Source organism: Tumebacillus lacus, assembly GCF_026410385.1.
GTDB lineage: Bacteria > Bacillota > Bacilli > Tumebacillales > Tumebacillaceae > Tumebacillus > Tumebacillus lacus.
Map to the genome: position 1 here is coordinate 1 of NZ_JAPMLT010000014.1, position 57,671 is coordinate 57,671.

A 57,671-nucleotide genomic window follows, 5' to 3' on the forward strand; every position below is an offset into this window, starting at 1 on the left:
TCGGGAAGGGATAAGCGCTGAAAGCATCTAAGCGCGAAGCCCACCTCAAGATAAGACTTCCCACACGGTCAACGTGGTAAGACCCCTTGTAGACGACAAGGTTGATAGGCTGGAGGTGTACGCGCCGTGAGGCGTTCAGCTGACCAGTACTAATAGGTCGAGGGCTTATCCTAAGTGACTCATAGACACATTCGCATCCAGTTTTCAGGGAATACAAACCCTAACACAAAACGTCTCGTGACAATGGCGGAGAGGTCACACCCGTTCCCATCCCGAACACGGAAGTTAAGCTCTCCAGCGCCGATGGTACTTGGACCGCAGGGTCCTGGGAGAGTAGGTCGTCGCGGGGCGCAACACCCATAAAAAATGTCTCGTAGCAATAGCGAAGAGGTCACACCCGTTCCCATCCCGAACACGGAAGTTAAGCTCTTCAGCGCCGATGGTACTTGGACCGCAGGGTCCTGGGAGAGTAGGACGCCGCGGGGCATTTTTTATATCCTCCCGCAACACCCCACCAGACCAGATCCCAACCGATCTGGTCTTTTTCTTTACCCACTCAAACAAAATTAGCACCCGCCCCCCCTCACCTACAACAAACTCCTCAATCAAGAAACTCCCCTCCAACCCGGCACGGAAGAGATCCTCCCGATCCCCTTCTACAGACATCTCGCGCAAAAAGGAGACACACTTTTTCGCATCGCTCGCCGATACAGAGTCCCGGTGCAAGTCCTCTACGACTGGGCCTACGAATACGGCGAAGAATTCCCCGAAGACCTCATCGCCGGCGCCACGATCGTCAAAATCCCTCAATTCCGTTATAACTATTACACCGCAAAGCCAGGCAACACCGCCGTCAGCATCGCCAAATCGGACCGGAAGGACAAACTCCGGTGTCCTTCAAGGAGCGAGACCTGATCGAACGCTACCAGACGCTCGAACAAGGCCGGACAGACAGTGCCCGCATCTTGGCGGTCGCGACCAAACGAGAGATCCGGCAAGTCATCAAGGAAATGAAAGAAACCGTCTCATTAGATGCTGTCTACGCGATCACCTATGGTCTCGTACATAGAGTCACAGATGAAACTGGTGCTGGTCACAAGGCTGGAACTGGCCAAGACAGTCGCGTACAAAGTGGGGAAAACCGAAGAAGACATCATCGCCTTCATGCGAGACGAGCGTACGTTGCATGCAGAGGAAGCCATCGGGCTCCAACTGGCGCATCGCTTTGAGGAAAAACTCTTGCAAGGCGGTGATGAGATCATCAACATATAAAAAGACAGAGCAGGGCGCCCCGCTCTGTCTTTTTATATCGGATCACGTCCACGCCATCCAAAGCGCCAATGCCATCGCATGCAGCACCGTCATCGTGATCATCTTCATCTGATTCCCCGCCACATTGCGCAGATCATGCAGATTTGTATTCCACGAATTAAAAGCCCCCAGCAACGCGCAGACAACTGTAAGCAAAAAGATATGCGTCACCCGCAGCGTCGCCATCGTCCCCAGCAACACCGTGAGCAAAAAATAAGCAGCCGGCACATGACGAGCCGCTTCAAAACCGAACTTGCGAGCCGCCCACGCGACCGTCGTCCGCTGCTTCTCCGCTTTTCGCGCTGTCGTCAGATCTCCAAGGTGGTACTGCATCAGCCAAGCCACACAGAGCAGCGAATGCAGAACCGCCGCCCAGCCGATCACCGGCTCCCACGCATCGGTCAGAATATAATAGGTCCCAAGCGTACAAGCGGTAATCGCCGGAAACGCGAGATACCACTCCCCGAGCATGGACAGGTATCGAAACGGATGGCACGCATACGACAGCGCCGTCCACACCCCTACCAAGAGGAACAGTGTAAACGACCCGCTGGCCGTCTTGGCCGCATAGATCCCGAACGACACCGCCCCGATCAACCCCAGCAACCCGAACACAAACAATCCGCGATCACTCAGCGTCTTTTTCACACGAGCCGTCTCGGCTTTCGATCCCGATTTGCCGCTCGCTTTATGCTCTTGTACCGACTGGATCACGCCTTGCAACAACAGCACGGAGAGCAACAGCACCCCGAACATCATCCAATCCACCGCCGAAGCGGAACGTAGATCGTGCACAGCAAATCCGACCGAGATCGCCAGCGCGCTCAAACTCCACGAAAACACCGGCACAACACGCAGCAGCGGCAACGTTCTTCTCAACATGTGAAACATGTCGACCCCCACCTCTCACGCATGGTTCTTGGCACTCAGTATGCGCTTACGGCGTGTAAAAAATGTTTCGTTCCTGACAGAGTTGATCGAGGATTAAATTGGGGAATTTCCGCATCGACACATTCAAAAACTCATTGATCAAAAACGTATCGTGCGACGAAAAAGTCAGGATCATCTCCCCCCACCGCTCCGTCTCATACCGACACAGCATCCCCAGAACAAACATGATCATGTAATGCACCGAGATCTCCGGCAACACCAGATTACCTTCATGGGGAAAACGCAGATGCGGTTGGCCTGAAAAATCATGCAGGAGCAACGGATGATGCCGATCCTCATCCTCTTCCCCCTCAAACGCGATGCGCAACACCCCTGCATCATCCATCCCCTCCGGAAACGAAAACCGCAGCGACTCCGACCCGTGGTGATTGAGCAGATCCAGAAGTTCCTCCTTGGTCTTCTCCGAGCCGGCCACAAACTGCCGAGGAACGTGCCATGTCCGGTCTTGCACATCCAGCCGCGTCACCTGGGGCGTCCCGTACAGCCGCTCATACGTCGGGATCAGCTCTGGAATCACTGCCAGCAACTGCTTCATCTGGAAGCGGTGCTGCGCCTCGAAAGGCGGCCCGCCGAGGATGCGATGCAACACGTGGAAAATGCCGTCTTTCTGCACCCGCACCTCATCTTCAGCGAACGAGTAATCGTCCCGCTTCAATTTGCGCGTCGACAGCCCGTGCTTCAACACGGAAGTCGTCGACGGGTACTCCGGATCATACGACGTGATCAACGCCTTGCTCAGTGCCATCATTCCGTAATAGAGCAAGAGCGGTTTGGTCAAAATATCGCAGTGCTCAGCTGCGCGATAGTACTCGCGTGCCTGCTTGAAACTGAAGATAAACTTGGGCGTTGCTTGGTAGACGTGCCGTTGCACCGGGTCCATTCCTTGATCCGCGTATCGGCCGCGCAAAAACTCGCTGGCCGTCTGTTCGTTCTCGAAGTACACGAATGTATCCCACAATTTACGGTACGGTTTTTCCGTTGGAATGCGGACCTGCGTCTGCATCGGGTCCTGCAACCTCCTTCCTCCCTGAAAAGCGTGCTTGACGCGTAAAAACGGGATTGCTAAACTAGTCCATAATATCCACGGTCAAGGGACAATCTATACAAACACTGGAGGGCGAAAAGGAAATGTGGGAGAATAAATTCAACAAAGAAGGCCTCACGTTTGACGACGTCTTGTTGGTTCCGAGAAAATCGTCTGTTCTGCCTCGCGATGTCAGCGTCGGCAGCCAGATCACAGCCAAGATCCGACTGAATACCCCGATCGTCGCAGCCGGCATGGACACGGTCACCGAGTCGAAGATGGCCATCGCAATGGCGCGTGAAGGCGGCATGGGCATCATCCACAAGAACATGACCATCGAGCAACAGGCGGACGAAGTGGATCGCGTCAAGCGCTCCGAGTCCGGCGTCATCACCGACCCGATTTTCCTCACGCCCGATCATCACGTCTACCACGCGGAAGAACTGATGGCGAAATACCGCATCTCCGGCGTACCGATCGTCAACTCCTCTCATCGCCTCGTGGGTATCATCACCAACCGCGACCTGCGCTTTGAACAAAATTACGACCGCAAGATCAGCGAAGTCATGACTTCTGAAAATCTGATCACGGCTCCTGTCGGCACCACTTTGGAACAGGCAAAAGAGATCCTGCAACAGCACAAGGTGGAGAAACTGCCTCTCGTCGACGAAAATTACCAACTCAAAGGCCTCATCACGATCAAAGACATTGAAAAAGCAAAAATGTTCCCGCACGCGGCGAAGGACGCCAAAGGCCGTCTGGTCGTCGGCGGCGCGGTCGGCGTGACGAAAGACACGTTTGACCGTGTGGAGGCGCTCGTCAAAGCAGGCGTGGACGTGGTCGTCGTCGATACGGCGCACGGTCATTCGGTCGGCGTCATCAACACCGTTCGCGAGATCCGCGCCCGCTACCCGGAACTGCAGATTATCGCCGGCAACGTCGCGACAGGAGAGGCGACCCGCGATCTGATCGAGGCGGGGGCATCGGCTGTCAAAGTCGGCATCGGTCCGGGCTCGATCTGCACCACCCGCGTCGTCGCAGGCATCGGCGTGCCGCAGATCACCGCCGTGTATGACTGCGCGACTGTGGCGCGCGAGTACGGGGTGCCGATCATCGCAGACGGCGGCATCAAATACTCGGGCGACATCGTCAAGGCGCTGGCTGCCGGGGCGAGCGTGGTCATGGTCGGTTCGTTGCTCGCAGGCACCGAGGAGTCGCCAGGTGAGATGGAGATCCACCAAGGCCGTTATTTCAAGGTCTACCGGGGCATGGGCTCGATGGGTGCCATGAAACAGGGCTCGGGCGACCGCTATTTCCAAGAAGATGCCAAGAAACTCGTACCGGAAGGCATCGAGGGCCGCGTTCCTTACCGTGGAGCACTGGCCGATATCATCTACCAGCTCGTCGGCGGCATCCGCTCCGGCATGGGGTACTGCGGCGTCGAGAACATCGAGCAGCTCCAGTCTGACACGCAGTTTATCCGCATCACCGGCGCGGGTCTCAAAGAGAGCCATCCGCATGATGTGCAGATCACAAAAGAGGCGCCGAACTACAGCGTCTAAACGAAAATGTGAGGGTGTCTTGACAAACGTCAAGACACCCTCTTTTTTTCGTGAAAGGGACCTCCGTCTATGGTATAATCGAGAATGTATTTTTGGGGACAAAATTGGGGAATGAAACGATACAAAAACATTGTGACGGAGGACAAATGATGAAACGCCAGATGTTGAAAAAATACGTGTCGGGCGCGTTGATCGCCACGATGCTTTTGTCTGTGCAACTGCCGCAGACGTTGCAGATCCCGGGCACCACTCCGTACTTCGGGACGCAGATCGCACACGCGGAAGAAGCGGCGAAACTGCCGGCACTGGAAGTCGAATCGAAGTCCGGCCTGCTGATGGATGCCAAGAGCGGCCAGATCCTCTGGGCAAAAGACGAGCATGCCAAGCGCTATCCGGCGTCTGTCACCAAGATCATGACGATGATGCTCGCGTATGAAGCGGTGGAAAAAGGCGAGAAACAACTGACCGACATCGTGCCGGTCTCGAAGACGGCGTACGGTACGGAAGGTTCCAGCGTGTGGCTCGACCCGAAGGAAAAGTTTACGCTGGCGGAGATGATGGAGTTTATCACGATCCAGTCGGCAAACGATGCCTGCGTGGCGGTGGCGGAGTATATCGGCGGCAGTGAAGAAGGCTTTGTGGCGCGGATGAATGAAAAGGCGAAGGAACTCGGCATGAACGACACGCATTTTGCCGATACCAACGGTCTGCATCATCCGGAGCACTATACGTCGGCCTACGACATCGCGATCATGGCGCGCGAGTTGATCACGAAGTACCCGCAGGTGCTGGACGTGACCAAGGTGCAGACGAAGATGATTCGCAACGGCGCGTTTAAACTGGAGAACACCAACCATGTGCTCGGCCAGTTTGAGGGCCTCGACGGTTTGAAAACCGGCTTTACCGACCAAGCTGGCTATTGTCTGGCAGGCACGGCGGAGCGTGACGGCATGCGCCTGATCTCGATCCAACTGTTCGCAAGCAGCGATGCCAAGCGCGTGGAAGACACGAAGAAGATCCTCGACTACGGCTACGCAAACTTCAAGCAAGAGTCGGTGATCAAGCAAGGCGAAGCGGTGTCGGAACTCGCCCCGATCAGCAAGGGCAAGGAAAAAGAGACCGAAGCGGTCGCAGCCGGCGATCTGATGGTCGCGGTGCCGAAAAACGGCGGCGCGGTGGAGAAGAAGGTCGTCTTTGACAATGTGGAAGCTCCGGTGGCGAAGGACGCGAAGCTTGGCGAACTGCAGATCGTGCAGGACGGCAAGGTCGTGAGCAAAGTCGATCTGGTCGCCAAGCAGGACGTGGAGAAAGGTTCGTGGTTGCGCCTTGGCATGCGCGGCATCGGCAATTTCTTCTCCGGCATGTTTGGGGCGATCGGCTCTTCGATCTCCGGTCTGTTTGAGTAAAATAAGCCTAGGGCAAGTGAGGGATGACGCATGGAGCCGCAAATGACCTTTCCGATGTGGTATTTGATCACACCGTTGATTTTGTTCATCATTTTGATTCCGGGTGGCTTCTTTATGTTCCGCGCGTTTTTGCGTCGGATGGCGCCGGAGAAAGATAACCAAGGGAACCAGGGTTAAATACCCTGGTTTTCTTATATGATTTTCAGGTTATCAAGGGCGTTTGGTTGTCACTTGTGGCTGTGTTAAGGTAAAATGGTTCATTAGAAGAGATGCTTGTCCACTACCGATCTCAGGAGGGTTACATACAATGGTGCAAACGGGTACTGAACGCGTAAAACGCGGTATGGCAGAAATGCAAAAGGGTGGCGTCATCATGGACGTCATCAACGCGGAACAAGCGAAGATCGCAGAAGAGGCGGGCGCAGTTGCAGTCATGGCGCTGGAGCGCGTGCCGGCTGACATCCGTGCGGCAGGCGGCGTGGCTCGCATGGCCGACCCGACGATCATGGAAGAGGTCATGAAGGCCGTCTCCATCCCGGTCATGGCAAAAGCTCGCATCGGGCATTTTGTAGAAGCGAAAGTGCTGGAAGCGATGGGCGTGGACTATATCGACGAGTCGGAAGTTCTGACGCCGGCGGACGATAAGTATCACATCAACAAAAACGATTTCACCGTTCCGTTTGTCTGCGGTTGCCGTGATCTGGGTGAAGCGCTGCGTCGCATCTCGGAAGGCGCGTCGATGCTGCGCACGAAAGGCGAGCCGGGCACGGGCAACATCGTCGAAGCGGTTAAGCATATGCGCACCGTGCAAGCGCAGATCCGCAAGCTGTCTTCGATGGCAGAAGACGAGCTGGTGATGGAAGCGAAAAACATCGGCGCTCCGATCGAACTGCTGCGCGAAGTGCGCACGCTGGGCAAACTGCCGGTGGTCAACTTTGCAGCGGGCGGCGTGGCTTCTCCGGCTGACGCAGCGCTGATGATGCACTTGGGCGCTGACGGCGTGTTTGTCGGCTCCGGTATCTTCAAGTCGGAAAACCCGGCGAAGTTTGCACGTGCCATCGTCGAAGCGACGACGCATTACACCGATTACAAGCTGATCGCAGAGCTGTCGAAAAACCTCGGCGGCGCGATGAAGGGCATCGAACTGGCGACTCTGAAAGAGTCCGAGCGCATGTCCGAACGCGGCTGGTAAGAAAGAAGGCATCGGCGATGAAAATTGGCGTTTTGGCGCTGCAAGGCGCGGTGATCGAGCACGTCAAGAGCCTGAAGCAAGCCGGGGCTGAAGAAGTGGTCCCGGTGAAATGGCCGAAAGATCTGGACGGGCTCGACGGACTGGTCCTGCCGGGCGGAGAGAGCACGACGATCGGGAAGCTGATGAACAAGTACGAACTGATGGAGCCGGTGCGGGAGATGGCGAAGCGCGGGGTGCCGATGTTTGGGACTTGTGCGGGTCTGATCTTGCTGGCGAATCGGGTTCAGGGGCAGGATTGGGTGCATATCGGTGCGCTCGATGCGCTCGTGGATCGGAATTCGTTCGGGCGGCAGGTGGATTCGTTTGAGGCGGATCTGGATGTCGTCGGGCTGGAAGGTTCGGAAAAGTATCCGGCTGTGTTTATTCGCGCGCCGCATATCATGGAGGTCGGTGCAGGCGTTGAGGTGCTGTCCACGGTGAATGACCGTGTGGTGGCAGCGCGACAAGGGCACCTGCTGGGGGCGTCTTTCCATCCGGAGCTGACGGATGATGTGAGATTGCACAAGTACTTCCTGAGTATGGTGGAGGAAGCGAAGAAGGCGGCTGTGAAATAGGGTTTTGTTTGGGAAAAGGGAGCGTCATGTCGACGCTCCCTTTTTCATATTCTCAGGGAACATACACATTCGGCGGAGGTGGTTTGGGATGGTGAATTTGTGGGAGAAGAGCGTGCAGGTGATGAAGGAAGGGCAAGAGCGAAACGGGGCGTTTCCCGCTTCGCCTGCTTTTGTGACGTATCGGTATTCGTGGCTGCGGGACGGGACGTTTACGGCGTATGCGCTTGATGTGGCGGGGGAGCATGTGGCGGCTGCTAATTTTTATCGGTGGGTGCACGGGGTGGTACGGCACTATTTGTTTAAAGTAGAGGATTTGGTTGTCAGGCGAAGGGAAGGGAAGGCGCTGGAGGCGGGGATGTTTTTGCATACGCGGTATACGGTGGAGGGGGATGAAGGGACGGAGGAGTGGGGGAATCATCAGCTCGATGGGTACGGGGCTTATTTGTGGGGGGTGGCGGAGCACTTGCGGTTGAGCGGGGATGTGGTGTTTTTGGAGGAAGTAAGGGGGAGTGTTGAGGGGGTCATTCGGTATCTGGTGGAGTTTTGGGGGGAGCGGTGCTTTGATTGTTGGGAGGAGTTTGGGGATCGGGTGCATACGTCGACGTTGGCGGCGGTTTATGGGGGGCTGAGGGGGATTTCGAGGTATGTTGTCGTGGATGGGGTGCAGGAGGTGCTTGCGGAGATTAAGGGGTTTGTGGAGAGGGAGTGTGTGGTGGAGGGAAGGTTTTGTAAGTCGGTGGGGGATGAGCGGGTGGATGCGAATCTGTTGTGGGTGACGGTGCCGTTTGGGATGTTTGATGGGGAGGATGAAAGGGTTGTAGCGACGGTTCGGGAGATTGAGCGGGAATTGGTGACGGTTGGCGGGGGCGGGGTGCATCGGTATAGAGGGGATTCGTTTTATGGGGGCGGGGCTTGGGTGCTGCTGACGGCGTGGCTCGGGTGGTATTATGCGGCAGTGGGGAATGAGGAGCGGGCGCGGGAGTTGGTGGAGTGGGTGGAGCGACAGGCCGATGAGGAGGGGTATCTGCCGGAGCAGGTGGCGGAAGGGTTGATGGTGCCGGATGCGTATGGGGAGTGGGTGGGAAGGTGGGGGGAGTGTGCAAGACCTTTGTTGTGGTCGCATGCGATGTATGTGGTGGTGAGGAGGGCGTTGAGGGGGTAAAGTAGGTGACTGGCTGGCTGGGTTAGGTGCAGGGGGGGCGCGGGGATAGGTTACAGGTTCCCGTCAAAGGCCCCTCCCTTTGATTGGAGTTTTTTGAGGGTGGGGAGGGGCCTTTGAAGGTTACCTCTTCACCTATTCCCCGCGCCCCCTGTCGTTGATGGGCACTCGACGTGGTGGGAAGGGCATGGGGGGGCGGGCAAGCGTTTGTATGGGGGTGGGATTTTGTGTTAAAATAACGTTTGTACGCTCTCGTCATGGAGACGGGGGTTTTTTTGTAGGGTGAGAGTTGAGTTTTGTACATAGATGAAGGAGTGTTGTCGGGATGTTGGATCCGAAGTTGTTGCGCAGTGAACCCGAACGCGTTCGTGCGGCATTGGAAGGGCGCGGTGAATCGACGGCTGCGTTGGATGAGTTTTTGGAATTGGACAAGCGTCGCCGCGAGCTGTTGGTCGAGGTCGAGCAGCTGAAGGCCCGCCGCAACGCGGTTTCGCAGGAAGTGGCGAAACTGAAGAAGGCCGGCGAGAATGCGGATGAGATCATTTTGGAAATGCGTACGGTCGGCGACCGGATTAAGGACCTGGATGATGAAGTGCGCACGGTGGAGGAACGAACGAATTATCTGCTGCTTTGTCTGCCGAATATGCCGCATGAGAGTGTGCCGTCCGGTCTGACCGAGGATGATAATGTCGAGATCAAAAAGGTCGGGGAGCTCCGTTCGTTTGACTTTGAGCCGAAGGCTCATTGGGATCTGGCGACCGATCTGGGGATTATTGATTTTGAGGCGGCGGCGAAGATCACCGGGGCGCGTTTTTCGTTCTATAAGGGTGCCGGGGCGCGCTTGGAACGTGCGCTGATCAACTTTATGCTGGATGTGCATACCGGGGAGCACGGGTATACGGAAGTGTTGCCGCCGTTTATTGTCAACCGGGCGTCGATGACGGGCACCGGCAATCTGCCGAAGTTTGAGGAAGATGCGTTTAAGGTGGCCGATTCGGATTATTTCTTGGCTCCGACGGCCGAGGTGCCGGTGACGAACTATTACCGGGATGAGATTTTGTCGGCCGAGCAACTGCCGGTGTACTTTGTGGCGTACACGCCGTGCTTCCGCTCGGAAGCCGGGTCGTCGGGCCGCGATACGCGCGGTCTGATCCGTCAACACCAGTTTAATAAGGTGGAGATGGTGAAGTTTGCGCATCCGGATCAGTCGTATGCGGAGTGGGAGAAACTGGTGGGCAATGCGGAGACGATTTTGCAGCGCTTGGGCCTGCCTTATCGCGCGCTGGATATGTGCATGGGCGATCTGGGCTTCGGGGCGGCGAAGAAGACCGACCTTGAGGTGTGGATGCCGGCTGCTGATCAGTACCGGGAGATCTCGTCTTGCACGAACTTTGAGGACTTCCAGGCGCGTCGCGCCAATGTGAGATTCCGTCCGGAACAGGGTGCGAAGCCGGAGTTTGTTCATACGATCAACGGTTCCGGGCTGGCTGTGGGCCGCACGGTGGCCGCGATTTTGGAAAATTATCAGCAGGCGGACGGGTCGGTTGTGATCCCGGATGCGCTGGTGCCGTATATGGGCGGTTTGACGAAGATTTCGAAGGCGTAGTGGCGATTTGATATTGGTGTGTGACCCCCTCCAGGTTGTGAGGGGGTTTTTAAGCGAGTGGAGGTGTTTGTTTTTGTTGTTTGGGATGAACAGGCGGCAGGCCGGGGTGTTTTGGGCGGTGTTTGCCCTTGGCGTGGCGTTGCGCGTGTGGATGGTGTTGGCGCAGCAGGATGAGTTGATGACCGTGTATGATGACAAGATGTATGTGGAAAGTGCGCAGCGACTCTTGGAGTCGGGGATGTTTACGTTTGGGGGCCATCATGAAAAGCCGACGGTGTTTATTCCGCCGATGTTTGTGCTGTATCTGAGCGGGGTGTTTGCTCTGTTTGGGTCGGGGGATGTCGGCCTGACGGTGGCGCGCCTTGGCGCGGTGCTGATCGGGTCGCTGGTGATGCTGCTGGTGGTGAAACTGGCGTCGCAGATGGGGCGCGTCTGGATGGGCGTGGCGGCGGCCGGTTTGGTGGCGGTGTTTCCGCCGCTGGTGCTGTCGAGCTCTGTGCTGTTGACGGAGACGCCGTTTGCGATGATGGTGTTGCTGTTTTTGATTTTGTTGTTGAAGGCGATCGAGTCGGGACGGATGAAGGATTTTGTCTGGGCCGGGGTGTTGCTCGGGCTGACGACGTTGACGAGGCCGACGATCGCTCTGTTCCCGATTGTGGTCGGGCTGTATCTCTGGGGGCATTCGCGGTACGGGTTTAAGAAGGCGTTTGTGGTGGGGACGGTGCTGGTGGTCACGCTGTTTGCGGTGCTGAGTCCGTGGATTGTGCGCAATTACGTGCATTTTGACCGGTTCATTCCGTTGACGAAGGCGAGCGGCAATCCGTTTTTGACCGGGACGTATATCAATAATGATGTGTGGGGGCAAGGGACCGACCCGGAGTTTCCCGATTATCCGCTCGGGTGGAAGAAGGTGCCGGGCGATCTGGTCGCCACCGATGATCTGTTGATGGAGATGGGGAAGAAGCGGCTGCGGGAGGAGTTTTCGAAAGATCCGCGGGCGATGATCGAGTGGTATACGGTGGGGAAGCTCAAACTGTTTTGGTGGGAGCCGTTTGATTGGAGCGATGTGCTGAAGGAGTGGATGGAGCCGATTACGGCGGTGCATCGGGTGTTGATTGCGGTCGGTTTTGCAGGGTGTGCGGTGGCTCTGTGGAGACGTGTGCCGTATGCGCCGCTGGTGGCGATGCTGTTTGTTTATTTGACGGTGTTGCAGATGGTGTATGTGACCACGCCGCGGTATGCGGTGCCGCTTTTGCCGTTTTTGTTTTTGTTTGTCGGGTACCCGTGGACGGGGGAGGAAAAATTTTTGTCGAAGGGTACACCCATAAATGAATAGGGTACTCTCGTAGGTTATAGCAAGAAACATAACCACCGAGAGGATGACAAATTGATGAAACTTACAAAGAAACTGATTTCTTCTGCTCTGATCGCTACGCTCGTGATGTCGCCGGTTGCGGCGCTTGCGGAAGGGACCGATGCAAGCACGACGACCACCACGGAGACGACGACCACGACTGAAACTGATACGACGACCGAAACCGATAAGACGGATGAAGGTGACATTCAAGTCGGCCTGACGCCGGATCGCTTCCTCTACTTCTTCAAGCAACTGGTGCGCGACATCAACCTGATGATCACGACCGATGATCAGAAGGAAGCGGAACTGCTGCTCAAGTACGCGAATGAAAAGGCTGCGGAGCTGAAAGTTCTGGCGGAGCAAGGCAACACCGATTACAACGAAGAGCAGATGGCGGAGATCGAGGAACTGCTGATCGAAGCGGCTGAACTGCTCGGCGCTGAAGACGGTACGGAGGAAGACGGTACCGAAGAAGACGGCACGACCACTCCGGAAGATGGCACGACCACTCCGGAAGATGCCACGACCACTCCGGAAGACGGTACGACCACTCCGGAAGACGGTACGACCACTCCGGAAGACGGCACGACGCCGCCTGCTGATGACACGACCACCCCGCCGGCTGACGAGGAAGAGCAAGAAGAGGGCTCGATGGGTCCGGAGCATGCGCTCGTCGTCCTGAAGGGTCTGCTCGATAAACTGCCGGAGCAAGGTCGCAAAGGCGTAGAGAACGCGATCAAGCAACTGGAGAAGAACATCGAGAAGAAGCAGAAGAAAGCGGCGAAGAAGAAGCAAAAGGGTGAGGAAGAGACCCAAGAGCCGACCCCGGCTCCGACTCCGGCACCGGAAGAGCCGACCACCGGCGAACCGAACACGACCGTCCCGGCTCCTGGCACCGTGACTCCGGACGCTGACACCACCACCGAGGGTGATGCGACCACCACGACCCCGGTTCCGGCTGCGATCACCACCGAGGTGAAAGTGGAAGGCGAAAAGAAAGAGAAGCAAAACAACGGCCTGCACAAAGGCCATGACAAGCAAGAAGAAAAGGGCAACAAAGAAAACAACGGCAAGTCCGAAGGCAAAGGCGAGCACGGCAACGGCAAGAACTAACGAATAACAGGAAAGCCCGCGACCTCACGCATCACGTGGTCGCGGGCTTTTTCTGCGGCAAGGGAAGAGCGGGAGGCAGGGCTCGACGGAATGCGAGATATACCGGAGAATTTCTTGCGATATGGAAGGATAGAGGTCGCGGGCGGCCGTCGGGAGAAAAGGAAAACCGCCGATGATGTGTCATCGGCGGTTTCTGCTCCCTCTGTGTCAGACGCGGAGGCGTCGGTTGCTTTGGGAGATGCGTTGGGCGACTTTGTCGAGGACGTGGTGGATGGACGTTTTGTCGTCGACGACGTCGTACTCGTTGATGTTGATCCGCACGACCGGGCAGGCCGTGAAGTTGTTGATCCAGTCTTCGTAGCGGTTGTACATCTCTTCCCAATACTCGATGGCGGTGTTTTGCTCCATCGGGCGGCCGCGCTCTTTGATGCGGGTCAGGACGTCGTCAAAGCTGCCTTCGAGATAGATCAGCACGTCCGGATGCGGGAAGTACGGGGTCATGATCATCGCTTCAAACAGCGACGTGTACGTGCTGTAGTCGGTCTGGCTCATCTTGCCTTGCTCAAACAGCATGCGGGCAAAGATGCCGGTGTCCTCGTAGACGGAACGGTCTTGGACGAACCCGCCGCCATATTCGAAGATGCGCTTTTGTTCTTTGAAGCGTTCAGCGAGGAAGTAGACCTGCAGATGGAAGCTCCACTTTTCAAAGTCGCTGTAGAACAGATCGAGATACGGGTTGGTGTCGACTTTCTCCAGCGAAGTGCGGAAGCCGAGCGTGTCGGCCAGCGCCATCGTGATCGTCGATTTGCCGACGCCGACCGTGCCGCCGATGGTGATCACCGCATCGCGCGGAATGCCGAATTTTTCACTGAGTGCGGAGTTATGCATGTGTAGGTTGCTCCTTCTTTAGGATTGCGTCGATCTGTTGGAAGATGAAATCCAGGTCCTCCGGCCGCTCCACAAAGTCGAGCTTGTCGCCGTCGAGCACGAGAATCGGCACGTCAGGATGCTCCACGGAGTAACGTTCCAAGAAGACTTCATAGTCATCGCGCAAATTGCGAATGTAGTTCGGGTCCATGTTTTGCTCGATGGAACGGTTGCGCTTGGCAATCCGGCCCATGATCGTCTCCACGCTGGCGGTCAAGTGGACGATGAGCGAAGCCTGAGGCATGTCGGCCGTCAGGATGTCGTAAATCGACAAGTATTTGTCTAACTCGCCGGCAGACAGCGTGCGGCGGGCGAAGATGGTGTTTTTAAAGATGTTGTAGTCCGAAACGACCGATTGGTCGCGCTGCAAGTATTGTTTGGAGAGATCGTTCAGCTGCTTGTACCGGTTGCAGAGAAAGAACATCTCAGTCTGAAAGCTCCACTCGTCGATATTGTCGTAAAAACGCCCGAGGAACGGGTTTTCTTCGACGATCTCCTGGAGAAGATGGAATCCGTAGCGCGCGTTGATCAGGCGGGCGAGCGAAGTCTTGCCCACTCCGATCGGACCTTCAACGGTAATAAACTGGGGTAACGACATCGAAGTCCCTCCTGCAAGCATTGTCAGGATGACATTGTAACATAGTCTCCGTATTTATTGAATGGATCAAAAGGTTGTCATTTCGAAGTTTGGCGAAAGAAGTCGACGTGGACAGGTTCTCACGCGCCGATTCGTCATGGAAGGACAGAATCGTGTATAATAGGCAGGTAGATTTTCAGAGAGGGGTCAGCAATCGATGGCTTTTTGGATCAATGTTATCTTGTTCGCAGTTTGCATGATCATACAGGCGATCGCGTTTCATCGCGTCGCGTTTGGCCGCGCGGTGTTCATCACGGTGGCGATGTTCTTCTTCACCGGCCTCGTCTTCATCGCGCCGAACGCGCCGCGCTTTTTGGTGTGGTTCCTTTACGCGGTCACGTGGGGCTATACGCTGTTCATGACGGTCTACGCCATCAATCGCCTGCGTCAACGCAACAAGTAACACTTGCAAATGAGGCGGAAATGATGTAATATAGAGCGCGGACACGGAGAGTTGGCCGAGTCGGTCGAAGGCGCTCCCCTGCTAAGGGAGTATACTGGAAACAGTATCGAGGGTTCGAATCCCTTGCTCTCCGCCATCCGTGCCCATAGCTCAGCCGGATAGAGCGTTTGACTACGAATCAAAAGGTCGGGAGTTCGAATCTCTCTGGGCACGCCATCTTTTTCGCAAGTATGAACCTCACCCGCCGGTGAGGTTTTTTACGCACCCGTAGCTCAGGCGGATAGAGCGATCGTTTCCTAAACGATGTCTTGGGGGGGTTCGAATCCCTCCGGGTGCGCCATACTGAAGGAAGAGGTGGGAAAGACGTGACGGAACATGAGCAGTGGATGCGAGAGGCTCTTAAGGAAGCTGAGATCGCAGCCTCCTACGGCGAGGTGCCGATCGGCGCTGTGATCGTCCGAGACGGAGAGATCATCGCTCGCGGCCACAACCGGCGCGAGACGTGGAAAGATCCGACCGCCCATGCCGAAACGATCGCGATCCGCGAAGCGGCCCGCGTGCTCGGCGGATGGAGATTGACAAACTGTCGGCTTTATGTTACTTTAGAACCGTGCCCCATGTGCGCAGGATCGATCCTTTTGTCCCGAGTGGACGAGGTGTTCATCGGTGCGATGGATGCCAAGGGCGGTGCAGTCGGTTCGCAGACGAACCTGCTCGACACCGACGCTTGGAACCACCGACCGGAAATTACCACTGGCATACTGGCGGATGCATGTAGTATGATGTTGAAGGAGTTCTTCCGGAATATGCGGAAGAAACGCTAGCAGTACGAACTGATCGTTTTTATCACGGAGAGATGTCTGAGGGGTCGAAAGAGCTCGCCTCGAAAGCGAGTGGGCCTTAACGGGTCCCGTGGGTTCGAATCCCACTCTCTCCGCCATTTTTTTGTCTCTGGAGAGGTGTCCGAGTTTGGTCGAAGGAGCACGATTGGAAATCGTGTAGGCGGGAAACCGTCTCAGGGGTTCGAATCCCCTCCTCTCCGCCATCAGTTTCAAAACTTAAAAGTTTTGTCGTGCTAGACGGGGAGGTAGCGGTGCCCTGTAACCCGCAATCCGCTACAGCGGGGTTGATGTCTGGTCGAGGGGCACTCTCTGTAGGGCCTGGGCTTGGCAAGTGGTGTTGAGGATTGGGTCCCACGCAACGTTGTCTCCTGAACCGTGTCAGGACCGGAAGGTAGCAGCACTAAGGGAATCGCAGCGTGTGCCGTGGGTGCGCCTGGTCTGAGCTAACTGCCGAGCGCCGTCTATAGAGGTGTTTCGAAGCCAGATGCACGACGATAATTTTTTCATAGGACAGGTCCGGCGTTTCGACGCGGGCCTGTTTTTTATTTATTTTTTTATCCGTCCTTTCTCGACAGGAAGAGACAGGCTTCATCAAAGGAGAAACCCCGGCAGGAGTAGAATTTTTCCCGTAATAGAGGGGAGGGATGTTCATGTCGGTAACAAAGTCTCCTGTTTTCTGTCTGGATGATCTGGTGATCGAATGCTATCGGGACGCAGCGGCGGTGATCGGGTATGATCTGCAACTCCTCGCTGCCAACAAAGCGATGGCCGATGTGCTGCCCGGTAACTTTGCGGACCGGTGCCCGCTGCCGTTGCAGGATGTGCTGCCGGCGGTGTATGAAGAGTACGGCTGGATCGAGCAGGTCGTGCGCGAACGGCACTGTGTGCACAATCGGGTGTTGAACTTTGTGCGGGGTGGCCGGACGCGGACGTATCTGGTCGGTTCGCATCAGATCTATGATCGCCAGGGGAAGCCGGTGGGCATCCTCGTGTTTATGAAAGATATCGGCAACGTCGTGTCGTTGGAACATACGGTGCATCACAATGAAAAGCTGGCGACGGTCGGCAAGATCGCCGCCGGGGTGGCGCATGAGATCCGCAATCCGCTGACGTCGATCAAGGGTTTTTTGCAGATCATGCGCCATGATCTGCTGGAGAACGACATGCACAAGGCGCATTCGTTTACCGATGTGATGCTCAGCGAGATCGAGCGGGTGAACGGGCTGGTCGGCGAGTTGCTTCTGCTCTCGAAGCCGCGGGAGATGAAGATGGAGAGGCTCGATGCCAAGGAACTGATCGAGTCGCTGGCTCCGCTGATCTCCAGCGAGGCGATCTTGCACAACATCGAGTTTCATCTGGGTCTGCAGTCGGTGCCGAAGATCATGGCCGACCGGGAACTGGTCAAACAGGTGCTGGTCAATCTGATGAAAAACGGCATCGAAGCGATGAGCGAGACGCAAGGCGGCACCCTTACGATCACCAATTCGTACGTGGCCGAAGAGCGGATGGTGCGCATCGAGATCCGCGACTCGGGGCCGGGCATCCCGCATTACCTGCTCGACCGGATCTTCGACGCGTTTTTCACGACCAAGGAGACGGGGACGGGGCTTGGTCTGCCGATCTGTCAGCGGCTGGTCAGCGACATGGGCGGTCAGATCAAGGTGACGTCAAAAGGATACGGGACGACGTTTGCCGTGTGGCTGCCGGTGGCAGGGGAATAAGAGGGAAACGAGACATCTGCGCACGGGAGCGCAGGTGTTTTTTTGCGGAGTGGCGTTTTTGCTTTCCGATGCCTTCTATGATAATCTGTAGGTTGGAACATTCTATGTAAAATCCTATGTATAACAAGGAAGGGAGGGGCTCGCTCTTATGGCATACATCGCCCTTTACCGCGAATGGCGACCCCAACTTTTTCGTGATATCGCCGGGCAAGAACATGTGACGCGCACGTTGCAAAATGCGTTGCGTCAACATCGTTTTGCCCATGCGTACCTGTTCAACGGTCCGCGCGGCACCGGCAAGACGTCGGCGGCGAGGGTACTCGCCAAAGCGATCAACTGTGAAAACGGTCCGGCCGAGGAGCCGTGCAACGAGTGCCCGGCCTGCATCGGCATCACCAAAGGCACGATCATGGACGTGATGGAGATCGACGCCGCGTCGAACCGGGGCGTGGACGAGATTCGCGACCTGCGGGACAAGGTCAAATTTGCCCCGACTGAGGTGCGGTCGAAAGTCTACATCATCGACGAGGTGCACATGCTGACGACGGAGGCTTTCAACGCGTTGCTCAAAACGCTGGAAGAGCCGCCGAGCCATGTCATGTTCATCCTCGCGACCACCGAGCCGCACAAGTTGCCGGCGACGATCATCTCGCGTTGCCAGCGCTTCGATTTTCGCCGGATCACGGGACGTGCGATCGTCGACCATCTGCGCCACATCGCCGATGAAAAAGGTGTCATCGTCGAAGAGGATGCGCTCTGGCTGGTCGCTCGGGCGGCAGAAGGCGGGATGCGCGACGCGCTCTCGATCTTTGACCAAGTGATCTCCTTTGGCGGCGATCAAGTGCGCGCGGAGGACATCATCTCGATGGTCGGCGCGATCGGCGCGGACGTACTGGCCAAAATCGCCCGCGGCATCTGCGAGCGGCAACCGGCTGCGGTGCTGGGCGAGATCGGGGACCTCATCGACAAAGGCAAGGACGTGGGGCAACTGCTCCACGATCTGGTGACCTATTTCCGCGATCTGCTCATGCAAAAGACGGTGCCTCATCTGGAAGAGGTGCAAGATCGCGCCAACTACGACCGCGAGTTTGCCGAGGTGGCGGACATGTATGAGACGGGCGTGTTGACGCGGATCATCGAACAGATGACGCAGGTGCAAAATGAATTGAAGTGGCAGTCGCAAGGGCGGCTGTTATTGGAAATGCTGATGGTGCGGCTGTGCAAAGCGCAGTCGATCGACCCGGAAGATATGCTGGAGCGGCTGGAGCAACTCGAAAGCAAGCTGTCCGGCGGTCTGCCGGGCGGTGGATTCCCGCCGTCGCCCGCGCCGCAGCAGGCCGGCTTTGGCGGGGCACCGGCATCGCCGGATCTGCTGCGCCGCCTGCAAGATCTGGAGCAAAAGCTCGCCTCCGCGCTGGCGGCAGGAGCGGTGGCGCCGAATGCGCGGCCGCAGCAGGCGAACGCTCCGGCACCAGGTCAAGGCGGCGGGATGCGCTCGGTCGGCGAGGTGATGCAACCGCCGCCGATCGACGGTCCGCCAAGCCGCGTGAACGCCGCGCTGGCACCCGCTCCTCACCGCGAGGAGCAGCCGCGCACGGTGATTCCGCCGGCCAATCTGCCGCCGTTGCCTGCGTCCGCTCCGACGGGCGGCGGGGCTCCTGCTCCGCGTCCGGCTGCGGCTCCGGCCGTGTCGGGCGGCGGCGGCTCCTCGCTGGCGAAGATCGTCACGAGCCCCGACCCGGATGCGTTTGCCCGCGTGCAGCAGTTCTGGCCGCGCGTGCTCGACGAGGTCAAGCAGCGCAAGATCACGGCGCAGGCGTGGCTGTTGGCCGGCAAGCCGGTCGCTGTCGACAACGGCTACATCGTGGTGGCGTTCACCTCGCAGATCCACGCGGAGACGATCATGAAGCCGATCCACCGCGAGATCATCGAGCCGGTGTTCACCCAGTTGATGAACGGCGTGCCGCATCAACTGTTTGCCGTGATGGAATCCGAGTGGATGCGGTTCCAACCGACCATCGGGGCGAGCGGCACAGGCCCCTCCCCGAGCGCCGACGGCGGCGACAACAACGAGGCAACATCGACCGAGGCAACTGCTGCGGCACCTGAACGGGACGAGCTGGTGGAAAAGGCGAAGTTCTTGTTTGGTTCCGAGCATGTCGAAGTCGTTGAATGACATATCCTATAGCATCGAGTCTAAGAACGAGGTGACCATTGATGAAAAACATGCAAAACCTGATGAAGCAAGCACAAAAAATGCAAGCTCAAATGATGAAAGCGCAAGAAGAGCTCGGCACCAGAACGGTGGAAGGCACTGCGGGCGGCGGTGTGGTAACCGTCGTCGTGTCCGGACACAAAAACGTGCAATCGGTCACGATCAAACCGGAAGCGGTAGACCCGGACGACATCGAAATGCTCCAGGACCTGATCCTCTCGGCTGTCAACGACGCGATGAAAAAAGCGGACGAAATGACGGCGAACGAGATGGGCAAGTACACCAAGGGCATGAACATGCCGGGCCTGTTCTAAACGGACATGTTGCATTACCCGGAACCGATATCCAATCTGGTCGACGGATTTTCCCGTCTGCCCGGCATCGGCCCGAAAACCGCCCAGCGATTGGCGTTTCACGTGCTGTCGATGAAAGAGGATGACGTGATGGATCTGGCCAAGGCGCTCGTCAACGCCAAACGTCACCTCCACCACTGCTCCGTCTGCTGCAACATCACCGACGTCGACCCGTGCCGCATCTGCAACGACCAGAGCCGCCGCCGCGACATCCTGTGCGTGGTGCAGGAGGCCAAAGATGTGATCGCGATGGAGAAGACCCGCGAGTTTAACGGGCTCTACCACGTGCTGCAAGGCGCCATCTCGCCCATCGAAGGCATCGGCCCGGATCAGATTCGCATCGCCGAGCTGCTCCGCCGTCTGCAAGACCCGGAGATCGAGGTCGACGAGATCATCATGGCGACCAATCCGACCATAGAAGGCGAAGCGACGGCGATGTACCTGTCCCGTCTGCTCAAGCCGGTCGGCATCAAAGTCACCCGCATCGCGGCCGGTCTCCCGGTCGGCGGGGATCTGGAGTATGCCGACGAGGTGACGCTGTCCAAGGCGCTCGAAGGCCGACGCGAGATCTAGACGGAGCCTGTTCCCATTTTGGAGAACAGGCTCTTTTTGTCATGTTTTCCGGACAGCCCCTATATACTTCTACTACTCATGCACGCGAGAGAAAGAGTGAGGGGGCGGCAACATGGCGACACCGAATCAAAAGAAATGGAAGCAGTTTGCCGACTGGCTGCGCGGACGGCAGACGGTGGATCGAGAGCTGACCGAAGAGGAAAAACTGAAAGCGGAGATCGATGCGGCTCAAAAAGAGTGGAAGATCGCCCGGGAGCATATCAACTATGTGTCCGATCCCGAGCTGATCGACCACGCCATCTTTTCCCTGGAAGCAGCGGAGAGAAAATACGGCTATCTGCTGCGGCAAGCGAAAAAACGCCATGCGCAAAAACAGGCGGTGGAGTTGGAAAAAACGGTCGGATAAAAGACTGTCAATTCATGAATGAATAAGGACGACCTCTGTTGAAATTAAAAAGGTTGTCCATTTTCATGAAAGTATTGTTAATCTTGTCAGACAAGTAAGAACAATACGATTGATTTAGCAGAACTCCACTTTTTCACAAAATGGATACATTTTACTGTGCATAAATCGGATGATTTCTGCTATACTAGAAAGTAACCAACCAAAGTTTAACATTTTGGATGGCCTCCCAGGGCGAAGACGGGGACGTTTTCGCTCCATTGAGCCGGTGACTGATACGCAGTCGCCGCTTTTTTTTGCTATCATACCTGCCTTTTCCGTCACATAGAGTAGTGATAGGACAAGGAGGGGGAACGTGTCATGTCAGCTTGGCAAGTGATCGGTATCTTAGTCGGCACGGTGGTGCTGATCTACATGGTGTCGCAGTTTTTGCGGGAGCCGGGACGCGCGTTGTTCGGCTTGTTGCGCGGGATGATCGTCGGCGTGGTCGCGCTGTTTTTGATCAATCTGGTCGGCGCATCGTTTGGATTTCACATCGGGTTGAATCTGGTGACGGCGTTGACAGCGGGCATTCTCGGTCTGCCGGGGGTGGCGGCGTTGGTCGTCATTCAGCTGTGGTTCATCGGATGACTGATAAACAGAAAAAACGCCTGTTCACAACTCATGGTGAGTTGCGCACAGGCGTTTTTTTATTCCAGCGTGATCAGGTACACGCCGGCGAGTATCACCGCAGCACCGATCCAACGGGTGGTGGGGATGGTCTCGGAGAAGATCAGCCAGGCGACGAAGATGCCGATCACGTAGGCGAGGCTCTGCATCGGGTAGACGACGGAGAGCTTGCCGTTGTTGAGGATGACCAGCCAGATGCCGGTGGCGATGACGTACATGAAGCCGCCGATGTAGACGCCAGGTGACGTGATCACGTTCAGCACGGTCATGCCGTTCATGTTTTGCAGGGCGTTTTTCCAGACGATCTGGCCGCCTGCGAGCAAGAGGATGTTGACGAGGAGCAGGCCGTAGAGGACAAATTTACTCATGCAGGGCGGTCTCCTTTTCGTGCGGCTGTGCGGCGTGTTCGCGCTGTTGGTAGATCGCCAGCTCTTGGGTGAGGCGCACGACGCGGTCGGAGAGCTTGGAGATGACCATCGTCAGGTGCAGGAGATAGGCGAAGACGAACAGGAGCGCGATCAGGAACAGAAGCGACGGCGCGTAGTAGATGCCGAGCAGGTAGGCGAGGCTGTCCAGCCAATGCGAGCGCACGGAGACGACGACGATGACGAGGCCGAGCAGGAGCCACATCAGCGAGTATTGTTCGCGCAGTTTGCGTTTTCGCACTTGGGAGAGCACGAACCAGACGAAGGCGAGCGAAAACAGGATCGACAGCGCGTAGATGATCGGGGTGTCAAAGATGGTCAACGAGTGGTCCTCCTTTATCGCGTCGCGGAGATCAGGACGGCGAGGCCGACTTTGATCATGTAGTAGGCCGATTTGATCGGCGTGATCGAGGACGTGCCGGCCTGCCGCTCGCTCATCTCGACGGAGACCTCTTGGAAGGTCAGGCCGCGACGGGCGATGTGGACGAGCACCTCGACCTCGGGATAGTCGACCGGGTAGTACTCGGCGAACATCCGGATGACGCGCCGGTCGGCCGCCCGGAAGCCGGAGGTCGGGTCTTTGACGGTGTGTTTGGTAACGAGCCGGATCAGGCTCGAGAAAAAGATCATGCCGATGCGGCGCATCGCAGACGAGCGGTACGCCGTTTTTTCCACGTAGCGCGACCCGACGACAAAGTGGGACTCGCCGCGCAGGATCGGCTCGATCACCGTCGGGATGTCGTGCGGGTTGTGCTGGCCGTCGGCGTCGATCTGCAAGGCGATGTCGTATTGGTTTTTATGTGCATAGAGGTAGCCGGTCTGCATCGCGCCGCCGATGCCGAGGTTGAACGGCAGATCGATGACGGCCGTCGCTCCCGCAGCCCGCGCCACGCGCACGGTGGCGTCCTTGGAGCCGTCGTTGACGACGACGGTGTCGATGTGAAGACCGGTGTCTGCCGCGACCGCTTGGATGCGCCGGATGACGTTCGCGATGCTGCCCTCTTCGTTGTAGGCCGGTATGATCACGAGAACTTTCGGTTGGTTCATGTCCGTCCGCCTTTACGAGTAGTCTTGTACTTTCCAGTATATCTATAACTCTCATATTTTAACGAACGAGAGAGGAACTGTCGAGACGGCTCTCCTCACACTTTTCCAAAAGGGCGCATATCCAGAACGTATAAAATTCTCTGAATTTGTTATACTGGGTTGATAGACAAGTCCGGATGGGAAAGGAGCGTGTGGCAGGATGGAAGAACAACAGCAAGGGCAACAAGGCGGCGCGTGCATGATCTGCTGCGAGCAGAAGGTGGAAGGGATTCAGATCCTCACGCAGTTTCTCTGCCACGAGTGCGAGCGGGAGATCGTCAAGACGGATGTGGAAGATGAGCGGTACGCCTACTACATCGACCGGATGAAGCGCATCTGGCTGGAGGCGATTTCTTGAGGAGGAGGGAGCTTGGGGCGAGTGCCCGGGGCTCTCTTTTTTTTGTATGGTGTTGTCTTACATAAAAGTGTCATAATCTCGTAGATTTGCCGCTATGCTTTATGCCGATAAAGAAAGTAAAATAGAAGGCGAACAAACAGGGGAGGAATCCGCCTTGAAAGCATTGACGAAATTTTCGATGAAGAATGTGGGTTTGATTTTTATCGCCATTCTTCTGGTATTTGGCGGCGGGCTGTACTCCGTTTCGAAGATGAAGATGGAAAGTCTGCCGAACGTCGACGTGCCGTATCTCAACGTGTACGTCGTCTATCCGGGCGCGACGCCCGATCAAGTGTTGGAGGATATCGCGAAGCCGCTGGAAAGTCAGTTGTCGGGGCTGAAGGGATTGAAAAATCTCTACGTTACGTCGGCGAACAACTACGGCAACGTGTTTTTGGAATTTGAAATGAGCAAGAAGATGGACGAGGCGGAAGCGGACGTCAACGCGGCGCTCGCCAAAGTGCGTCTGCCGGAGACGGCGCAAAAGCCGGAGGTTCATCAGCAAGGTCCGTCGGCCGACGATGTGTTTACGTTTGCCGTCGACGGCGGCGGTGCAGATCAAGCGGCGGTGCAACAGTTCCTGGAGGAAAAGGTCGAGCCGCAACTGGCGACCGTGCCCGGAGTGAGTTCGGTGGGCATCAACGGCACGGCGGAGAAAAAGCTGTTCGTGCGCATCGACCCGGACAAGCTCAAGGAGCACAACCTGACGCTTGAGAAAGTGAAACAGGCGTTGCTCGCCAACAACATCTCCGCTCCGACCGGGGAAGTGACGGTCGACGGGCGGACGATGAACGTGCAGGTCGGCAAGCAACTGACGTCGGTCGAAGATGTGAAAAACGTCAACCTGATCCTCGTCGAGCAAAACATGTCGGGGATGACCGACGCATTCCAGCAGGTCGGCGACGGGATGGGCCAACTCGGTCAGGCGGTCGGGCAGGTCGGACAAGCGGTCGGCCAACTCGGCGGCAGCGTCGGGTCGCTGGCGAAGTCGCAAGCCTTGATGCAACAGCAGATCCTGATCATGGGCGGCATCAATCAGGTGTCGCAACAGATGTTTGCGGATCAGATGCAGTTGAAAGAGCTGCAACTGAAAGAGCAGGCGAGCGCGATGAACTCGCAGGACCCAAAAGACGGGCAGACAGCGGGGCAGATCGTCGCTCTGGAAGCCAAGATCAAGGCGGAGCAAGCGAAGATCGCCGACCTGCAAGGTCAACTGACGCAGGTGCAACATGCGTTGCAAGCGGCGGGCGTGGAAACGCAGTCGTCGCTGCAGGTGCTCCAGCAAGGAGCACAGGCGAACGGCAGCGCGTCGCAGCAGGCAGCGGTGACAAAGCCGAATGCGGACAACGCGAAGGTCGCGCTGGAGCTAAAGACGCTCAAGCTCGGCGATGTGGCGGAGGTCACGTATGAGGTGGCGGACACCGGTTCCTACACCCGGCTGAACGCAAAGCCGGCCGTCACGGCCGGGATCGTCGCCAACGTGGGCGCGAACACGGTCGAGGTGGTCAACGGAGTCAAGGAGAAGCTCGCCGGGATCTCTCTGCCGGACGGGTACGCGATCACGGAACTGCGCGACCAATCGACGGAGATCAAGAAATCGGTCAATTCGATGCTGCGGGAAGCGGTGTTTGGCGCGCTCTTGGCGGCGATTGTCACGCTGATCTTCCTGCGCAACGTGCGGGCGACCGTCGTGGCGTTGCTGTCGATCCCGCTGTCGATCCTCGTGACGATGATCGTGATGAAGTGGATGGACTACTCGCTGAACATGATGACGCTGGCCGGGATCGCGGTGGCGGTGGGGCGCGTGGTCGACGACTCGATTGTTGTCATCGAAAACCTCTACCGCCGCATCCAGACGTCGCACCCGGACGAGCGGGATGACCACTTTGTCCTCTCTGCGACGATGGAGGTGGCGCAGGCTATCACGTCGTCGACGGTGACGACGATTGCCGTCTTTGGCCCGCTGGCGTTCGTACCGGGGATCGTCGGCAAGTTTTTCGCTCCGTTTGCGTGGAGCGTGGTCATCGCATTGGCGTTCTCGCTGTTGATCGCGGTGACGGTGGTGCCGCTGATGTCGCGCCTGTTCCTGATGAACCTCAAGCCGGTCGAGCACAAGGAGAGCGGCCTGCAGCGCGGGTATCGCCGCTTGCTGACTTGGTCGCTCGGGCATAAGACGATCGTGGTCGTCATCTGCCTGGCTTTGCTCGGCGGGACGGGGCTGCTCGTCCCGCAGGTGCCGGTCAACTTCTTCCCGAAGGAGGAGGTCAAATATTACTCCTTCCAAGCGGAACTGCCGATCGGATCGTCGATTGAAAAGGCGAACGAGGTGGCGATGAAAGTGGAGAAACTGGTGCAGGAAGCAGGGGCGACCGAAAATTACACGGCGACCGTCCGCCAAGGATCGGTGCGGATGCGGTTGACGATGAAGGAAGACTTTGACGCGCCGAAGTTTGAAGAGCTGCTGCGCGAGGGCACGAAAGATCTCGGCGAAGGCGTCGAGACGACGCTGACAGGCGTCGGCGGCACACCGGGCAGCGGCGGGGGCTTGTTCCTCGTGCTGAACGGGCCGGATCTGGAGTCGATGAAACGGGCGACCGATCTGATCAAGACGGAACTGGCCAAAGTCGACGGCTTGGCCGATGTGAGTTCGAACGTGGAAGGGGTGCGCCCGCAGGTGTCGATCGTCGTCGACGATGTGAAGGCGGCGGAGCGCGGTCTGAACACGGCGTTGATCATGGGCGCGGTCCGGGACATGATCAGCGGTTCGACGGCGACCAACGTGCTGATCGAAGGCAAGACGACGGCGCTCAACCTCGGCCTGCGGGTCGATGAGTTGAACTCGCTGGACAAGCTCGCCGAGCAGAAGATCACGAGCGTGACCGGCGAGGAAGTGGTGCTGGGCGACGTGGCGAAAGTCGAGATGAAAAACGGCGCGACGTCGATCCAGCGTCTGAACCAGCAGGAGTATGTGTCGATCTCCGGCAAATTCACCTCTCAGAACTCGTCGGGCATTCAAAGCGAGGTCGAGAAGGTGATGGAAGCGATCAAAGGGCAGTTCCCGGAAGGCGTCACCTATTACTTTGAAGGCGAAGCGAAGTTGATCGGCGAGGGCTTTACCAACATGTTTATCGCCATCGGCGTGTCGATTGTGCTCGTCTATGTGGTGATGATGGTGGCGTTTGGCGAGATGCTCGCTCCGCTGGCGATCCTGTTCTCGCTGCCGTTTATCTTTGTCGGGGCGATAGCAGGTCTCTGGCTGACCGACGAATCGCTCGGGATGCCGGCGTTGGTCGGCGTGCTGATGTTGATCGGGATCGTCGTGACCAACGCGATTGTCCTGATCGACCGCGTGATGCAAAACCGGGCGCACGGTTTGAACACGCACGATGCGCTGATCGAAGCGGGTGTGACGCGCATTCGCCCGATTCTGATGACGGCGGTGGCCACCATCGGGGCGTTGGTGCCGCTGGCGGTGACGTCGGAGGGCGGATTGATCTCGCGCTCGCTGGCGATTGTGGTCATCTCCGGGCTGTCGACGTCGACGTTGCTGACGCTTTTGATCGTGCCGATTGCGTATACGGTACTCGACAATATGCGTGCGGCTTTGTTTGGCAAAAAGAAGCGTGAGCAGGTGCAAAAACGTCGGGCGGATGTGCAGACCGACGGGGTGTAAATGGGTAAGGATCGATAATCTCCCCGAATTCTTTTTCACGGGGAGGTTTTTTCTTTTCGGGCAATCCTTTATGATGGAAGGAAATCGTGGTACGGAGGTAGATGCAGATGGGTATGACGCTTTCGTCTAAAATTACAGAGGCGATGGAGCGCGGCAGTTGGGTGCGCAAGATGTTTGAAGACGGCAAGAAGTTGAAAGACGAGTACGGCGTGGAGAATGTGTTCGATTTCTCGCTCGGCAATCCGATTGTCGATCCGCCGGCGGCGTTTCAAGCGGCGCTGAAGGAAGTGGTGGACGAGCCGGTGGCCGGGAAGCATGGTTACATACCGAATCAAGGCTTGCCTGCTGCACGGGCGAAGGTGGCGGAGTATCTGTCGGGGCGTTATGCGGCGGAGTTTGCGCTGGAGCGGATCGTGATGACGGTCGGAGCAGGCGGCGGGCTGAACGTGGTGTTCAAGAGCATCCTCGATCCGGGCGATGAGGTGGTTTTGCTGACCCCGTTCTTTATGGAGTACATCTCGTATGTGGAAAATCACCTCGGCGCGCCGGTGATGGTGCCGTTGGCGGATGATTTTTCGCTGGATCTCGGGGCGATTGAGCAGGCGTTGACAGCGAAGACGCGGGCGATTCTGATCAATACGCCGAACAACCCGACGGGGACGCTGCTGTCTCAGGACGATCTGGACGGGCTCGGCCGGGTGCTGCGTGCGGCGGAGGAGAAGTACGGGACGTCGATCTATCTGGTGTATGACGATCCGTACGGTCAGTTGTTGTATGATGCGCCGTTGCCCGATCCGTTCAAGGCGTACGGGCGGACGGTGTTTGCGTCGTCGTTCTCGAAGGATCTGGGCATCGCCGGCGAGCGGCTCGGGTATTTGGCGCTGGATACGAACGTGGAGGACGGCGATCTGCTGACGGCTACGTTTGTGTTTGCCAATCGGACGCTGGGGTTTGTCAATGCGCCGAATCTGATGCAGCGCGTGATCGCCAAGCTGGACACGCTGGAGGTCGAGCTGCCGGAGTATCGGATGCGGCGGGATCTGATGGTGGAGATCCTGCGCGAGGCGGGGTATGACTTTGTGACACCGCAGGGTGGATTCTTTATCTTCCCGAAATCGCCGATCCCGGACGACGTGGCATTTGTCGCGCAGGTGGCGAAAGAGCACAAACTGCTGCTCGTGCCCGGCACCGGATTTGCCCGGCCGGGGTACTTCCGTCTGTCGTACAGCGTGCCGGTCGAGCAGATCGAGCGGTCGCGGGAGTTGTTTAAAAAAGTGCTGGAGCAGTATCGGTTGCAGGGATAGACAGAGATGTGATAGCATAAAAATAACAAATGGAGCCGAGTTCCCGCTCGGCTCCACATGTAACAACTGACCTGGGGGCGTTCCTCCGCGTAAAGTTGTTGTTGCGGGGAAAGTAGCCACCAAGGGCGGTCAAACCATTGGGTGGCTACTTTTTTATTTCAAGACGACGAAGACGAACGTGGGCAAGGCAATGACTCATAGAAAAAGCTCTCTTCCTTCATACAGGAGAGAGCTTTTTTCGTGAGGTGCATTTAGTTTTTGTTCTTGTAGTCGCGGTAACGGCGGCGTGCCACACCGGAAGCGTAGGCGGCTTCGATGACGGCGAGGCGGACGTTTTGGACGACGTTTTTGTTGAAGACGGACGGGATGATGTATTCTTCGGAGAGCTCGTCTTCGCTCACGCAGGATGCGATGGCGTGGGCGGCGGCGAGTTTCATCTCTTCGTTGATGTCGGAGGCGCGGCAGTCGAGTGCGCCTTTGAAGATGCCCGGGAAGCAGAGCAGGTTGTTGATCTGGTTCGGGTAGTCGGAGCGGCCGGTCGCCATGACGCGCACGTGCGGAGCTGCGACCTCCGGGTCGATCTCCGGCTGCGGGTTGGCCATCGCAAACACGATCGGGTCTTGGGCCATCGACTTCAGATGGTCGACGGTCAGGACGCCCGGGCCGGATACACCGATGAACACGTCCGCGCCGACGATGACATCGGACAGGTTGCCTTTGAGGTTTTCCGGGTTGGTGTTCTGCGCGTACCATTGCCAGTTCGCGTTGGAGTACTCCGTGTCGCGGTTGAGCGCGCCTTCACGGTCGACGCCGATGATGTTTTTCACGCCGGCCAGTTGGAGCATCTTCGTGCAGGCAGTCCCTGCCGCGCCGATGCCTACGACGACGACTTTCAACTCGGAGAGCTGTTTGCCGGTCAGTTTCACCGCGTTCATCAGGCCTGCGAGCAGGACGACGGCGGTGCCGTGCTGGTCGTCGTGGAAGACCGGGATGTCCAGCTCTTCCTTGAGGCGCTTCTCGATCTCAAAGCAGCGCGGTGCCGAGATGTCTTCGAGGTTGATGCCGCCAAATGCCGGTGCGATCGCTTTGACGTGCGCAATGATCGCTTCGGTGTCCTTGGTGTCGAGGCAGATCGGGAACGCGTCGACGCCTGCGAACTGTTTGAACAGCATCGCTTTGCCTTCCATGACCGGCATTGCGCCGTACGGGCCGATGTCGCCGAGGCCGAGGACCGCCGTGCCGTCCGAAACGACGGCGACGGTGTTTTTCTTGATCGTCAGCTTGAACGCCTTGGTCGGGTCTTCTGCGATGGCGGTGCAGACGGTCGCGACGTGCGGCGTGTAGACGCGCGCCAGTTCATCGCGGTTGCGAACGGCGATCTTGGAGCGCATTTCAATCTTGCCGCCGAGGTGCATCAGCATGGTGCGGTCGGAGACGTTGAGGACGCGGATGCCCTCTTCGCCGTCGAGACGCTCGCGGATGCGTTTGCCGTGGTCGCGATCATAGACCATGACGTTGATGTCGCGGATCGCGGTGTCTTTTTCCACGTGGACCACGTCGACACCGATGATGTCGCCGTTTTCTTCGCCGATGTGATGAGCGACCTTGCCGAAGGTCGAGGAGTTGTTGGTCAGTTCCAGGCGGTAGATCAAGGAAAGACCGGCTTGTCGTTCTGTTGCCATGCGGGGGATGCCTCCGTTTCTGGTTTCCTAAAAATCAGACTCTATGATGACAAGAGTTGAATGGTCATATGATAGAAGTAGACACTATTGTAGCACTGTAACGAAGCTGGTAAAAGAATGTCAAGATAAAATTTCGTTGTATGGAGTGTTTTGGCAAGACTATAATAGGAAAAAGGAAACCAGACGCCATTTATCGAAATCAATAAGACATGGGGGTCTGTATGTTGTTTTCTGGTAAGATTCCCATTTTACATGCGATTCTCTCCCATTCGCGCAAGGTGCGGGCGGCGTATCATGTGCCCGGTCACAAGATGGGACGCGGGCTGCCAGGTGAGATCGGAGCGATGCTCGGCGCGGCCGGGCGGCTCGATCTGACGGAGATCCCGGGGCTGGATGACCTGCACGCGCCGGAGGGCGCGATCTTGCAGGCGCAACGGCTGGCAGCGGAAGCGTTCGGCGCGGAGGAGACTTGGTTTTTAGTAAACGGCAGCACGGCGGGCAATCTGGCGATGATCATGGCGGCAGTCAAGCCGGGTCAGCAGATCTTGGTCCCGCGCAATTTGCATAAGTCGGTGTTGAACGGGTTGATACTGGCACAGGCTCAGCCTGTTTTTTACAATCCGGATCTGGACGCGCGGTATGGGATCGCGTCGGGTGTCGACCCGGAGACGATCCGGGAGGCGGTACGAGAGCACCCGGAGGCGAAGGCGGTGTTTGTCGTGTCGCCGACCTATCACGGCATCTGTTCGGATCTGGCTGCGATCGCTCAGATCGCGCATGAGGCGGGGATGCTGCTGCTCGTCGACGAGGCGCACGGCGCTCATTTTGCGTTTCATGAAGACCTGCCGCCGACAGCGATGGAGAGCGGAGCCGATCTGGCGGTGCAGAGCACGCACAAGACGCTCGGTGCGCTGACGCAATCGTCGATGCTCCACGCGCAAGGCGAGCGGGTCGACCGGGTGCGGCTTCGCAAGCGGCTGCAACTGGTGCAGAGCACGTCGCCGTCGTATCTGTTGCTGGCGTCGCTCGATGCGGCCCGGCATCAGATGGCGACAGAAGGCCGTCACAGGTTCGGCAAGGCGATGCAGGCGCTGCGTGATGGAGTGGACAGGGTGCGGCGGGAACTGCCGGATCTGGAACTGCTGACAGACGCGGGCAAGTATCGCGTCGATCCGCTGAAGTGGACGATCCGCGTGGACAGGCTCGGGATCTCCGGGGTGCAGGCGTATGAACTGCTCCACGAGCGGGAACTCGTCACCTTGGAGCTGGCCGATCCGCGCAACGTGCTGGCGGTGTTCACCTACGCGGACACGCCGCTGCAGGTGAACCGGCTGGTGGATGCGTTGGGGAGGCTGGCGTCTGAAGGGAAAGGGCAGAATGCTTCTGATAAGGTCCATGCAAACGAGCAGACTGGACATGCAGAGCAGGTCTTGCCCTTTGCCCGCGAGCCTTTTCTTCTCCCTCCGACTCCTGTCATGGCCGTTTTGCCATATGAGGCGTTTGAGCGGGAGTCGGAGCCGGTGGCTCTGGCGGAGGCGGCGGGCCGGGTGGCGGCGGAGACGGTGATTCCGTATCCGCCGGGGATACCGGTGCTCGTGCCGGGAGAAGTCTGGACCGATGAGATGGTGAAGTACGTGCAGCAGTTGCGCGAGGCGGGGGTGCGCTTTCAAGGAGTGGAAGACACCGCCCTGCGGACTGTGCACGTCTTAACGTGAAGTGAAGGGAATGTAGGAGAGTGGGTCTGTTTTTGACGATGGAAGGCCCGGACGGCGGCGGCAAGTCGACGCAGATCCGCTTGTTGGCCGCACGTTTGGGCGAGTGCGGAATACGATATTGTACCACCCGGGAACCGGGCGGCACCCCGATCAGCGACAAGATCCGGGCGGTGCTGCTCGATCCGAGCCACGGCGAGATGGCGCCGAAGACGGAAGCGCTGCTCTATGCAGCCTCCCGCGCGCAACACGTCGCAGAAGTGATCCGACCGGCCTTGGCCCGCGACGAGATCGTGCTCTGCGACCGCTACATCGACGCGTCTCTCGCCTATCAGGCGACCGGGCTTGATCTGTCATACGAATACGTGCGGCGTCTCTCCGAAGACGCCACGGACGGACTGTGGCCCACCCGGACGTACCTGATCGATGTGCCGGTCGAGATCGGCATCGAACGGGTCTGCAAAAGCCGGGGGCTCGGGCTCGATCGGATCGAACAGCGCGACCTGACGTATCATCAGCGCGTTCGGGAACAGTTTCTGGAGATCGCCGCGTCCCAGCCGGACCGGGTGCTCGTCCTCGACGGCACCAAGTCGACGGCAGAGGTGGCCGAGGAGATCTGGCAGGACGTCCGCCGGTTCCTGTAAGGGAAAAAAGGAGGCGTTCCTCGATGCGACTCGTCATCGCGGTTGTACAGGATAAAGACAGTTATCGGCTTTCTGAGAAATTGGTCAAGCACGGGTTTCGCGCGACAAAGCTCGCCAGCACAGGCGGCTTTTTGAAAGCGGGCAATACGACGTTTCTGATCGGTGTGGAACATGACAAGGTGGACGACGTCCTCGCCTTGATCAAAGAAAGCTGCCACACCCGCGAGCAGACGATGACCCCGATGCAGCCGATGGGCAACAACGTCGACGCGTTTGTGCCCTATCCGGTGTCGGTGCAGGTCGGCGGCGCGACCGTGTTTGTGATCGACGTCGAGCAATTCGCTCATTTTTAAACGAAAGAGAGTTGTGCGGCAATGAAGATCGGGCAAAATCAAAGACCGTTCGTCGATACGCTCGGTCTTCGGGACGACAACAAGGCGGGAGTGAAATCTCCCGCTTTTCAAGAGATCTTCCAGCAGGCGGGGGCCAAACTGACCCGCGCCGAACTGGACAAGCTGATGGTGTCGATCGACGAGATGGGCAAACTGCTCTCCCGGCAGATGTCGTGGAAGTCGCTCATGGACTACAAAGAGCGCGTGCGCCGCTTTTTGGAGCAGATCGTCAAAGGCGGATTTTCCGCGACCGAAAAGCAGGGCTTTGACCGCCGCGGGCGGATGCGCCTCTACAAGATCATCTCGCAGATCGACGACCTGATGGCCGAACTGGCCGAGCAGGTCGTCAGCGACGAAAAGGACAACATCGAGATCCTCGCCAAGATCGGCGACATTCGCGGTCTGCTGGTGAATTTGTACTACTAAGTATAGTTTTCAAATACGCATCGTTTCGAACAAAGGGGGTCTGCTGCGATGACATGGCCTGTACCGGGAGGAGCTGCGGACATGCTCTCGCGCTCCCTGCAGACGGGTCGGCTGGCCCACTCGTATCTCTTTCTCGGGCCGGAGGGCTCGGGACGCAGAGAGACGGCGAGTTATTTTGCCAAGTCGATCCTCTGCATCTCCACCACGGCGGAACGCCCGTGCGGCGTCTGCACCCAATGCAAAAAATTTGAATCAGGCAATCACCCGGATGTGCTGACAGTGGAGCCGGACGGCAACGCGATCAAGATCGCCCAAGTCCGCGAACTGCAGCACGCGTTCTCGCGCAAGGGGCTGGAAGCGGACCGCAAAGTCTACATCGTCCGGCAAGCTGACAAGATGACGGTGGAAGCGGCCAACTCGCTGCTCAAATTCTTGGAGGAGCCGACATCGCCGGTCACGGCGATCCTGCTCGCCGAGTCGAAAACCAAGCTGTTGCCGACGGTCATCTCGCGCTGCCAGATCATTCCCTTCTCCCGCCGTTCGCCGCAAGAAGTCGAAATGCAGCTGAACGCAGAGGGGATCACCGGCTCCCGCGCCCGATTTTTGGCCTACCTGAAACAGAGCGCTCCGGCCGCTATAGAATTTGCCAATGGCGATAAGTTTGCGGAAATCTTGTCGCTGGTGGTACAATTGACGGAAGAAGTGACAACACGTCGAGGGAATCCCCTTTTGACTATACAGGAAAAAATCATCAAACCGAGCTGGCAGTCGGCGGAGATCGATGCGTTTTTGGATTGTCTCGCTTGGTGGTATCGTGATTTGATGCATGTGAGCCTCGGGCTCGTGTCAACCGTCGCTGCAGAAGGACAACTCGAAAAATATCGCTCCCAAGCCCTGCTGCTCCGCTCGGACCAACTCCTCGATGCGGTGGACACCGTATTGATGACCAAAAAACGTCTGCAAGGCAATGCCAACGTGCAACTGACGCTGGAACATATGATCTTGCGGCTGCAGGGGGTATCCTAAAGTATGTTTGCCGTAGTCGGAATCCGCTTTAAAAAAGCGGGCAAAATCTACTATTTCGACCCCGGCGACCTTCCGATTGAAAAAGGGCACTATGCCATCGTGGAAACCGCGCGCGGCGTGGAATACGGAGAAGTGGTCATCGGCAAAAAGTCTGTCTCCGAAGGAGACGTCGTCCTGCCTTTGAAGCGCGTGTTGCGCTTAGCCGACGCCAAAGATGCGGCCCAGGTGGAAGAGAATAAGGTCGCCGCGAAGAAAGCATTTACGATCTGCCAGCAAAAGATCATCGATCATTCGATGGAGATGAAGCTGGTGGATGTGGAATACACGTTTGACCGCAACAAGATCATCTTTTACTTCACGGCGGACGGTCGCGTTGATTTTCGTGAACTGGTCAAGGACCTTGCGTCGGTGTTTCGCACTCGCATCGAACTGCGCCAGATCGGCGTGCGCGATGAGGCGAAACTGCTCGGCGGGATCGGTCCTTGCGGGCGCATCCTGTGCTGCTCGAGCTGGCTCGGCGACTTTGACCCGGTCTCGATCCGGATGGCCAAAGACCAGAACCTCTCGCTCAATCCGGCCAAGATCTCCGGGCTGTGCGGCCGCCTGATGTGCTGCTTGAAGTTTGAGACCGAAGCATATGAGAGCGAGCCGGAGCAAACCGAAGTGCTCGATATCGGAGTGAAGGTGAAGACGCCGAACGGACACGGCAAAGTGACCGGCGTCAACACGCTGGAAAAGACGGTCCAAGTCGAGATGGAACGCTCCAAGCATGTTCGGGAATATTCCATTTATGATGTCCAGCGTTTTGCGGACTGATCCAAAGAGTCGAATGGCAATGCGGGGTGAACATGTTTGGACAAACAGGCCGTTTTTGCTCAAGTCGCCAATGTCGAGGAACGCATCGGAGAACTCTACCGCGAACTCGGCTCGCTGAAGCATAAGATCGTGGAATTGATTGAGGAAAACCAAAAGCTCCAGATGGAAAACGAAAATCTCCGCAAACGGTTGTCGGCCGCTGAGAAACACGAAGCGGAAGGCGCGTCGCCGATGCTCGGCGAAGGCTATGACAACCTCGCGCGGCTCTATCAGGAAGGGTTCCATATCTGCAACCTTCACTACGGGAGCCTGCGCACAGAGGGAGACTGCTTGTTCTGTCTGTCGTTTTTGCACAAATGATGAGTTACAGAGTTACACCTAGGTCAGTCATCCGTTTGGAGGAGGTGCGTTCTTCCTATGCATGAACAGGAAGCGTATCGCTCTCTTCGTCACAATGTGCGGATCAATACGATCCAAGGAATCTTCTCCGTCGTCGCGACGAACTTGACGACGGCGTTCATTCCGATGTTCGCGATCAAAGTGTTGGAAGCGTCCGATGTACAAGTCGCTTGGTTGTCGTCCTTACCGGCGTTAACCGGGATTCTCGTCTTGTTGCCGGGCGCTTTTTTTATTGATCGCTTGGCGGCGAAGAAGCGTTTTACCGGTACCGCCATCGCAGCGGGCCGAATGTTTTTCTTGATGATGGCGTTGTTGCCCTTGATGTCGATGTCGCCGGTGGCGATCGCGTGGGCGTTTGTGGTCCTGAACGCGTTGATGAATCTGCCGCAGTCGCTGGCCTTGCTGTCGTGGCAAGCGTTTATCGGCGATGTGATCCCGGCCGCCCAGCGGGCCAAAGTGTTTGGCATGCGCAATCGGATCACACAGGGAGTCGGGATCATCACGACGATCTTGACGGGGCTCTTGATCGTGCGGACGGGGGATCATGCGGCCTGGCCGTATCAGGCGGTGTTTCTGACCGCGTTTGCGGTCGGCATGCTGGAGGCGGCGTGGCTGATGCGCATCCGCGAGCCGTTTGTCGACCCGGCGAGCAAGTCGCAGACACCGATCTGGGAAACGGTGCGGACGTCGATGCGCTCGCTGAGCCGGGCCAAGCGGTTTTTGCTGTTTGCGGCCGCTTCGACGATGTTTCATTTTGGCTGGCAGATGGCGTGGCCGTTGTTTAACATCTATCAGGTATCGGAAGAGTATGTCGGCATGTCCGCTCTGTGGGTGTCGCTGATCTCGGTGTTCAACGGCCTTGCCGCCGTGCTCACCTACCGTCTGTGGGGGCGGGTGGCCGATCGGATCGGCAACGGCCTGACGCTGGTGATCGGCACGGCCGGGCTGTCGACAGCGCCTTTTTTGTATGCGCTGACGTCCAATCTGTGGCTGTTGCTGCTCTCGAACTTGTGGATGGGCATCTTTGTGGCCTGCACGACGCAGACGCTGTTCAACCGGGTGCTGGAACTGTCGCCGCATGACAACCGGGCCTTTTTCATCGCGATGCACTCGATCTTTATCGGAGTGACGGCGATCTTTGCGCCGCAGTTTGGCGTGTGGGTGATGGGGATCACGTCGATTGAGACGGCGTTTCATATCTCGTCTCTGTGGCGGCTGACCGGAGCGGGGGCGCTGTTGTGGGTCGCACTCTGGGAGCGCAGACGGCACCGCGCGGAGTCGGGACGGGGGATCGGTTTGTAAACATACGGAGGAGGACCTGTGCAGTGGCGAAACGGATCTTGTTGGCAGAAGATGAAGAGGTGCTGCGCATGTTGATTGTCGATACGCTGGAGGACGAAGGCTACGAGATCGACGAGGCGTGCGACGGTGAGGAAGCGTTGGAGAAGATCATGCAGCGGGAGTATGATCTCGTGCTGCTCGATTATATGATGCCCGGGATGACGGGCCTTGATGTGACGGAGAAGGTCCGTCTCATGCCGGAGAAGGCCGGGCTGCGCATCTTGATGTTGACGGCGAAGAGTCAAAAGTCGGATCAAGATCTGGCTCGACAGATCGGTGTGAACTACTTTATGGCCAAACCGTTTTCGCCGCTCGATCTGCTGGATCTGGTCGACCGGATCTTGAGTGAGGACCGCTAGATGGGAGCGCAAGTGAAAAAGAGCATCCTGCGGCAGATCTCGCTGTACATGGTCGTGATGATCGTCCTGATTGCGCTCGGTGCCTTGATGCTCTATGTGGTGGAAGACCGGATCCGCTCCAACTACGAGCGCGAACTGATCCTGATCGATCAAAAGACGGATCTGGCCATCGACATCCAGCAGACGATGAGCGGCGCGGTGACCGAACTGCGCGGGTTGATGGCGTTTCGGCAGGAAGAGTTTGTGGGGAAGATCAAGGTCCGCGAACAGGCGGTCAACGACGACATCGACGCGTTTGCCAAGCTGGAGCTAGACGCAGAGGGCAGGGAGTATCTGCAAAGGCTCCGCGTGTCGCGGGACCGATATTTCCTCGACATGGTGCCAGTGGGCATTGAACTCGGCCTGCAAGGTGACACCGCGGAGATGGTGCGCCTGTCGCGGGAGGAGAACTGGACGGAGTTTGTCGATCAATTTCGAGTTGAAAATATCGCCTACATCGATGTGCTCGACCGGCACGCCGATGACGCGCACGAGGAGCTTACCCGCGATCTGAAACGGGCGTCGGTGAGCTTTACCGTCTATCTGGTGCTGGTTGCCTTGATCGTCGGCGTGCTGGCGATCCGTCTGGCGAAAGACATCGGCCTGCCGCTTCAGGAGTTGGCGCGGGTGGCCAAACAGCATGACGCCGACCTGCTGCTCCGGCTGCCGTATGACCGACGTGCGGACGAGATCGGCAATCTGACCGTGTCGCTGAAGACGATGTGGCAGCAGATCCGCCGCAATGAACGGGAGATGATCGAGCAGAACGAAGAGCTGCAAGCTCAGCAAGAAGAGCTGATCTCGCAGCAGGACGAACTGACGGAGACGGTGGCCAAAATGCGCCAACACGAGCAGGTGCTGGAGGCGCAAAACAGACTGAACGCGTCGCTGATCAACACGTCGTCCCGCGACGATCTGCTCAAGAGCATCATCCAAAACCTCGTCACCATTCAAGGGGTGGACAAAGGGGCGGTCGTGCTGCTGGAGGCGGGCTACCCGCATGCGGCGGTGGGCCTCACCGAAGCGCAGACGGTGGCCTTTTTCACCAACCTTGACGAAGGCGTGCTGGCCCGGCTGCGGGAGGAGCGCGACACGCTGGTGATCGAGCGGGATGCGGCCGGAGCGGAGAAAGGGTATCATGACCTGCCGATCCGGCTGAGCGATCTGTTTGTGCCGATCTTCTCGCAGGAGGAGGACGTGATCGCGCTGCTTGTGATGACACGCCTTGGCCGGGCCTTTTCCAAAGAGGATCGGGCACAGGCGCGGGCGTTGGCCAATCAGGTGGCGCTGGCGATTGAGAAGTGGCGTGCGTACGAAGTGTCGGAGCGTGAACGCGTTGTCAATCAGGAGATCCTCGACTCGATCCGCGAAGGGGTGCACCTGTTTGACGAGCAAGGCGAACTGCGACAGGTCAACCATACATGGAAGACGTGGATGGCGGACGAGTCGACTCCGGCTGCGGCCGACAGACGGACGAAGGAATGCGTCTATCGCGAACTGCGGGAACGGGCCCTGCAGGCGGACGAGTTGATCGCTTTCATCGAAGGGGCGATGCTCGGCGAACGTGCGGACGGTGAGACGAGGATCTATCGTCTGAGCGGCGCGGAAGAGAAAGTGATGCAGGTCTATTTCGAGCGTATCTTCGATCAAAACGGGGTGTTGCGCGGCACGGTGTTTGTCCACCGCGACATGACCCGCGAGTATGAAGTGGATCAGATGAAGTCGGAGTTTGTCTCGACCGTCTCGCACGAACTGCGCACGCCGCTGTCCAGCGTGCTCGGCTTTACCGAACTGATGCTGCACAAGGAGCTGAAGCCGGAACGCCAGCGCAAGTATCTGGAGACCATCCACAAGGAAGCGGAGCGGCTGACCCAGTTGATCAACGATTTCCTCGACATTCAGCGCATGGAGGCGGGTCGGCAGTCGTACGACTTTGCAAAGGTCGATCTGGTGCCGCTGGCGAAGGAGTTGATCGAGACGATGGCGTTCCATGCGCCGCAGCATCGTCTGGAATTGGATGCGGTCACCGATCCGGCTCCGGTGCGCGGCGACGAGGCGAAACTGCGCCAAGTGCTGCTCAACCTGATCGGCAACGCGATGAAGTACTCGCCAAACGGCGGCGAAGTGCGCGTGATGATCCGTGAGGCGGGCGATGAACTGGCGGTATCGGTGACCGATCAGGGACTTGGCATCCCGAAGGAATCGCTCGGTCATCTCTTCACCAAATTTTATCGGGTCGACAATTCGGACCGTCGCAAGATCGGCGGGACGGGGCTCGGACTTGCGATCTGCAAAGAGATCGTCAAGGCGCACGACGGCCGGATCGAGGTGGAGTCGCAACTTGGAGAAGGCAGTGTGTTCACGCTTTATTTCCCGAGAAATCAAGCGGTGAGAGGAAACGAGGTGCGGCTGTCAGACGGAAACGGTCAGGAGATGCCGCGCCTGATGATCGTCGAGGATGACGACTCGCTGGCGCTCTTGCTGCAAGAAGAGCTGCAGGAGAGCGGCTTTGCAGCGGAGCATGTGCGGGAAGGCGAGTCGGCGTTGCAACGGATCACGGAGCAACTGCCCGACGCGATCGTGCTCGACATTCGTCTGGCCGATACGCTCAGCGGGTGGGATGTGCTTGAGCGGTTGAAAGCGGATGAGCGGACGGCGTCGATCCCGATCTTCATCTCGTCGGCGTTGGAAGAGCGCGAACGGGGGATGTCGCTTGGAGCGAACGACTACCTGATCAAGCCGTACCAACCGGCCAAGCTCTCCAATCTGATCTTGCAGACGTTGTTGCGCAAGGAAAAGACCGGCGTGATCATGGTGCCGACCGCGAAGGAAGGAGGAGAGGCGGATGAGCGACCACAGGGAGAAGCGTGAGAAGAATCAAAAACTGCTGCGCAAGACGCGCAAACTCTATGTGCAAGACCTCGGCAAGCAGATCGAGGAGTTGGAACTGTGTCTTCGCGAGCTGAATCAAGAGTTTGATCCGGAGCTGGCGAGCCAAGTCTACCGGATCGCGCACAAGATGAAAGGCAGCGCCCCGATCTTTGGCTTTGAGCGGGCGGGGCGGATCGCGGAGACGTTCCTCGTACTGTACGGGTGGGCGAACGAAGAGGACGGCATCGTGCCCGCCTCTCGGGAGACGCTGATCCACCAGAGCCGCGAGCATCTCTTGCAATTGAAGATGGAGCAGGAGGTCTGTGCCAAGGAGATCGAAGTGGATGAGCTCGATCTGCAGACGGTGCAGGCGCCGCTGGCGATGCAGGGACGCCTGCTGTTGATCGACGATGACGATCTGCTGCGCTCCTATCTCGTCAAACAGCTGGAATTGGCGGGGTACCGCATCGACGACGCGTCCGACGTGGAGACGGCGAAGGCCAAACTGCGGGAGTCCGCCTATGATGTGATCTTGCTCGATCTGATGATGTATCCGCAGTCGGGGTACGAGCTGTTCGATTTCTTGAAAGAAGACCCGACGCTGAAGTGGATTCCGCTCGTCGTGCTCTCCGGTCGCGATGACCTCGACGACAAAGTGCGCTGTTTGCGCCTTGGAGCGGACGACTATGTGACGAAGCCGTTCGAATATGAAGAGTTGGAGGCGCGGATCTTTTCGTTGCTCAAACGCTCGAAGCAGTTTGAGCAGATGGCGTTTCGCGATGCGCTGACCGGCGTGTACAACCGCCGCTATTTCGATCATCATCTGCAGATGGTGCTGCAATGGGTGCAGCAGGATGACAAGCCGATCTCGCTGGCGTTTCTCGACATCGACCGGTTTAAGAGCATCAACGACACGTACGGGCATCAGGTCGGCGACATGGTGTTGCAGGGACTCGGGCACCTGTTGCAGCAAAACTTGCGCACGACCGATCTCTTGGCCCGCTACGGCGGGGAGGAACTGGTGATCCTGTTCCAAGACACGACAGCGGAGCAGGCCGCGATCGTGATGCACCGCATCTTGGAAAAGGTGCGGGTGCAGCCGCTCGTGCGGGCGGAGGGACAGGGCACGTGCATCACGTTCTCCGCCGGGGTGGCGCAGTGGCAGCCGGGCCTGACAGAAAAGCGCTGGATCGCAATGGCAGACGACGCGATGTACCGGGCGAAGCAGGCCGGACGCGACCGGGTAGTGGTGGCGGGTGCGGAGGGTGCGCTCGAACTGCCGAGCGGCGAGGGACCGGCTGTGCCTCGCCGCCGCATCTTGATCGCGGACGACGATGTGATCATCACCTCGATCTTGCAGAGCAAACTGCGCGATCTGCCGGTCGACATCGAAGTGGTGAACGACGGGGAGGCGGCGCGTGAACACTTGCAGCGCGGGCTGTTCGATCTGTTGATCCTCGACGGCGTGATGCCCAAACTCGACGGGTTCTCCCTGCTGGAAAGCATGCGGCCCGAACTTCAGCAACAGGGCGTGAAAGTGCTGATGCTCTCAGCGCAAAAGCGGGAGGAAGACATCGTGCGCGGGTTGACGCTCGGAGCGGACGATTATATGTCCAAGCCGTTTTCCCTGCTGGAGTTGGAGATCCGGGTGAAGCGGCTGTTGAATCTGGAGGACTGACAAAAGAACAACAGCAACAAAAACTCCCGCCTACGGGGATTCGTGGGCGGGAGTTTTTTTCTTTGGCCGCAAGAAGAAGAAGAGCAGCACGGGGAACAGCACCTGAAACAGCAGGGCAAGTGCCGGCCAGGTGTGGTTGAGATTGACCACCTGCAGGGAGTTTTCGAAGAACCAAAAGGAGCAGACCAGCGCAAACACCGTCACCGGTGAGGCGAGCAGTTTTTCCGAGACGGTCGGCAGGCATCTTCTGATCCCGCGGCAGATCACGAAGACGGAAAATGCGACCTTGGTAAACATCGCGGATGCCCAGATCGAGACGAGGATCATGTCGAACCGGTCGAGGAAGTCGGTGAGCCGGATCTGCCGGGTCAATTCGTGATTGGGATACATAAACCGGGCCGAGACGTGCACCCCGAGGACGATGATGTTATACACGATCAGGATCACGAGCAGAAAGGAACCGAACAGTTGCGCGTAGGCGGCGGTGCGAAAATTGAAGGTCTTGGACTTGAACACAAAGGGCAGGATCAGCATCTCGCCAAGATAGGGAAAGGCGAGCCAAGCCCCTTTGGCGACATGTCCGGGGCCGCCGTCAAAGATCGGCAGCAGCGACTCCAAGTCGAGCTCTTTCAGCAAGACCAGCGGTAAAGACAGGATGACCAAGGCGAGCATCACGAAAAATATCTCGGCCACCCGACCGAGCACTTCGATCCCGGAGGCGACGATGGGGATGATCACGCCGATCATCAGCAACCCGATCACCGACAAGGGTGTCTGTTGCAGCAAGACGATATTTGAAAAGTCGATAAACATCCGCAGATCGCGTTGCAAGATCAGGAAGGTAAACAGGATCATCGAACAGACGATCAACCGTCCGATCAGCCGATACCGATGGGTCAGCGCTTCAAACAAATCCTGATCAGGAAAGCGCTGCGAGACTTTCGAGAGCAACCAGAGCATGGCCAAGATCAGCAGGGAAGCGAGCGGATAGGTCATCCACGCATCTTGCTTGGCCACACCGATGATCTGGGCGGGCAAGGAGATCAGCGTCGCGTCGAACGTGTATCCGGCTCCGATCAAAAACATCTGGCGTCTGGAGATCTGCTCCATCTGTCAGCCCTCCTCACTTCAGGATATCGAACGGTTGCAGCAACATTTCGAGGTAAACAGCCGGCCGCGGCACATGCATGGACACTTGCAACCAGACCCAAATCGCGCTGCTGAGCGCGTACAGGGAAAAAGAGATCAGTCGCGTGCTGCGCGTGCTTTTCCGGAGCGGGCGCCATTCCAACATCAAGATGATCGCAAAAACGAGGAGTGAGAGGATCAATTGTCCGATCATCGCGTGATCTCCCCGTCTTTGCGGCCGAAGGGCAGCGTGGTAAATCCGGTGTGTTCGATGTGGATGTTGGGTTCCACGACGACCTTCACGTTCGCCAGATAGCGGGGCCAGTCTTTTTTCATCCGATACCAGTCTTCGGTGTAAGATCGATACACGCGCAGGCCGAGGCCCATCGGGTCGGCGTGCAGGCGATGCGCCGCTTCTTCCACCGCTTCCTTGATCTCACTTTGAATCTTTTCTTGAACCAAGCGTTCGATCTTGATCAGATTGCCGTTGTAGCCCAGATCGTAGGTCGACTCGTTCTCGACGACCGACCCTTTGCCGCGAATGCGAATGTGCATCGTCACTTGATCCCCTTTGATTTCGGGGATGATCGTGGCGCGGTTTTCTTGGAAAACGACGGTGATGTAGCCGTCTTTGCTGGGTGCCAAAACGGTCACTTGCGTATTGCGGGATTGGTCCATCGCCATCAACAGACCCTGCGCTTTATCTTGGTAGAGAATGCCGGCCAACCGATTTTCCCCGTTAAAAACGGCCACACCGCTCATTTGCAGGTTGGTGCGCGACGGGGTTGCTTGACCGGGATGGGTCTTGGTGACGTGGACGACCGGAACCACCGGGTCGATTCCGTCGGAGAGCATCGCTTCCACCACATGTTTGATCATCTGCGGCCGCTTCATCGAGTTTTGCGCCAACTCCCGCAACATCTCGCCGGGAAATTGTTCGGTAGGAGCATCGGCGCTCAACACGTCACGTCCCAGCCCTTCCGCGATCAGCAAGAAACTGGTCAGGCGATTTTGCGGCACGCGGCTGACCACATCCATCACCGGGGCGATCCCTTCTTTGGAGAGATCCTCGCCGAGGACCAACACGCGGCGATGGGCGAAGTACAGAGCGCGGGACAATGATTTCTGCTGCTTGATGTTGGCATCCCGAATGTTTTTGCCGGCGGTGGAGTCGATAAACCACGGTTTTTCCCCGGAGGTGCCGCCTCCGCCGCCTGCGTTGCCGACGCTGCCCATCTGACCTGGCAGGGGGACTTGCACCGAAGCGATGTATTGATCTTCCTGTTTATCAAAGGCGGTGGCCACGACGAACGCGATGTCGTTGATCTCCCTGCGATCCCAGCATCCGGTCAGGGGCAGAGCAGTCAAGCCGAGCGTCAAGAGCAGCACCATCCATTTTCGCATCGAGATCACCTCGCCTCTTTCGGTTCGTTGACCGGTGGTGGTGCGGGCATCTGGTCCTCGCCCATCCGTTTGCGGTTGAAGTGAGAGATCGGGCGCGGTCGGAATATCATCTTCCAAAGAGGCAGGCGGGCGAACAGATCCTGCTGGGAGGTCTTTTCAAAAGGAGCCACCCCCGACAGATACGGCACGCCGAACGACCGCAGGCGGCACAGATGGGTGACCAGCCAGATCGTGCCGATCACAAGGCCAAAGAGGCCGAACGTGCCGGCGAGCAGCATCATCGGAAAGCGCAGCATCCGAATCGAGATCGCCGCACTGTAGCGGGGGATCGTGAAGGACGCGATCCCGGTCAGCGAGACGATGATCACCACCGGAGCGGAGACGATGCCCGCCTGCACCGCCGCTTGACCGATGACCAACGCACCGAGGATGGAGACCGCCTGCCCGATGTATTTGGGCAGGCGGACGCCGGCTTCGCGCAACGCTTCGAAGGAGATCTCCATGAGCATCGCTTCGATCAATGCCGGAAACGGGATGCTCTCACGTGCGGCTGCGACGGAGAGCAACAGGTTGGTGGGCAGCATGTCTTGGTGATAGGTGGTGACGGCGATGTAGAGGGCCGGCATGTACAGCGCGATCAAGAGAAACGTGTACCGCAACCAGCGGATCAGGTTGACGATCACATAGCGCTCGTAATAGTCTTCGCTGGCCTGCAGGAACTGCCAAAACGTGACCGGACCGCAGAGGACGAACGGTGTCCCGTCCACAAAGATCGCAAACCGGCCTTCGAGCAGTTGCGCCGCCACCGTGTCCGGCCGCTCCGTGTTTTGCAATTGTGGGAACGGCGAGATCGGCTCGTCCTCGATCAACTCCTCGATATACGCGCTCTCCAAGATCCCGTCGATCTCGATGGAGCGCAAACGGACCAGCACTTCCTCGATCACCTGCGGGTCGGCGGTCTCTTCGAGATACATCACCACCACGCTGGTGCGGGTCTTGGTGCCGAGCGTCAAGGGAACGGTGCGAAGCAGATGGCTTTTCAGTTTGAACCGCACGAGGGCGGTGTTGACGCGCAGGTTCTCGGTAAATCCTTCGCGCGGTCCGCGAATCGACGCTTCGGTCGGCGGTTCCTGCACCGAGCGCCTCGTGCCGCCGCTCACGCTGAGCAGCAGGGCTTCGTCTTGACCGTCGATCACGAGCAGGGCGTTGCCGTGCAGGATCGTGTCCACCGCTTCGTACAGGTTGGTTGTCTTGGTGACCTGTGCCGCCGTCAGACTCTGTTCGGCGACCATCTGGGTCAGATCGTCATAGCGGCGCTCCGACAAGGTGTTGCGGAGCAACGGCTGGATCGCGTGGAGCTCCAGCTCTTGGGTGTTGATCAGCCCGTCGAGATAGACGAGCAGGAGACGGGTGCCGCGACCGTCGGTCAGCTCGCGGAAAACCACATCGGATGTCAGGGTGAACAGGTCTTCCAGCCGCTCGCGATTTTCATCCAAGGAAGAGTGAAGCCTTTCATTTGGCATTCGACCTGTCTGCGCCCCTGATTTGGTTACATGACGTTGATCCGACCTGTTGTGTGAAGGAGGGTTCGCGTCATCGCTCGTGTCGTCCGCGTCTTCCAAGGCGGGCTGCTCCTGCGGAGTCAGGTCCTTCGTGTTTTTTTTCCGTTTGTTGCGCAGAACGCGAAGCCTTTTCCCCATTCCTCCCCCACCTCCATTCCGGTTATTGGGATTTTGCCCCCGTACTGGTGGAACTATGCAAACTGTAATTAGAATGAATACAAAAAAGTAAACAGAAAGAGAAAGAAAGGGGAAAACCATTTTCCAAAAAGGTAATTAAATGGAATTTTTAATTTGAACTATCTTTTTCATGGAGCTCAATGCTATAATGCTATCAAACTACTACTAGTTTAGATGGGGGAGACCAATGAAAAAGATCAATAAGCTCAATAAAGTATTGACTCAATCCGTTGCGTTGACGGCAGCGATCTCCGTGTCAGCCACGAACGTGGCATCGGCAGAAACCATCTATCGTGACCTGAATCAAGTGAGTGACTGGGCAGCAGAAGCTGTGACCATCATGCAAAAGGAAGGCATCATGATCGGCGACACCGCCGGGAACTTCCGTCCGCTGGACAAGATCACTCGTCAAGAGGTCGCCATCGTTCTGACCCGCACCTTGAAACTCCAAGTGGAAGATGTGACCACCTCCAGCTTTGCTGACGTGAACGACAACGACTCTGCGTTGAAATATATCGAGGCGGTCAAAAAAGCCGGACTGATGCTCGGCGACGGGAATGACAACTTCCGTCCGAAAGATTTCATGACCCGTGAAGAAATGGCTGCGACCTTCGTTCGCATTCACAACGTCGATCCGACCGGCAAAGGTCAATCGCTGAACGTCCAAGACAAGGAAGCGATCAGCGACTGGGCGAAAGACTATGTCGCCGCTACTTTGGAACTGGGTCTGATGAAAGGCGACGGCGCGAACTTCAACCCGAAAAGAGAAGCGACCCGCCAAGAGACTGCAATGGTTGCAAACAACAACATCCAGATCATCAAAAAGAAGGCGGCGGGCAGCGATCCGGTCATTGCCTTGTAAGTCTTCTTCCAATAATTGACCCGCAACTGGGAAAACATAGCATATCATGAACCGTTCCGAATCTATCGGCAAACGGTTCGTGATATGCTTTTTGGATTAGGAGGTCCTCTGTATGACCCTGCCTTCCCTGACGGCGTGCATTTTAACGTACAATTCGGAGTCGGGCATCCGGGAAACTTTAGAAAGCGTTCTTCCTTACGTGGATCAACTGGTAGTGGTCGATTCAGGTTCTACCGATCAAACGGTGCCCATCGTCCGCGCTTTTGGCGTGCAGGTGACGCCTTTTGAGTGGGCGGATGATTTTTCGAAAGCCCGCAATGTCGCCATCGAGAAGGCGACCGGCGATTGGATTCTCTTCCTGGACTCCGATGAGACGTTTCACTGGACGCATCCTGACCTTTCGCTCAAGGAGTTTCTGGCAGTGAATGATTCCTTTACGGGTGTCTACGCCCTGCCCTGCCGCAATATCGAGCAGGCAACGGGTGAATTGCAGACATGGAGCCATGCGGAGCGGCTTTTTCCAAGAGGTCGCTACACGTATCAGGGTGCGATTCACGAAGCATTGCAGGGATCGGGCAAAGTCATACGCCTGCTTCCAGACTGTTTCCTTGAACATGTCGGATATTCAGCCGACCGCATCGAAGCCAAGTCGCAACGAAATCTCAAACTCTTGCAGCAAGAGTTGGCACAGGACAAAGACAACGGCAGGCTGCACCGCTACCTTGCCAATGAATTTTTTAACGCGGGCCAATACCGTGACAGCATCCGGCATTGCCAACGGGCACTGGCGCTTTTGCCGAAGCATGAGACCTATACCCGGGCGCAGACTTATTTCTATTGGATGACCTCTTGGCTCTTGTTGGGCGAAACGGATCGGTCGATGCACATCGCCAAGCGAGCGATGGAGGAGATCCCATCCTACACAGATCCGTACGCGTTGGCCTTTGAAGTGGCGTCCCGGCAACAAGAGTGGCAAACCGCGCGTGACATGTTTGCACGATGGAACGAATTGAAGAGCGAGCAACGCTTGTTGCCGCAGCACCTTACATCTCTTAATCACCCGTTGGAAGGAAGGTCTGATCAGATGGGACTGACCGTTGCGTTGCTTGGACTCGATCACGACAACGACCTGGCCGAGGTCAAACGGCAACTGGACGCGATTCCCCTGCACAAACAGGTGGTGATCGTAGGAGAGTCTTTTTCAGAGGAAATGCGAAAGGCGGCTGCCGGGTATCGGTACGAACTGCACGAGGTCGCAACGAATCGTTCGATCCTTGAGAGACAACTCACGGCGATGCGGGCAGCACGTGAAGAGTGGGTGCTGTTCTTGGAAGGCCGTGAGCGGGTCGCCGATGCGGGTGATTTGGCGGAGTTGGTCGTCTCATCAGCGGAGGCGGCGTATGCGGCCGAGGTGCGCTATCAAACGGACAGGCTGCGTGTGTCCGTTGTGGAATGGAGGCTGTTGAAAAAAGGCACAGACCTGTCGCGGTTCCGACCGCTCGATGCAGCGGCTCCCCGATTGGTTCTGCATCAAGAGTTTTTGCAAGTCGAGGTGCCGGCACGGGCACCGGGGACGAGTCGGATGTCGGTCGCGGACGGCGCACAAGCTTCTCTCCCGGCTGCGGAAAAACGGATGCGCGATGCGTGGCAGGCGTTTTCTTTGCAGGAGTACGAGAAAGCGCTGTCAATTCTGGCGGACATCCAGCACCATCGACACGCCCCCTTTTTCATGATCCTGGCCGGGATCAATCTGGGACGGACTCATGAGGCGTTGCAACTCCTGCAAAATGTGATCAATGACGAAGAGGAGAACACAGCGAGTCATGAGTACGCCTATCTGTACGCCAGATTGATGACGGCGATCGACGATCCGGAGGTGAAGCAAGAAGCGATCGAACTGCTGATCGATGCTTTCTCTTCCGCAGACGGCGCGCAGGGGGTGTTTCTCGATCTGGCACCGGAGGATCATCTGCTGGCAGCCGGAGACTTGTACGGACAACTGGGTCGCTGGGAGCAAGCGAAAGACCTGTTTGCGGACGCTGTGGCGAGTTCCGGCTACGAAAACGAGCGGGCGGCCTACCGGTACGCGGATGCGCTCCGCCAACTGACAGAAGCGGAGAGTCGGCAGTCCGACCTGCCGCGCCTGCTGATGGCCGACCTTCCCAGTCAGGACCCGAAAGCAAAGCGTCTGCTCTATCTGCTCTACCGCTATCTCGGATTTGATGAGTGGGCGATCCTGTTCTATCCCTTCCACGAGAGTTCGCGCTATGAGCGTCCGCAGGGGGATGTGTCGGTCATACTGCCTGTCTACAACCAGAGCGACTACCTGCGCGCCTCCATCAAGAGCGTGCTCCGCCAGTCGCATACCCGCTTTGAATTGATCATCGTCGATGACGGATCGACAGAGGACATCAGCTCCGTTGTCGAGGAGTTTTGGTATGACCGACGGATCGTCTTTCATCGATTGGAGCGAAACCAAGGCTTGCCGGCAGCGTTAAACGCAGGACTGGCACTGGCGACCGGCACGTTTTTAACGTGGCACTCGGCAGACAACCTGATGGGGGAACGGATGTTGGAGCGGCTGGTCTCTGCGTTGGTGGCGGACGAGTCGAAGGCGGCCGCGTACGCGGATTACATACAGATTGACCAGGAAGGATTGCTGATCGAAAAAATACGGAATCGCCCGTACGAGATGAACGGTTTGGCCAATCCGGGACCGGCACTGGTCTGGAGGGCGACTGCCGGGCGGCGGGCAGGCGGTTTTGACACCTCGATGTTTGGGATCGAGGATCGGGACTTTGTGTTCCGGTTGCGGACGAAGGGACCGTTCGTCCATGTACCGGAACCGTTGTATTCCTATCGCATTCATAAAGAGTCTTTGTCGGCTGAGATCGACGATCAGGAGCGGTTTGGCGGCTGGGATGCGCTGCACGCACGGTTGAAACGGAAATGGTTCTACTGGCATTTCATCTAGGAGCCGGAGGTCAGATATGAGCGAGAACTCCCCACAGATTCGATTCCTTCAGGATCTCTTGCAGGCCAAGGAGCACGAGGTGCAGGCCTTTCAACAGGTGATCGCCAAACGGGTGCGGACGATGAAGGAGATCAAAGATCAGCAAGACGATGTGCAGCGGTTGACCGAAGTGGTGGAAGCGGAGATTCAGGCGAAGCGAAACGATGTGTCGCTGCTGGAAGCCCGTCTTCTCGAAACAGACCGTCTGCTGGAGGACCGTCAGTCCTGGACGCTGTATCAACGTGAGTATCAGGCGCGGCACCAGTACTACAGAGAATTTGCAGAAAAGGTCGGGGCGGAGGACGCTGGCGAACTGCGCACGCTGTTGCAACGAAAGGATCGTCCGCTGCTCATCTCCCCGGAGACGCTCCCGGCCTGCCGGGAGCGGGTGCAGGAACTGCTCCGGATCGGGGCTGCTCAAGGCTATCTCTGCATCGATTGTGTCTCCCGGGGGCCGGAGGAGCAGTTTCGGATCGAAGAGATCGCCCCGCATGTACACCGGATCAACGAAGAGGCGAGGCTCCTCCCCCTGTTGAGGAAGCGGCCGGTCACGGTGCTCAGCACGTGGGTGCTGCAAAAAGCATGGTACGATGTCCTGTCCGATGTGACGGTCTGGTATGACCTGTGCGCCGACCCGAGCATCCTGTTCGGACCGGACCCGGAGATGAGTCTGGAGCATAGGGAGCGCCTGCGTACCGCAAAGATCGTCTCGTACGCGGGCCTTGAGCACAGGGCACTCACTTACTTCCGCAAAGAAGACTCGCAGCAGTTGCCCGCAGGAGGTGTGTGACCGATATGGAGACGAAACAAATACGCGAGATCAAACGCTCTCTGGAAGCGCAGATCCAGGCGAAGGAACGGGAACGGCAAGCCGGACGCGTGCTGCTGGATCGCTATGCGGTCGACATCCGCGAAGCACAGCAAGCCCTGACCGATCTGGAGCAGACGTTCGAGCGGATGACAGCCGCGTCGGCTCAACTGGACGCGCAGGTTTTACATCTGCAAGGGGAACAAGAGCGTGCGATGAAACGGTTGCTGGCGGACAACGTCTATTTTCAGCACGAATACGAGAAGCGGGCGCGTTATTACCGGAGCTTCTTGACCGGGGATCATCCGGAATCCCGCCGGATCGCGAAATTATTCAAAGACCGCCGCTACAAAGGCATCGTCGTCTACCCGGCCGCCGTGCATTGGCAACCGATCCAACGGCCGCAGCATTTCCTGATGGAATTGGCGGCAAAAGGCTATCTGTGCTTTTTCTGCACGGCGGAGGGCACGGAGCATCTCCTGGAGGAACTGAAGCCCAATCTGTTTTTGCTCAATCGGGAGGAGTACCTGCTGCCCGTCCTGCAATCGATGCATGTGCTGGTCCTGAACACTTGGCTGATGCAAAACGCTTGGATCGACTGCCTGCCGCAAAAGACGGTCTGGTACGACATCTTGGATCGGGTGGACTTTTTCTCCGGGTATGACAAAGGCATGCTGCTCAAACACCACGAGGTGCTTGAGCAAGCGAAACTGGTCACTTACTCCGCCCGGAGCCTTCAAGAATTTACGGCGTTTCGCTCCGATGCGGTCTTGCTGCCGAACGCCGTTCGTCCGGAGGATTTCACATCAAAGACATCGCCTGCGGGAGTTCCGGACGATCTCAAGCCTGTGCTGCAAAAGCGCAAAAAGATCCTCGGCTATTTTGGTGCCATCGAGGAGTGGTTTGACGTCGGTCTGATCCGGCAGTTGGCGGCACAGGATGTGGAGATCGTCTTGATCGGTCACTGTGGCATCGACAGGGAGCCGTTCGGAGCGAACGTGCACTTCTTAGGAAAGAAACCGTATGAGTCGCTGCCCGATTATGCGGCGCACTTTGATGCGCTGTTGATCCCGTTCCTCGTCAATGATCTGACCAACGCTGTCTCGCCTGTCAAATTTTTCGAGTACTGCGCGATCGGCAAACCGATCCTGAGCACTCCGATCCGGGAAGTGATTCCTTTTGCCGGCCCCGGCGTGCATCTCGTCGAAGCGGGGAAGCGGCTCGACCTGAAAGCGATCCTCTCCGCTCCGCCGTCCTCTTTTCAAAATCGGTTGCGCGACATCGCCGTACGCAACACGTGGCGGGAGCGGGTCGAGCAGGCGGAGCAAGAGATGATGAAAAACATCGACTGTGCGCCCGTCTTTGCCAACAAAACGTTTGAAAACGTCATCGGAGTGTTTACCGCGACGTTTTTCAATTATCAGGGCACAGACTTTTACTCCGGCGGTGCGGAACGCTATCTGATCGACCTGCATGAGATCTGTACGGAGCTCGGCTACAAGATGGAGATCTACCAGTACGGCAATTTCCCTTGGTACCGAAAGTTTCGCGGGATCGATGTGTATTCGCTCGGGGACGGAGAGCGGCATATGGAGCAGCCGTTCACGGTGCAGTTGATGACCGATTTTAACATGGCCTACACGGGGCTTGCGGCGGAAAAATTTGCGTTGAATCTCTACTCGGCTTTCTTTCAGGCGTACCCGGAGGTTGCTCACCCGAGCATCGGGATCTCGCACGGTGTGGCGTGGGACAACGAACACAGCCAGTATGAAAACGGGGAGCAGTTTTGGCTCTCGAACCTGCGCTTTATCGAAGGGGCCCGCAACGTGGAGAAACTGATCTCGGTGGACACCAACACGCCGAACTGGTTGCAGACGGTCGACTACGAAGCGGCGCAGCAGACGGTCACCATTGCCAACTATGTGGAGGGGGAGGAGTTTTACCCGGTGGAGCGCACGGGGGACAGGCTTCGCATCGTGTATCCGAGGCGGCTGTATGCGGCCAGAGGGCTGTATCTGACGCTCGACATCGTAGACGAGGTGCTCACGCGCTATGAGCAGGTGGAGTTTCATTTTGTCGGCAAAGGGTTTGCGGACGATGTACGGGCGGTGGAGGACAAGCGGGAGAAGTGGCCGGGGCGGGTGTTCCGCTATCATCGTGATCCGGACGAGATGCATCAAGTCTACAAGGACGCCGATATCGTCCTGATCCCCACGCTGTACAGCGAAGGCACGTCGCTGTCGTGTCTGGAGGCGTGTGCCAGTGGCAACGCGGTGATCGCTACCCGCATCGGCGGGCTCACCGACCTGATCATCGACGGATACAACGGTCTCCTGATCTCCCCGTCACGCGAGGATCTGCTGACAGCGGTGTGCAAACTGATCGAGGAGGAGGCGCTGCGGGAACGGATCAGCCGCCACGCGGTCGCCGTCTCCAAGGCGTTTGCGAAGAAAGAGTGGAAAGAAAAATGGAAGCGGGTCATCCGGGAGAAACTGGGGGATCGGCAGGCGTTGCCGCCAGTGGCAGAGAAGAGAACGATGGAGATCCTGGTGCGGGGGCCGGAGCAGGTGCGACACGGGCGGGTCGCCGCACAAATCCATGCGGCCTTGCTGCGAGGGGACTCGGTGTTTGTGCGACCTGAGCAGGAGTTCGACGAGAAACGGAGCTTTTGTCGCTATCAAATCCTGCACCCGCAAGCGGAACTGACTTTCGTTCCGGATGAGATCGTGGATCTGCGAATGGAGTGAATGGGAGAGACATGATCGATGCCCTGTTTCTGATCGTATTTCTGGCGTATACGGATATTTGGATGAATCTATGGATACAACGCGCGATGGGCAGAAAAGCGAAGGTGTCGGCCGGGCAGGTCTCGTGGTCGTTGGCCGTCGCGTTTCTGCTGTTTCTGACGGTGTTGGTGCACCCGGCCGTGACGGCGGTGCTGCTGGCGGGGATCTATCTGTTGGCGTACACCAACCTGCTGCACATCCGCTTTTTCGGCAGTCTGCTGGGGTACGGGCAGCTCAAGCAATTTCTCGGTTCGTTCGACCAGCTCAAAAACAACAAAGTCGTCCTGCGCACAGGGGCGGCCAATCTGCGCAGAAAAAACGATCTCGGGGTGCTTCTGCTCTGGTTGTTAAACGTGGGGTTCGCGTGGTGGCCGAGCTTTGAGCTGCAGGGGGTGGAGCTTTTGGGACTGCTCCTGCTGGGCGGGCTGTTGCTCGCTTGGAGCGTCTGGAGTCTGGTGAACGCGCGCAAACAGCGGAAGACCGCCTATCTGTATTTTGAGCGACTCGGTCTGGTCGGGTACTACGCGGCCGCGGCAGAGATCAATGCGCGTCCGGCGCGTGAAGAGAGGATCGGCGAAGATTCTGTCGATGCCGAAGAGATCCGGTCGGAGAATGATCGTGCCCGGCAACATCCGCTGTACGGCCGCTATCGGGGGAAAAATTTGATCTTCATCCAATTGGAGTCTTTTCAGCAGTTTCTGCTCGATCGAAAAACGGTCGGACAGGAGATCACGCCCTTTTTGAATCGCTTGAAGCAACAGAGTATCTCGTTTGAAAACATTCACGCCCAATATGCGATGGGTCACACGGCCGACGTGGAACTGGTCGCGTTGAACTCGTTGTATCCGATGCGGCACGAGGTCGTCAATTTCACTCACTATGACAAAACGTACCGCGCGCTCCCGCATCTGCTGAAGGAGCAAGGCTATGCGAGCGCCGCGTTTCACGGTCATACCGGCGAGTACTACAACCGGGTGATCATGTTTCAAACGTACGGGTTTGATCATTTTTTTGCGGAGGATCACTACCAGGTCACGGAGAGGATCGGGCTCGGATTTCCGGATCGGCCGTTCCTTTTGCAGTCGGCTGACAAGATCGCGCAGATGACCAGGCCCTTTTTCGCCCATCTGATCACGTTGACCTCTCATTTTCCGTTTGAGATCGATCAGCGGGGACTGCCGGACGACCCGGATCTCTCGCCGATGTTGAACAATTATTTTCAGTCGGTGCATTACACCGATCAGGCGTTGGCGGCGTTTTTTGACGAGTTGGAGCGGGACGGGACTTTGGACGACACGGTGGTTGTGCTGTTCGGGGATCATGAAGGTGTGCCGTTGCAGCATGTGGACGAGTTGATCGCCTGGTTGGGGCGTGATCCGTCGCAACGGGCCTATCATGACTTTGATCTGCGCAAGGTACCGTTTCTGATCTGCGCGGGGGAGGCAGGCAGTTTGACTCCGCAGACGATCACGACCGCCGGGAGCACGCTCGATCTCCTGCCGACCGTGCAAAGCCTGTTCGGGATCGAGCGCACGAAAGTCCAGTATGGGTGCAATCTGTTTGTGAAAGAGGATGACTTTGTGATCTCGCGGGTCTACCCGGACGGCACGTTTGCCAGCGAGGAGTATGTGTATCTGGCTGACGTCACGGAGACGTTTGAGCAGGGGACGCTGTATGATCGAAAGACGCAGCGGCCGATCCCGTTTGATCACACGCATGAAAGTTACGAGCTGTTTGTGAAAGCGAAGAGGGCGGTGGCATCGTCTGACGCGGTGATACGGAATGATCGGATGCGGAGGGCGGACGGCATTTCAGCAGGTTTGCCTCCGCAGTTTGAATTTGAACTGAGCCCGGAATTGAGTGAGTGTCTGCCGTTGATGGAGAGGGATGCGATCATCCTGCCGTACACGTATGCCTTTGAGCAGATACAAAAGGAAGCGCAGGAGTTGACCGGAGAAGCGACGTGGCAAGAGCCGATCTGGGATGCCTTTTATGAACAGCATCGGGTGCGGCTCGCCTATTTGCATCAACTGGATCTGGAAGCGAACGGGCGGCCGATCTATTTTCAGGACAGTGTGTATCTGCCGTTTCTGAGCGAAGCGGGCTATGAGTTGGAAGTGGTGAAAGGGCAGACGATCTTTGACCTGATCGAGTCGGTGGATCGGTACAGCCTGATCCTCCTCGCGGTGAAAGACGAGGGATCGCAGGCGTTGTCTCCGAAACTGCGGCTGCGGTTGTCTGACATTCAGATCAAGGAGTTGAACCCGAGTCGTCTGCGTTGGAGCTATCTCAATGTGATCTTGAAGACGAATCGGTTGGATTCGCTCGATGAGAGGGCGGCCGACGAGCTGTTGGAACTCGATGTGGCAAAGGGTAGTAAAATCGACGGATTTACGATGCCGTTTGATCTCTCGGTCAAGAGTGCGGGGGCCTCGCACGGCAATCTGTCGAGCATCCGGATCGACGGCAGGGAGTATGCGCAAAACCATCGCGGGATCAACATCGTGGTGTACAGTCTGACGGAGAAACAGGTGGTGCAGAGCACCTTCGTCGATACGTTCAACACTCTCTATGCGCGACAGACGGTGTACGTGGCACGAAAGCACGAAAGGGGGTGAAGACGTGTACCCAGCGGTCGTTTCGCTGACGATGGGACTGCTGACCATCGCAGGGTTGTTTTTGCTCCGGGAGCCGAGGGCAACAGAGGAAAAGCGGAGACCGGCGGAGCAAGTGCCGGGACTGAAAGAGGCAGCTGTGCCTGCGGCACCTGCCCTGATTGGGCAGCAGGAAGCGGGGGACGTGCAGGAGTCGATGATCGGGCGGGAAACCGTGGTCTTTCCGGAGCCGGAGTTCGTGTCAGACCCGGTGGTCGGTCAGGGACCGGCGATGGTTGAGGAAGACGAGTGGTTCTTGCCGTATGAGATGGTCGAGCGACTTCCGCAACTGGCACCTTTTTCGGTGTTACTGCTGGGCGATCCTGTTTCGGAGGACGAAGAGGAGCAGCGGGAGTTTCGCAGAGAGCTGTTTGACGCGTATCGCCTGGATGTGGCGGTCTGGTCGGACTTCGATTTGTCGCGCAACTATGCGACCGTCTATTTTACAGACACGATGTTTCTGCCCCACTTCCATCAGCACGGCTACCACGTATCCGCCGTGCAGGGCCTGACGCTGATGCAGATCTTGGACGGGACCGAGCCGGATGACCTGATTCTTCTCTCGGTCAAAGACGAAGGCAGTCAGGCACTCACTCCTGAATGGGAGGACGAGTTGGCGGCCCACGGTATCCGTCAGTTGAGACGGGAGCACCTGCGACACAGCTACGTCAACATCATGCGCAAACGGGACGGGGAGCAGTACGAGCCGATCTTTGAGCGGAACGATACCGAGAAGATCACCGTATCTCCCGAGGGTCTGCCCGTCACCGTCGAGGTTCAGAGCGCCGGTCTGTCGGCCGGCAATCTGTCGAGCATCCTGATCGACGGACGCGAGTGGTCCCAAAACCACCGTGGCCTCAACATCGTGGTGCTGGATCGGCACGGCGAGGTCAAGCTCTCGACCTATGTCGATACGTTCGCGACGCTGTACGCCGAGCACACGCTGTTTGCAGCAGCGCGGCAGGATCG

General features: G+C 57.6%; 50 protein-coding genes, 5 tRNA genes, 3 rRNA genes and 1 other RNA gene (1 of these 59 running past the window's edge). 47 read left to right on the forward strand and 12 right to left on the reverse strand.

Annotation, left to right across the window (positions count from 1 at the left end; translation table 11 throughout):
* From OS242_RS18275 to OS242_RS18290, 4 genes are all read left to right on the forward strand, one after another.
* A 23S ribosomal RNA gene (locus tag OS242_RS18275) occupies positions 1 to 173 on the forward strand; the annotation flags it as partial.
* Between the two features lie 60 nt (positions 174 to 233).
* Positions 234 to 350 (forward strand): 5S ribosomal RNA (gene rrf, locus OS242_RS18280).
* A gap of 19 nt (positions 351 to 369) precedes the next feature.
* Positions 370 to 486 (forward strand): 5S ribosomal RNA (gene rrf, locus OS242_RS18285).
* Between the two features lie 591 nt (positions 487 to 1,077).
* Positions 1,078 to 1,272 (forward strand): hypothetical protein, encoded by a 195-nt coding sequence (locus tag OS242_RS18290; RefSeq protein ID WP_267153147.1) that lies wholly within the window; start codon positions 1,078 to 1,080, stop codon positions 1,270 to 1,272.
* Positions 1,273 to 1,314: 42 nt separating this feature from the next.
* Here OS242_RS18290 and OS242_RS18295 read toward each other — a convergent pair whose 3' ends face one another.
* Positions 1,315 to 2,202, reverse strand: a complete 888-nt coding sequence (locus OS242_RS18295; RefSeq protein ID WP_267153148.1) for a UbiA prenyltransferase family protein — start codon at positions 2,200 to 2,202, stop codon at positions 1,315 to 1,317.
* Between the two features lie 46 nt (positions 2,203 to 2,248).
* Positions 2,249 to 3,277 (reverse strand): YaaC family protein, encoded by a 1,029-nt coding sequence (locus tag OS242_RS18300; protein ID WP_267153149.1) that lies wholly within the window; start codon positions 3,275 to 3,277, stop codon positions 2,249 to 2,251.
* 113 nt (positions 3,278 to 3,390) lie between these two features.
* On the opposite strand from OS242_RS18300, the gene guaB reads away from it, so the two are divergent.
* From guaB to OS242_RS18345, 9 genes are all read left to right on the forward strand, one after another.
* Complete coding sequence (gene guaB, locus OS242_RS18305) at positions 3,391 to 4,848, forward strand: IMP dehydrogenase (protein ID WP_267153150.1); 1,458 nt, start codon at positions 3,391 to 3,393, stop codon at positions 4,846 to 4,848.
* A gap of 149 nt (positions 4,849 to 4,997) precedes the next feature.
* The gene (locus tag OS242_RS18310) at positions 4,998 to 6,254 is read left to right on the forward strand and encodes a D-alanyl-D-alanine carboxypeptidase family protein (RefSeq protein ID WP_267153151.1); all 1,257 of its coding nucleotides are present in this window, start codon (positions 4,998 to 5,000) and stop codon (positions 6,252 to 6,254) included.
* A gap of 30 nt (positions 6,255 to 6,284) precedes the next feature.
* The gene (locus tag OS242_RS18315) at positions 6,285 to 6,431 is read left to right on the forward strand and encodes a hypothetical protein (RefSeq protein WP_267153152.1); all 147 of its coding nucleotides are present in this window, start codon (positions 6,285 to 6,287) and stop codon (positions 6,429 to 6,431) included.
* A gap of 130 nt (positions 6,432 to 6,561) precedes the next feature.
* Positions 6,562 to 7,446 carry a pyridoxal 5'-phosphate synthase lyase subunit PdxS gene (gene pdxS / locus OS242_RS18320; RefSeq protein ID WP_267153153.1) on the forward strand — a complete coding sequence of 295 codons (885 nt, stop codon included), beginning with the start codon at positions 6,562 to 6,564 and terminating at the stop codon, positions 7,444 to 7,446.
* A gap of 17 nt (positions 7,447 to 7,463) precedes the next feature.
* On the forward strand, positions 7,464 to 8,060 hold the full coding sequence (gene pdxT / locus OS242_RS18325) for a pyridoxal 5'-phosphate synthase glutaminase subunit PdxT (RefSeq protein WP_267153154.1): 597 nt from the start codon (positions 7,464 to 7,466) through the stop codon (positions 8,058 to 8,060).
* A gap of 88 nt (positions 8,061 to 8,148) precedes the next feature.
* Complete coding sequence (locus OS242_RS18330) at positions 8,149 to 9,222, forward strand: glycoside hydrolase family 15 protein (protein ID WP_267153155.1); 1,074 nt, start codon at positions 8,149 to 8,151, stop codon at positions 9,220 to 9,222.
* 322 nt (positions 9,223 to 9,544) lie between these two features.
* Entirely contained in the window at positions 9,545 to 10,825 is a 1,281-nt protein-coding gene (gene serS, locus OS242_RS18335; RefSeq protein ID WP_267153156.1) for a serine--tRNA ligase, read from the forward strand.
* 73 nt (positions 10,826 to 10,898) lie between these two features.
* Entirely contained in the window at positions 10,899 to 12,161 is a 1,263-nt protein-coding gene (locus OS242_RS18340; protein WP_267153157.1) for an ArnT family glycosyltransferase, read from the forward strand.
* Positions 12,162 to 12,215: 54 nt separating this feature from the next.
* On the forward strand, positions 12,216 to 13,295 hold the full coding sequence (locus OS242_RS18345; RefSeq protein WP_267153158.1) for a DUF5667 domain-containing protein: 1,080 nt from the start codon (positions 12,216 to 12,218) through the stop codon (positions 13,293 to 13,295).
* Between the two features lie 207 nt (positions 13,296 to 13,502).
* Here OS242_RS18345 and OS242_RS18350 read toward each other — a convergent pair whose 3' ends face one another.
* The gene (locus OS242_RS18350; RefSeq protein WP_267153159.1) at positions 13,503 to 14,183 is read right to left on the reverse strand and encodes a deoxynucleoside kinase; all 681 of its coding nucleotides are present in this window, start codon (positions 14,181 to 14,183) and stop codon (positions 13,503 to 13,505) included.
* The gene (locus OS242_RS18355) at positions 14,176 to 14,820 is read right to left on the reverse strand and encodes a deoxynucleoside kinase (protein ID WP_267153160.1); all 645 of its coding nucleotides are present in this window, start codon (positions 14,818 to 14,820) and stop codon (positions 14,176 to 14,178) included. The genes OS242_RS18350 and OS242_RS18355 overlap by 8 nt, the downstream gene beginning before the upstream one ends.
* A gap of 196 nt (positions 14,821 to 15,016) precedes the next feature.
* Here OS242_RS18355 and OS242_RS18360 point away from each other — a divergent pair, with 196 nt between their 5' ends.
* From OS242_RS18360 to OS242_RS18425, 14 genes are all read left to right on the forward strand, one after another.
* On the forward strand, positions 15,017 to 15,262 hold the full coding sequence (locus OS242_RS18360; protein ID WP_267153161.1) for a hypothetical protein: 246 nt from the start codon (positions 15,017 to 15,019) through the stop codon (positions 15,260 to 15,262).
* A 45-nt stretch (positions 15,263 to 15,307) separates the two neighbouring features.
* Positions 15,308 to 15,398 (forward strand) — tRNA-Ser (locus tag OS242_RS18365).
* A 3-nt stretch (positions 15,399 to 15,401) separates the two neighbouring features.
* Positions 15,402 to 15,478: transfer RNA gene (locus OS242_RS18370), tRNA-Arg, on the forward strand.
* Between the two features lie 45 nt (positions 15,479 to 15,523).
* Positions 15,524 to 15,602: transfer RNA gene (locus tag OS242_RS18375), tRNA-Arg, on the forward strand.
* A 25-nt stretch (positions 15,603 to 15,627) separates the two neighbouring features.
* Positions 15,628 to 16,086, forward strand: coding sequence for a tRNA adenosine(34) deaminase TadA (gene tadA / locus OS242_RS18380; RefSeq protein ID WP_267153162.1), 459 nt, complete (start codon positions 15,628 to 15,630; stop codon positions 16,084 to 16,086).
* Positions 16,087 to 16,112: 26 nt separating this feature from the next.
* A tRNA-Ser gene (locus OS242_RS18385) sits at positions 16,113 to 16,202 on the forward strand.
* 13 nt (positions 16,203 to 16,215) lie between these two features.
* A tRNA-Ser gene (locus OS242_RS18390) sits at positions 16,216 to 16,307 on the forward strand.
* A gap of 25 nt (positions 16,308 to 16,332) precedes the next feature.
* Positions 16,333 to 16,596, forward strand: an RNA gene (gene ffs, locus OS242_RS18395) — signal recognition particle sRNA large type.
* A gap of 158 nt (positions 16,597 to 16,754) precedes the next feature.
* Positions 16,755 to 17,825 (forward strand): two-component system sensor histidine kinase NtrB, encoded by a 1,071-nt coding sequence (locus tag OS242_RS18400; RefSeq protein WP_267153163.1) that lies wholly within the window; start codon positions 16,755 to 16,757, stop codon positions 17,823 to 17,825.
* A gap of 148 nt (positions 17,826 to 17,973) precedes the next feature.
* Entirely contained in the window at positions 17,974 to 20,001 is a 2,028-nt protein-coding gene (gene dnaX / locus OS242_RS18405; protein ID WP_267153164.1) for a DNA polymerase III subunit gamma/tau, read from the forward strand.
* Positions 20,002 to 20,042: 41 nt separating this feature from the next.
* A complete protein-coding gene (locus OS242_RS18410) occupies positions 20,043 to 20,354 on the forward strand; it encodes a YbaB/EbfC family nucleoid-associated protein (RefSeq protein ID WP_267153165.1) in 312 nt (103 codons plus the stop codon).
* Positions 20,355 to 20,363: 9 nt separating this feature from the next.
* Positions 20,364 to 20,966, forward strand: a complete 603-nt coding sequence (gene recR / locus OS242_RS18415) for a recombination mediator RecR (RefSeq protein ID WP_267153260.1) — start codon at positions 20,364 to 20,366, stop codon at positions 20,964 to 20,966.
* A gap of 112 nt (positions 20,967 to 21,078) precedes the next feature.
* Entirely contained in the window at positions 21,079 to 21,372 is a 294-nt protein-coding gene (locus tag OS242_RS18420; protein ID WP_267153166.1) for a YaaL family protein, read from the forward strand.
* 357 nt (positions 21,373 to 21,729) lie between these two features.
* Positions 21,730 to 21,999, forward strand: a complete 270-nt coding sequence (locus OS242_RS18425) for a pro-sigmaK processing inhibitor BofA family protein (protein ID WP_267153167.1) — start codon at positions 21,730 to 21,732, stop codon at positions 21,997 to 21,999.
* Positions 22,000 to 22,058: 59 nt separating this feature from the next.
* Here OS242_RS18425 and OS242_RS18430 read toward each other — a convergent pair whose 3' ends face one another.
* The 3 genes from OS242_RS18430 to OS242_RS18440 are packed head-to-tail and all read right to left on the reverse strand — an operon-like array spanning position 22,059 to position 23,510.
* On the reverse strand, positions 22,059 to 22,406 hold the full coding sequence (locus OS242_RS18430) for an EamA family transporter (RefSeq protein WP_267153168.1): 348 nt from the start codon (positions 22,404 to 22,406) through the stop codon (positions 22,059 to 22,061).
* Positions 22,399 to 22,785 carry a DUF2304 domain-containing protein gene (locus OS242_RS18435; RefSeq protein ID WP_267153169.1) on the reverse strand — a complete coding sequence of 129 codons (387 nt, stop codon included), beginning with the start codon at positions 22,783 to 22,785 and terminating at the stop codon, positions 22,399 to 22,401. The genes OS242_RS18430 and OS242_RS18435 overlap by 8 nt, the downstream gene beginning before the upstream one ends.
* Positions 22,786 to 22,799: 14 nt before the next feature.
* Positions 22,800 to 23,510 (reverse strand): glycosyltransferase family 2 protein, encoded by a 711-nt coding sequence (locus tag OS242_RS18440; protein WP_267153170.1) that lies wholly within the window; start codon positions 23,508 to 23,510, stop codon positions 22,800 to 22,802.
* Between the two features lie 199 nt (positions 23,511 to 23,709).
* On the opposite strand from OS242_RS18440, the gene OS242_RS18445 reads away from it, so the two are divergent.
* The 3 genes from OS242_RS18445 (at position 23,710) to OS242_RS18455 (ending at position 28,923) form a co-directional block, all read left to right on the forward strand.
* A complete protein-coding gene (locus OS242_RS18445; protein WP_267153171.1) occupies positions 23,710 to 23,907 on the forward strand; it encodes a sigma factor G inhibitor Gin in 198 nt (65 codons plus the stop codon).
* 154 nt (positions 23,908 to 24,061) lie between these two features.
* Entirely contained in the window at positions 24,062 to 27,619 is a 3,558-nt protein-coding gene (locus OS242_RS18450) for an efflux RND transporter permease subunit (protein ID WP_267153172.1), read from the forward strand.
* Between the two features lie 107 nt (positions 27,620 to 27,726).
* On the forward strand, positions 27,727 to 28,923 hold the full coding sequence (locus OS242_RS18455) for a pyridoxal phosphate-dependent aminotransferase (protein WP_407702130.1): 1,197 nt from the start codon (positions 27,727 to 27,729) through the stop codon (positions 28,921 to 28,923).
* A gap of 251 nt (positions 28,924 to 29,174) precedes the next feature.
* Here the strand turns inward: OS242_RS18455 and OS242_RS18460 are convergent, their stop codons facing one another.
* Positions 29,175 to 30,605 (reverse strand): NAD-dependent malic enzyme, encoded by a 1,431-nt coding sequence (locus tag OS242_RS18460; protein WP_267153174.1) that lies wholly within the window; start codon positions 30,603 to 30,605, stop codon positions 29,175 to 29,177.
* Between the two features lie 224 nt (positions 30,606 to 30,829).
* Between OS242_RS18460 and OS242_RS18465 the strand changes: the two genes are divergently transcribed.
* Genes OS242_RS18465 through OS242_RS18515 form a run of 11 tightly spaced genes read left to right on the forward strand, consistent with a single transcriptional unit; the run spans position 30,830 to position 42,308 of the window.
* The gene (locus OS242_RS18465) at positions 30,830 to 32,320 is read left to right on the forward strand and encodes an aminotransferase class I/II-fold pyridoxal phosphate-dependent enzyme (protein ID WP_267153175.1); all 1,491 of its coding nucleotides are present in this window, start codon (positions 30,830 to 30,832) and stop codon (positions 32,318 to 32,320) included.
* Positions 32,321 to 32,358: 38 nt separating this feature from the next.
* Positions 32,359 to 32,961: a dTMP kinase gene (gene tmk, locus OS242_RS18470; RefSeq protein ID WP_407702132.1), complete on the forward strand. Its 603-nt coding sequence runs from the start codon at positions 32,359 to 32,361 to the stop codon at positions 32,959 to 32,961.
* Positions 32,962 to 32,984: 23 nt separating this feature from the next.
* Positions 32,985 to 33,314, forward strand: coding sequence for a cyclic-di-AMP receptor (locus OS242_RS18475; RefSeq protein ID WP_267153177.1), 330 nt, complete (start codon positions 32,985 to 32,987; stop codon positions 33,312 to 33,314).
* A gap of 21 nt (positions 33,315 to 33,335) precedes the next feature.
* Positions 33,336 to 33,779, forward strand: a complete 444-nt coding sequence (locus OS242_RS18480) for a YaaR family protein (protein ID WP_267153178.1) — start codon at positions 33,336 to 33,338, stop codon at positions 33,777 to 33,779.
* Between the two features lie 48 nt (positions 33,780 to 33,827).
* Positions 33,828 to 34,805, forward strand: coding sequence for a DNA polymerase III subunit delta' (holB, locus tag OS242_RS18485; RefSeq protein WP_267153179.1), 978 nt, complete (start codon positions 33,828 to 33,830; stop codon positions 34,803 to 34,805).
* 3 nt (positions 34,806 to 34,808) lie between these two features.
* The gene (locus OS242_RS18490) at positions 34,809 to 35,621 is read left to right on the forward strand and encodes a PSP1 domain-containing protein (protein ID WP_267153180.1); all 813 of its coding nucleotides are present in this window, start codon (positions 34,809 to 34,811) and stop codon (positions 35,619 to 35,621) included.
* 36 nt (positions 35,622 to 35,657) lie between these two features.
* Complete coding sequence (gene yabA, locus OS242_RS18495; protein ID WP_267153181.1) at positions 35,658 to 35,981, forward strand: DNA replication initiation control protein YabA; 324 nt, start codon at positions 35,658 to 35,660, stop codon at positions 35,979 to 35,981.
* Between the two features lie 57 nt (positions 35,982 to 36,038).
* Positions 36,039 to 37,322: an MFS transporter gene (locus OS242_RS18500; protein WP_267153182.1), complete on the forward strand. Its 1,284-nt coding sequence runs from the start codon at positions 36,039 to 36,041 to the stop codon at positions 37,320 to 37,322.
* A 23-nt stretch (positions 37,323 to 37,345) separates the two neighbouring features.
* Entirely contained in the window at positions 37,346 to 37,720 is a 375-nt protein-coding gene (locus OS242_RS18505; protein ID WP_267153183.1) for a response regulator, read from the forward strand.
* Complete coding sequence (locus tag OS242_RS18510) at positions 37,721 to 40,630, forward strand: ATP-binding protein (protein ID WP_267153184.1); 2,910 nt, start codon at positions 37,721 to 37,723, stop codon at positions 40,628 to 40,630.
* Entirely contained in the window at positions 40,605 to 42,308 is a 1,704-nt protein-coding gene (locus OS242_RS18515) for a diguanylate cyclase (protein ID WP_267153185.1), read from the forward strand. The genes OS242_RS18510 and OS242_RS18515 overlap by 26 nt, the downstream gene beginning before the upstream one ends.
* Before the next feature lie 30 nt (positions 42,309 to 42,338).
* Here OS242_RS18515 and OS242_RS18520 read toward each other — a convergent pair whose 3' ends face one another.
* From OS242_RS18520 to OS242_RS18535, 4 genes are read right to left on the reverse strand one after another with little or no spacing between them, the layout of a single operon-like run.
* Positions 42,339 to 43,418 (reverse strand): GerAB/ArcD/ProY family transporter, encoded by a 1,080-nt coding sequence (locus OS242_RS18520; protein WP_267153186.1) that lies wholly within the window; start codon positions 43,416 to 43,418, stop codon positions 42,339 to 42,341.
* Between the two features lie 13 nt (positions 43,419 to 43,431).
* Positions 43,432 to 43,650 (reverse strand): hypothetical protein, encoded by a 219-nt coding sequence (locus tag OS242_RS18525; protein ID WP_267153187.1) that lies wholly within the window; start codon positions 43,648 to 43,650, stop codon positions 43,432 to 43,434.
* Positions 43,647 to 44,840, reverse strand: a complete 1,194-nt coding sequence (locus OS242_RS18530) for a Ger(x)C family spore germination protein (RefSeq protein WP_267153188.1) — start codon at positions 44,838 to 44,840, stop codon at positions 43,647 to 43,649. The genes OS242_RS18525 and OS242_RS18530 overlap by 4 nt, the downstream gene beginning before the upstream one ends.
* 5 nt (positions 44,841 to 44,845) lie before the next feature.
* Positions 44,846 to 46,363 (reverse strand): spore germination protein, encoded by a 1,518-nt coding sequence (locus tag OS242_RS18535; RefSeq protein ID WP_267153261.1) that lies wholly within the window; start codon positions 46,361 to 46,363, stop codon positions 44,846 to 44,848.
* A gap of 403 nt (positions 46,364 to 46,766) precedes the next feature.
* On the opposite strand from OS242_RS18535, the gene OS242_RS18540 reads away from it, so the two are divergent.
* The 6 genes from OS242_RS18540 to OS242_RS18565 form a co-directional block, all read left to right on the forward strand.
* Positions 46,767 to 47,441, forward strand: coding sequence for an S-layer homology domain-containing protein (locus OS242_RS18540; protein WP_267153189.1), 675 nt, complete (start codon positions 46,767 to 46,769; stop codon positions 47,439 to 47,441).
* Between the two features lie 112 nt (positions 47,442 to 47,553).
* Positions 47,554 to 50,415: a glycosyltransferase gene (locus OS242_RS18545; RefSeq protein WP_267153190.1), complete on the forward strand. Its 2,862-nt coding sequence runs from the start codon at positions 47,554 to 47,556 to the stop codon at positions 50,413 to 50,415.
* 16 nt (positions 50,416 to 50,431) lie between these two features.
* Complete coding sequence (locus OS242_RS18550; RefSeq protein ID WP_267153191.1) at positions 50,432 to 51,244, forward strand: kinetochore Spc7 family protein; 813 nt, start codon at positions 50,432 to 50,434, stop codon at positions 51,242 to 51,244.
* Positions 51,245 to 51,249: 5 nt separating this feature from the next.
* On the forward strand, positions 51,250 to 54,009 hold the full coding sequence (locus OS242_RS18555) for a glycosyltransferase (RefSeq protein WP_267153192.1): 2,760 nt from the start codon (positions 51,250 to 51,252) through the stop codon (positions 54,007 to 54,009).
* A gap of 62 nt (positions 54,010 to 54,071) precedes the next feature.
* The gene (locus OS242_RS18560; RefSeq protein WP_267153193.1) at positions 54,072 to 56,666 is read left to right on the forward strand and encodes an LTA synthase family protein; all 2,595 of its coding nucleotides are present in this window, start codon (positions 54,072 to 54,074) and stop codon (positions 56,664 to 56,666) included.
* A 4-nt stretch (positions 56,667 to 56,670) separates the two neighbouring features.
* On the forward strand, positions 56,671 to 57,671 hold the 5' portion of the coding sequence (locus OS242_RS18565; RefSeq protein WP_267153194.1) for a phosphatidylinositol-specific phospholipase C/glycerophosphodiester phosphodiesterase family protein. Its footprint extends 994 nt past the window's final position; only the first 1,001 of its 1,995 coding nucleotides appear in the window; it begins with the start codon at positions 56,671 to 56,673; its stop codon lies beyond the right edge, outside the window.

Bases quoted from the DNA above. Each gene is read 5' to 3' on its own strand.
- OS242_RS18290 (WP_267153147.1), top strand. From the start codon at position 1,078: ATGAAACTGGTGCTGGTCACAAGGCTGGAACTGGCCAAGACAGTCGCG.
- OS242_RS18295 (WP_267153148.1), bottom strand. From the start codon at position 2,202: ATGTTTCACATGTTGAGAAGAACGTTGCCGCTGCTGCGTGTTGTGCCG.
- guaB (WP_267153150.1), top strand. From the start codon at position 3,391: ATGTGGGAGAATAAATTCAACAAAGAAGGCCTCACGTTTGACGACGTC.
- OS242_RS18310 (WP_267153151.1), top strand. From the start codon at position 4,998: ATGAAACGCCAGATGTTGAAAAAATACGTGTCGGGCGCGTTGATCGCC.
- OS242_RS18315 (WP_267153152.1), top strand. From the start codon at position 6,285: ATGGAGCCGCAAATGACCTTTCCGATGTGGTATTTGATCACACCGTTG.
- pdxS (WP_267153153.1), top strand. From the start codon at position 6,562: ATGGTGCAAACGGGTACTGAACGCGTAAAACGCGGTATGGCAGAAATG.
- pdxT (WP_267153154.1), top strand. From the start codon at position 7,464: ATGAAAATTGGCGTTTTGGCGCTGCAAGGCGCGGTGATCGAGCACGTC.
- OS242_RS18330 (WP_267153155.1), top strand. From the start codon at position 8,149: ATGGTGAATTTGTGGGAGAAGAGCGTGCAGGTGATGAAGGAAGGGCAA.
- serS (WP_267153156.1), top strand. From the start codon at position 9,545: ATGTTGGATCCGAAGTTGTTGCGCAGTGAACCCGAACGCGTTCGTGCG.
- OS242_RS18345 (WP_267153158.1), top strand. From the start codon at position 12,216: ATGAAACTTACAAAGAAACTGATTTCTTCTGCTCTGATCGCTACGCTC.
- OS242_RS18350 (WP_267153159.1), bottom strand. From the start codon at position 14,183: ATGCATAACTCCGCACTCAGTGAAAAATTCGGCATTCCGCGCGATGCG.
- OS242_RS18355 (WP_267153160.1), bottom strand. From the start codon at position 14,820: ATGTCGTTACCCCAGTTTATTACCGTTGAAGGTCCGATCGGAGTGGGC.
- OS242_RS18360 (WP_267153161.1), top strand. From the start codon at position 15,017: ATGGCTTTTTGGATCAATGTTATCTTGTTCGCAGTTTGCATGATCATA.
- OS242_RS18400 (WP_267153163.1), top strand. From the start codon at position 16,755: ATGTCGGTAACAAAGTCTCCTGTTTTCTGTCTGGATGATCTGGTGATC.
- dnaX (WP_267153164.1), top strand. From the start codon at position 17,974: ATGGCATACATCGCCCTTTACCGCGAATGGCGACCCCAACTTTTTCGT.
- OS242_RS18410 (WP_267153165.1), top strand. From the start codon at position 20,043: ATGAAAAACATGCAAAACCTGATGAAGCAAGCACAAAAAATGCAAGCT.
- OS242_RS18420 (WP_267153166.1), top strand. From the start codon at position 21,079: ATGGCGACACCGAATCAAAAGAAATGGAAGCAGTTTGCCGACTGGCTG.
- OS242_RS18425 (WP_267153167.1), top strand. From the start codon at position 21,730: ATGTCAGCTTGGCAAGTGATCGGTATCTTAGTCGGCACGGTGGTGCTG.
- OS242_RS18430 (WP_267153168.1), bottom strand. From the start codon at position 22,406: ATGAGTAAATTTGTCCTCTACGGCCTGCTCCTCGTCAACATCCTCTTG.
- OS242_RS18440 (WP_267153170.1), bottom strand. From the start codon at position 23,510: ATGAACCAACCGAAAGTTCTCGTGATCATACCGGCCTACAACGAAGAG.
- OS242_RS18445 (WP_267153171.1), top strand. From the start codon at position 23,710: ATGGAAGAACAACAGCAAGGGCAACAAGGCGGCGCGTGCATGATCTGC.
- OS242_RS18455 (WP_407702130.1), top strand. From the start codon at position 27,727: ATGGGTATGACGCTTTCGTCTAAAATTACAGAGGCGATGGAGCGCGGC.
- OS242_RS18460 (WP_267153174.1), bottom strand. From the start codon at position 30,605: ATGGCAACAGAACGACAAGCCGGTCTTTCCTTGATCTACCGCCTGGAA.
- tmk (WP_407702132.1), top strand. From the start codon at position 32,359: ATGGAAGGCCCGGACGGCGGCGGCAAGTCGACGCAGATCCGCTTGTTG.
- OS242_RS18475 (WP_267153177.1), top strand. From the start codon at position 32,985: ATGCGACTCGTCATCGCGGTTGTACAGGATAAAGACAGTTATCGGCTT.
- OS242_RS18480 (WP_267153178.1), top strand. From the start codon at position 33,336: ATGAAGATCGGGCAAAATCAAAGACCGTTCGTCGATACGCTCGGTCTT.
- holB (WP_267153179.1), top strand. From the start codon at position 33,828: ATGACATGGCCTGTACCGGGAGGAGCTGCGGACATGCTCTCGCGCTCC.
- OS242_RS18490 (WP_267153180.1), top strand. From the start codon at position 34,809: ATGTTTGCCGTAGTCGGAATCCGCTTTAAAAAAGCGGGCAAAATCTAC.
- OS242_RS18500 (WP_267153182.1), top strand. From the start codon at position 36,039: ATGCATGAACAGGAAGCGTATCGCTCTCTTCGTCACAATGTGCGGATC.
- OS242_RS18510 (WP_267153184.1), top strand. From the start codon at position 37,721: ATGGGAGCGCAAGTGAAAAAGAGCATCCTGCGGCAGATCTCGCTGTAC.
- OS242_RS18515 (WP_267153185.1), top strand. From the start codon at position 40,605: ATGAGCGACCACAGGGAGAAGCGTGAGAAGAATCAAAAACTGCTGCGC.
- OS242_RS18520 (WP_267153186.1), bottom strand. From the start codon at position 43,418: ATGGAGCAGATCTCCAGACGCCAGATGTTTTTGATCGGAGCCGGATAC.
- OS242_RS18525 (WP_267153187.1), bottom strand. From the start codon at position 43,650: ATGATCGGACAATTGATCCTCTCACTCCTCGTTTTTGCGATCATCTTG.
- OS242_RS18530 (WP_267153188.1), bottom strand. From the start codon at position 44,840: ATGCGAAAATGGATGGTGCTGCTCTTGACGCTCGGCTTGACTGCTCTG.
- OS242_RS18535 (WP_267153261.1), bottom strand. From the start codon at position 46,363: ATGCCAAATGAAAGGCTTCACTCTTCCTTGGATGAAAATCGCGAGCGG.
- OS242_RS18540 (WP_267153189.1), top strand. From the start codon at position 46,767: ATGAAAAAGATCAATAAGCTCAATAAAGTATTGACTCAATCCGTTGCG.
- OS242_RS18545 (WP_267153190.1), top strand. From the start codon at position 47,554: ATGACCCTGCCTTCCCTGACGGCGTGCATTTTAACGTACAATTCGGAG.
- OS242_RS18550 (WP_267153191.1), top strand. From the start codon at position 50,432: ATGAGCGAGAACTCCCCACAGATTCGATTCCTTCAGGATCTCTTGCAG.
- OS242_RS18555 (WP_267153192.1), top strand. From the start codon at position 51,250: ATGGAGACGAAACAAATACGCGAGATCAAACGCTCTCTGGAAGCGCAG.
- OS242_RS18560 (WP_267153193.1), top strand. From the start codon at position 54,072: ATGAATCTATGGATACAACGCGCGATGGGCAGAAAAGCGAAGGTGTCG.